The 52098-nt window shown below is 70.4% G+C and carries 68 protein-coding genes and 1 pseudogene (1 of these 69 only partly in view); 52 read left to right on the forward strand and 17 right to left on the reverse strand.

Annotated elements, in window-relative coordinates; all coding sequences use genetic code 11:
• Positions 1-336: 336 nt before the first annotated feature.
• Positions 337-597 (reverse strand): hypothetical protein, encoded by a 261-nt coding sequence (locus tag MKK82_RS06390; protein WP_243984984.1) that lies wholly within the window; start codon positions 595-597, stop codon positions 337-339.
• A gap of 144 nt (positions 598-741) precedes the next feature.
• Between MKK82_RS06390 and MKK82_RS06395 the strand changes: the two genes are divergently transcribed.
• Complete coding sequence (locus MKK82_RS06395) at positions 742-1077, forward strand: hypothetical protein (protein ID WP_243984986.1); 336 nt, start codon at positions 742-744, stop codon at positions 1075-1077.
• Between the two features lie 81 nt (positions 1078-1158).
• Here MKK82_RS06395 and MKK82_RS06400 read toward each other — a convergent pair whose 3' ends face one another.
• From MKK82_RS06400 to MKK82_RS06410, 3 genes are all read right to left on the reverse strand, one after another.
• Complete coding sequence (locus MKK82_RS06400; RefSeq protein WP_243984988.1) at positions 1159-1419, reverse strand: hypothetical protein; 261 nt, start codon at positions 1417-1419, stop codon at positions 1159-1161.
• Between the two features lie 418 nt (positions 1420-1837).
• Positions 1838-2413, reverse strand: a complete 576-nt coding sequence (locus tag MKK82_RS06405) for a PilZ domain-containing protein (protein WP_243984990.1) — start codon at positions 2411-2413, stop codon at positions 1838-1840.
• A 153-nt stretch (positions 2414-2566) separates the two neighbouring features.
• Positions 2567-2833 carry a hypothetical protein gene (locus MKK82_RS06410; protein ID WP_243984992.1) on the reverse strand — a complete coding sequence of 89 codons (267 nt, stop codon included), beginning with the start codon at positions 2831-2833 and terminating at the stop codon, positions 2567-2569.
• 185 nt (positions 2834-3018) lie between these two features.
• Between MKK82_RS06410 and MKK82_RS06415 the strand changes: the two genes are divergently transcribed.
• From MKK82_RS06415 to MKK82_RS06535, 25 genes are all read left to right on the forward strand, one after another.
• Positions 3019-3168: a hypothetical protein gene (locus tag MKK82_RS06415; RefSeq protein WP_243984994.1), complete on the forward strand. Its 150-nt coding sequence runs from the start codon at positions 3019-3021 to the stop codon at positions 3166-3168.
• A 1-nt stretch (position 3169) separates the two neighbouring features.
• Entirely contained in the window at positions 3170-3448 is a 279-nt protein-coding gene (locus MKK82_RS06420; RefSeq protein ID WP_243984996.1) for a hypothetical protein, read from the forward strand.
• The gene (locus MKK82_RS06425) at positions 3448-3708 is read left to right on the forward strand and encodes a hypothetical protein (protein ID WP_243984997.1); all 261 of its coding nucleotides are present in this window, start codon (positions 3448-3450) and stop codon (positions 3706-3708) included. The genes MKK82_RS06420 and MKK82_RS06425 overlap by 1 nt, the downstream gene beginning before the upstream one ends.
• Positions 3708-3929 carry a hypothetical protein gene (locus MKK82_RS06430; RefSeq protein ID WP_243984999.1) on the forward strand — a complete coding sequence of 74 codons (222 nt, stop codon included), beginning with the start codon at positions 3708-3710 and terminating at the stop codon, positions 3927-3929. The genes MKK82_RS06425 and MKK82_RS06430 overlap by 1 nt, the downstream gene beginning before the upstream one ends.
• Positions 3929-4342, forward strand: coding sequence for an HNH endonuclease (locus MKK82_RS06435; RefSeq protein ID WP_243985001.1), 414 nt, complete (start codon positions 3929-3931; stop codon positions 4340-4342). The genes MKK82_RS06430 and MKK82_RS06435 overlap by 1 nt, the downstream gene beginning before the upstream one ends.
• Positions 4342-4611, forward strand: a complete 270-nt coding sequence (locus MKK82_RS06440) for a hypothetical protein (protein ID WP_243985003.1) — start codon at positions 4342-4344, stop codon at positions 4609-4611. The genes MKK82_RS06435 and MKK82_RS06440 overlap by 1 nt, the downstream gene beginning before the upstream one ends.
• 1 nt (position 4612) lies before the next feature.
• Positions 4613-4894: a hypothetical protein gene (locus MKK82_RS06445; RefSeq protein ID WP_243985005.1), complete on the forward strand. Its 282-nt coding sequence runs from the start codon at positions 4613-4615 to the stop codon at positions 4892-4894.
• On the forward strand, positions 4891-5283 hold the full coding sequence (locus tag MKK82_RS06450) for a hypothetical protein (protein WP_243985006.1): 393 nt from the start codon (positions 4891-4893) through the stop codon (positions 5281-5283). The genes MKK82_RS06445 and MKK82_RS06450 overlap by 4 nt, the downstream gene beginning before the upstream one ends.
• Entirely contained in the window at positions 5283-5804 is a 522-nt protein-coding gene (locus MKK82_RS06455; RefSeq protein WP_243985008.1) for a helix-turn-helix domain-containing protein, read from the forward strand. Before MKK82_RS06450 ends, MKK82_RS06455 begins: the two co-directional genes overlap by 1 nt.
• Positions 5801-5977, forward strand: coding sequence for a hypothetical protein (locus MKK82_RS06460; RefSeq protein ID WP_243985010.1), 177 nt, complete (start codon positions 5801-5803; stop codon positions 5975-5977). Before MKK82_RS06455 ends, MKK82_RS06460 begins: the two co-directional genes overlap by 4 nt.
• Positions 5974-6816 carry a DUF6551 family protein gene (locus tag MKK82_RS06465; protein WP_243985012.1) on the forward strand — a complete coding sequence of 281 codons (843 nt, stop codon included), beginning with the start codon at positions 5974-5976 and terminating at the stop codon, positions 6814-6816. The genes MKK82_RS06460 and MKK82_RS06465 overlap by 4 nt, the downstream gene beginning before the upstream one ends.
• A complete protein-coding gene (locus MKK82_RS06470; RefSeq protein WP_243985014.1) occupies positions 6794-7174 on the forward strand; it encodes a helix-turn-helix domain-containing protein in 381 nt (126 codons plus the stop codon). The genes MKK82_RS06465 and MKK82_RS06470 overlap by 23 nt, the downstream gene beginning before the upstream one ends.
• Entirely contained in the window at positions 7174-7377 is a 204-nt protein-coding gene (locus MKK82_RS06475; RefSeq protein WP_243985015.1) for a hypothetical protein, read from the forward strand. Before MKK82_RS06470 ends, MKK82_RS06475 begins: the two co-directional genes overlap by 1 nt.
• Entirely contained in the window at positions 7374-8579 is a 1206-nt protein-coding gene (locus MKK82_RS06480) for a helix-turn-helix domain-containing protein (protein WP_243985017.1), read from the forward strand. Before MKK82_RS06475 ends, MKK82_RS06480 begins: the two co-directional genes overlap by 4 nt.
• Positions 8576-8965 carry a hypothetical protein gene (locus MKK82_RS06485; protein ID WP_243985019.1) on the forward strand — a complete coding sequence of 130 codons (390 nt, stop codon included), beginning with the start codon at positions 8576-8578 and terminating at the stop codon, positions 8963-8965. Before MKK82_RS06480 ends, MKK82_RS06485 begins: the two co-directional genes overlap by 4 nt.
• Positions 8962-9642, forward strand: coding sequence for a hypothetical protein (locus MKK82_RS06490; protein ID WP_243985021.1), 681 nt, complete (start codon positions 8962-8964; stop codon positions 9640-9642). The genes MKK82_RS06485 and MKK82_RS06490 overlap by 4 nt, the downstream gene beginning before the upstream one ends.
• 12 nt (positions 9643-9654) lie before the next feature.
• Positions 9655-10020, forward strand: coding sequence for a hypothetical protein (locus MKK82_RS06495; protein WP_243985023.1), 366 nt, complete (start codon positions 9655-9657; stop codon positions 10018-10020).
• Positions 10017-10346 carry a hypothetical protein gene (locus MKK82_RS06500; RefSeq protein WP_243985024.1) on the forward strand — a complete coding sequence of 110 codons (330 nt, stop codon included), beginning with the start codon at positions 10017-10019 and terminating at the stop codon, positions 10344-10346. Before MKK82_RS06495 ends, MKK82_RS06500 begins: the two co-directional genes overlap by 4 nt.
• A gap of 6 nt (positions 10347-10352) precedes the next feature.
• Positions 10353-10607, forward strand: coding sequence for a hypothetical protein (locus MKK82_RS06505; RefSeq protein ID WP_243985026.1), 255 nt, complete (start codon positions 10353-10355; stop codon positions 10605-10607).
• Positions 10604-10879 carry a DUF2312 domain-containing protein gene (locus tag MKK82_RS06510; protein ID WP_243985028.1) on the forward strand — a complete coding sequence of 92 codons (276 nt, stop codon included), beginning with the start codon at positions 10604-10606 and terminating at the stop codon, positions 10877-10879. The genes MKK82_RS06505 and MKK82_RS06510 overlap by 4 nt, the downstream gene beginning before the upstream one ends.
• Complete coding sequence (locus MKK82_RS06515; RefSeq protein WP_243985030.1) at positions 10879-11112, forward strand: hypothetical protein; 234 nt, start codon at positions 10879-10881, stop codon at positions 11110-11112. Before MKK82_RS06510 ends, MKK82_RS06515 begins: the two co-directional genes overlap by 1 nt.
• Positions 11105-11380 carry a hypothetical protein gene (locus MKK82_RS06520; RefSeq protein WP_243985032.1) on the forward strand — a complete coding sequence of 92 codons (276 nt, stop codon included), beginning with the start codon at positions 11105-11107 and terminating at the stop codon, positions 11378-11380. Before MKK82_RS06515 ends, MKK82_RS06520 begins: the two co-directional genes overlap by 8 nt.
• Positions 11381-11663: 283 nt before the next feature.
• Entirely contained in the window at positions 11664-12878 is a 1215-nt protein-coding gene (locus MKK82_RS06525; RefSeq protein WP_243985035.1) for an integrase, read from the forward strand.
• Positions 12879-13075: 197 nt separating this feature from the next.
• Complete coding sequence (locus tag MKK82_RS06530; protein WP_238287414.1) at positions 13076-14446, forward strand: hypothetical protein; 1371 nt, start codon at positions 13076-13078, stop codon at positions 14444-14446.
• 122 nt (positions 14447-14568) lie between these two features.
• Positions 14569-14790, forward strand: coding sequence for a hypothetical protein (locus MKK82_RS06535; protein WP_238287416.1), 222 nt, complete (start codon positions 14569-14571; stop codon positions 14788-14790).
• A 70-nt stretch (positions 14791-14860) separates the two neighbouring features.
• On the opposite strand, the gene MKK82_RS06540 is transcribed toward MKK82_RS06535, so the two are convergent.
• On the reverse strand, positions 14861-16165 hold the full coding sequence (locus MKK82_RS06540) for an MFS transporter (protein ID WP_238287418.1): 1305 nt from the start codon (positions 16163-16165) through the stop codon (positions 14861-14863).
• Positions 16166-16423: 258 nt separating this feature from the next.
• On the opposite strand from MKK82_RS06540, the gene dnaN reads away from it, so the two are divergent.
• Together dnaN and recF are read left to right on the forward strand one after the other, a co-directional pair.
• A complete protein-coding gene (gene dnaN / locus MKK82_RS06545) occupies positions 16424-17545 on the forward strand; it encodes a DNA polymerase III subunit beta (protein ID WP_238287424.1) in 1122 nt (373 codons plus the stop codon).
• Between the two features lie 208 nt (positions 17546-17753).
• Positions 17754-18908, forward strand: coding sequence for a DNA replication/repair protein RecF (recF, locus tag MKK82_RS06550; RefSeq protein WP_238287425.1), 1155 nt, complete (start codon positions 17754-17756; stop codon positions 18906-18908).
• Between the two features lie 7 nt (positions 18909-18915).
• Here recF and MKK82_RS06555 read toward each other — a convergent pair.
• A pseudogene (locus MKK82_RS06555) lies at positions 18916-20607 on the reverse strand (methyl-accepting chemotaxis protein).
• 402 nt (positions 20608-21009) lie between these two features.
• Here MKK82_RS06555 and MKK82_RS06560 point away from each other — a divergent pair.
• Complete coding sequence (locus MKK82_RS06560) at positions 21010-21405, forward strand: VOC family protein (RefSeq protein WP_238287432.1); 396 nt, start codon at positions 21010-21012, stop codon at positions 21403-21405.
• A 43-nt stretch (positions 21406-21448) separates the two neighbouring features.
• Positions 21449-22036 (forward strand): histidine phosphatase family protein, encoded by a 588-nt coding sequence (locus tag MKK82_RS06565; RefSeq protein WP_243985037.1) that lies wholly within the window; start codon positions 21449-21451, stop codon positions 22034-22036.
• Here MKK82_RS06565 and MKK82_RS06570 read toward each other — a convergent pair whose 3' ends face one another.
• The 5 genes from MKK82_RS06570 to MKK82_RS06590 all read right to left on the reverse strand — a co-directional run bounded on the left by MKK82_RS06570 (position 22037) and on the right by MKK82_RS06590 (position 26796).
• A complete protein-coding gene (locus tag MKK82_RS06570) occupies positions 22037-22777 on the reverse strand; it encodes a hypothetical protein (RefSeq protein WP_238287435.1) in 741 nt (246 codons plus the stop codon).
• Positions 22778-22835: 58 nt separating this feature from the next.
• Positions 22836-23828 (reverse strand): nickel/cobalt transporter, encoded by a 993-nt coding sequence (locus MKK82_RS06575; RefSeq protein ID WP_243985039.1) that lies wholly within the window; start codon positions 23826-23828, stop codon positions 22836-22838.
• Positions 23819-24490 (reverse strand): DUF1007 family protein, encoded by a 672-nt coding sequence (locus MKK82_RS06580; RefSeq protein WP_238287437.1) that lies wholly within the window; start codon positions 24488-24490, stop codon positions 23819-23821. Before MKK82_RS06580 ends, MKK82_RS06575 begins: the two co-directional genes overlap by 10 nt.
• Before the next feature lie 89 nt (positions 24491-24579).
• A complete protein-coding gene (locus MKK82_RS06585; protein ID WP_238287438.1) occupies positions 24580-25485 on the reverse strand; it encodes an amino acid ABC transporter substrate-binding protein in 906 nt (301 codons plus the stop codon).
• A 30-nt stretch (positions 25486-25515) separates the two neighbouring features.
• Complete coding sequence (locus MKK82_RS06590; protein WP_238287440.1) at positions 25516-26796, reverse strand: dicarboxylate/amino acid:cation symporter; 1281 nt, start codon at positions 26794-26796, stop codon at positions 25516-25518.
• Between the two features lie 241 nt (positions 26797-27037).
• Between MKK82_RS06590 and MKK82_RS06595 the strand changes: the two genes are divergently transcribed.
• The 10 genes from MKK82_RS06595 (at position 27038) to MKK82_RS06640 (ending at position 36539) form a co-directional block, all read left to right on the forward strand.
• Positions 27038-27955 carry a branched-chain amino acid ABC transporter permease gene (locus MKK82_RS06595; RefSeq protein WP_238287442.1) on the forward strand — a complete coding sequence of 306 codons (918 nt, stop codon included), beginning with the start codon at positions 27038-27040 and terminating at the stop codon, positions 27953-27955.
• Positions 27955-29349 (forward strand): high-affinity branched-chain amino acid ABC transporter permease LivM, encoded by a 1395-nt coding sequence (gene livM / locus MKK82_RS06600; RefSeq protein ID WP_238287444.1) that lies wholly within the window; start codon positions 27955-27957, stop codon positions 29347-29349. Before MKK82_RS06595 ends, livM begins: the two co-directional genes overlap by 1 nt.
• On the forward strand, positions 29349-30257 hold the full coding sequence (locus MKK82_RS06605) for an ABC transporter ATP-binding protein (RefSeq protein WP_238287446.1): 909 nt from the start codon (positions 29349-29351) through the stop codon (positions 30255-30257). Before livM ends, MKK82_RS06605 begins: the two co-directional genes overlap by 1 nt.
• Entirely contained in the window at positions 30254-31051 is a 798-nt protein-coding gene (locus MKK82_RS06610; protein WP_238287448.1) for an ABC transporter ATP-binding protein, read from the forward strand. Before MKK82_RS06605 ends, MKK82_RS06610 begins: the two co-directional genes overlap by 4 nt.
• 5 nt (positions 31052-31056) lie before the next feature.
• Positions 31057-31425 carry a DUF6867 family protein gene (locus MKK82_RS06615; protein ID WP_243985053.1) on the forward strand — a complete coding sequence of 123 codons (369 nt, stop codon included), beginning with the start codon at positions 31057-31059 and terminating at the stop codon, positions 31423-31425.
• A gap of 49 nt (positions 31426-31474) precedes the next feature.
• Positions 31475-32596, forward strand: coding sequence for a branched-chain amino acid ABC transporter substrate-binding protein (locus MKK82_RS06620; RefSeq protein WP_238287450.1), 1122 nt, complete (start codon positions 31475-31477; stop codon positions 32594-32596).
• A 394-nt stretch (positions 32597-32990) separates the two neighbouring features.
• Positions 32991-33914: an amino acid ABC transporter substrate-binding protein gene (locus MKK82_RS06625; protein ID WP_238287457.1), complete on the forward strand. Its 924-nt coding sequence runs from the start codon at positions 32991-32993 to the stop codon at positions 33912-33914.
• Positions 33915-34188: 274 nt separating this feature from the next.
• A complete protein-coding gene (locus MKK82_RS06630) occupies positions 34189-34911 on the forward strand; it encodes an amino acid ABC transporter permease (protein WP_238287458.1) in 723 nt (240 codons plus the stop codon).
• Positions 34912-34965: 54 nt separating this feature from the next.
• A complete protein-coding gene (locus MKK82_RS06635; protein WP_243985041.1) occupies positions 34966-35658 on the forward strand; it encodes an amino acid ABC transporter permease in 693 nt (230 codons plus the stop codon).
• 152 nt (positions 35659-35810) lie between these two features.
• On the forward strand, positions 35811-36539 hold the full coding sequence (locus MKK82_RS06640) for an amino acid ABC transporter ATP-binding protein (RefSeq protein WP_238287688.1): 729 nt from the start codon (positions 35811-35813) through the stop codon (positions 36537-36539).
• 264 nt (positions 36540-36803) lie between these two features.
• Here MKK82_RS06640 and MKK82_RS06645 read toward each other — a convergent pair whose 3' ends face one another.
• Positions 36804-37841 carry a gamma carbonic anhydrase family protein gene (locus tag MKK82_RS06645; protein ID WP_238287461.1) on the reverse strand — a complete coding sequence of 346 codons (1038 nt, stop codon included), beginning with the start codon at positions 37839-37841 and terminating at the stop codon, positions 36804-36806.
• A gap of 167 nt (positions 37842-38008) precedes the next feature.
• Between MKK82_RS06645 and MKK82_RS06650 the strand changes: the two genes are divergently transcribed.
• Entirely contained in the window at positions 38009-38476 is a 468-nt protein-coding gene (locus tag MKK82_RS06650) for a molybdenum cofactor biosynthesis protein MoaE (protein ID WP_238287463.1), read from the forward strand.
• A 5-nt stretch (positions 38477-38481) separates the two neighbouring features.
• Here MKK82_RS06650 and MKK82_RS06655 read toward each other — a convergent pair whose 3' ends face one another.
• Positions 38482-38628, reverse strand: coding sequence for a hypothetical protein (locus MKK82_RS06655; protein ID WP_238287465.1), 147 nt, complete (start codon positions 38626-38628; stop codon positions 38482-38484).
• A gap of 158 nt (positions 38629-38786) precedes the next feature.
• On the opposite strand from MKK82_RS06655, the gene MKK82_RS06660 reads away from it, so the two are divergent.
• Positions 38787-39932, forward strand: coding sequence for an AI-2E family transporter (locus MKK82_RS06660; RefSeq protein WP_238287468.1), 1146 nt, complete (start codon positions 38787-38789; stop codon positions 39930-39932).
• A 21-nt stretch (positions 39933-39953) separates the two neighbouring features.
• Here the strand turns inward: MKK82_RS06660 and MKK82_RS06665 are convergent, their stop codons facing one another.
• On the reverse strand, positions 39954-41186 hold the full coding sequence (locus MKK82_RS06665; protein WP_238287469.1) for an amidase: 1233 nt from the start codon (positions 41184-41186) through the stop codon (positions 39954-39956).
• 111 nt (positions 41187-41297) lie between these two features.
• Here MKK82_RS06665 and MKK82_RS06670 point away from each other — a divergent pair, with 111 nt between their 5' ends.
• The 6 genes from MKK82_RS06670 to MKK82_RS06695 all read left to right on the forward strand — a co-directional run bounded on the left by MKK82_RS06670 (position 41298) and on the right by MKK82_RS06695 (position 46629).
• Positions 41298-42287 (forward strand): extensin family protein, encoded by a 990-nt coding sequence (locus MKK82_RS06670; protein WP_238287471.1) that lies wholly within the window; start codon positions 41298-41300, stop codon positions 42285-42287.
• A gap of 177 nt (positions 42288-42464) precedes the next feature.
• A complete protein-coding gene (locus MKK82_RS06675) occupies positions 42465-42926 on the forward strand; it encodes a hypothetical protein (protein ID WP_238287689.1) in 462 nt (153 codons plus the stop codon).
• 2 nt (positions 42927-42928) lie between these two features.
• Positions 42929-43591: a ribonuclease T2 family protein gene (locus tag MKK82_RS06680; RefSeq protein ID WP_238287473.1), complete on the forward strand. Its 663-nt coding sequence runs from the start codon at positions 42929-42931 to the stop codon at positions 43589-43591.
• A 66-nt stretch (positions 43592-43657) separates the two neighbouring features.
• Positions 43658-44506 (forward strand): 23S rRNA (adenine(2030)-N(6))-methyltransferase RlmJ, encoded by an 849-nt coding sequence (locus MKK82_RS06685; protein ID WP_243985043.1) that lies wholly within the window; start codon positions 43658-43660, stop codon positions 44504-44506.
• Positions 44507-44728: 222 nt separating this feature from the next.
• On the forward strand, positions 44729-46015 hold the full coding sequence (locus MKK82_RS06690; protein ID WP_238287483.1) for an outer membrane beta-barrel protein: 1287 nt from the start codon (positions 44729-44731) through the stop codon (positions 46013-46015).
• A 287-nt stretch (positions 46016-46302) separates the two neighbouring features.
• Positions 46303-46629 carry a hypothetical protein gene (locus tag MKK82_RS06695; protein ID WP_243985045.1) on the forward strand — a complete coding sequence of 109 codons (327 nt, stop codon included), beginning with the start codon at positions 46303-46305 and terminating at the stop codon, positions 46627-46629.
• A 17-nt stretch (positions 46630-46646) separates the two neighbouring features.
• On the opposite strand, the gene MKK82_RS06700 is transcribed toward MKK82_RS06695, so the two are convergent.
• Positions 46647-47198 (reverse strand): GNAT family N-acetyltransferase, encoded by a 552-nt coding sequence (locus MKK82_RS06700; RefSeq protein ID WP_243985047.1) that lies wholly within the window; start codon positions 47196-47198, stop codon positions 46647-46649.
• A 191-nt stretch (positions 47199-47389) separates the two neighbouring features.
• On the opposite strand from MKK82_RS06700, the gene MKK82_RS06705 reads away from it, so the two are divergent.
• Positions 47390-48937 carry a peptidoglycan DD-metalloendopeptidase family protein gene (locus tag MKK82_RS06705; protein ID WP_243985049.1) on the forward strand — a complete coding sequence of 516 codons (1548 nt, stop codon included), beginning with the start codon at positions 47390-47392 and terminating at the stop codon, positions 48935-48937.
• Positions 48938-49026: 89 nt separating this feature from the next.
• Here the strand turns inward: MKK82_RS06705 and MKK82_RS06710 are convergent, their stop codons facing one another.
• Together MKK82_RS06710 and MKK82_RS06715 are read right to left on the reverse strand one after the other, a co-directional pair.
• A complete protein-coding gene (locus tag MKK82_RS06710) occupies positions 49027-49446 on the reverse strand; it encodes a YidB family protein (protein ID WP_373323337.1) in 420 nt (139 codons plus the stop codon).
• Positions 49443-49835 carry a YidB family protein gene (locus MKK82_RS06715; protein WP_238287491.1) on the reverse strand — a complete coding sequence of 131 codons (393 nt, stop codon included), beginning with the start codon at positions 49833-49835 and terminating at the stop codon, positions 49443-49445. The genes MKK82_RS06710 and MKK82_RS06715 overlap by 4 nt, the downstream gene beginning before the upstream one ends.
• Positions 49836-49972: 137 nt before the next feature.
• Here MKK82_RS06715 and MKK82_RS06720 point away from each other — a divergent pair, with 137 nt between their 5' ends.
• The 3 genes from MKK82_RS06720 to secD form a co-directional block, all read left to right on the forward strand.
• A complete protein-coding gene (locus MKK82_RS06720) occupies positions 49973-50854 on the forward strand; it encodes an alpha/beta fold hydrolase (protein ID WP_238287493.1) in 882 nt (293 codons plus the stop codon).
• Between the two features lie 132 nt (positions 50855-50986).
• Complete coding sequence (gene yajC, locus MKK82_RS06725; protein WP_238287496.1) at positions 50987-51319, forward strand: preprotein translocase subunit YajC; 333 nt, start codon at positions 50987-50989, stop codon at positions 51317-51319.
• Between the two features lie 57 nt (positions 51320-51376).
• On the forward strand, positions 51377-52098 hold the beginning of the coding sequence (gene secD / locus MKK82_RS06730; protein ID WP_238287497.1) for a protein translocase subunit SecD. Its footprint extends 883 nt past the window's final position; only the first 722 of its 1605 coding nucleotides appear in the window; the start codon lies at positions 51377-51379; its stop codon lies off the right edge, out of view.

The following is a 52098-nucleotide window of genomic DNA, read 5'->3' on the forward strand; positions in this document are numbered from 1 at the left end:
GCGCTTCAAGAACCGCGTCTGAGGCCAGCGCCTACGCCGCGAAAGCTGGACGTCGGATCAGCTCAGCCGCACCGCACCTAGCTTGCGAAGGGGTCCCAATTGCATGCCGATCCGGGGTCCCGTTCCAACGCCTTTTGACACTCCTCGACGGTCGCTGACCGCCAAGCCCCGTCGACCTTCACTTCACAGGTCTGATGAACGCGCTTCGGCATTTAGCGAGCGTGACACGGTCCGCCCGGCGCCGCCAGCATGGTGGCGTTATGATCAGAAGGGTAGCTGATCCCCTAGCCCCGCCGGCACCCTCCCCAAAGATCGCCAGCGTCACAGGCTCCGCGCCTAAATCAGCGGTTGCGGATGCTCGGACCGCCTGCCGGAGAACGTATCAGGGCTCAGCGGGCAACCGCGGTGCGGCTGCTGGTGGCGCATCACCCGGATGGTCCCCGAGGCGTCGGTGCGGCCGAGGATCACCACTTGCCCATGGCAGGTGGGGCACCGGTGGGCTGCCCTGCCATAGACGATGGCCGCCACGTCCAGGCTGACCGCGATCCAGACGCCGTGGCTCTTCACTTCGCATGTGTCGGCGGCGGCGGCGAGCATGGGCGCAGCGTGCCACGCGAGCTATGGCTTGGCCAAGTCAGAGCGACAGCTGATCCGGCATGTCCTACCGGCACCCTTCCGAAGGTCGCCAGCGTACCTATGCCGCGCTGTCGGGCATAGCCACCGTACGCGCCGACGCGCACGATGGATGCCTTGCCCGCAACCTCGCAGGACGTCATGCGCTCAATATCCAATGCAGTCGCGATCGCCCTCGCACTCAGCGCCGCGACTGGTGCGGATGCACAAGGCAGGGTCGATACCAGAGCCTTCACCTGCGCTGCGCTGAAGTCGCTCGTCGCGCAGTCGAGAAACGTAGAATTGGCTTCGAGCGATCTGGTCTACGAGTTGGTTCACGAGAACAGCGGCGCTTGTCGGCAGGACGAGACCGGCGCGCCGGCCTACGAGCCGTCGATCGACGTCCCCGCTTGCTTCGTCGGATGGCGCTGCAAGCAGAGGAACAACGATGGCGGCACGAGATGAGGGCTGACGGCTTGAACGATAGCTGATCCGCTAGCCCCGGCGGTACGTTCACGAAGAGCGCCAGCACGATCGGCTTCGAGGCTATGCCAGCGCCTGCGGATGGAGTGACGGCGTGCCGTTGAACCGGCCCGGCAAGAGTGGGCAGCCGTCGAAGCCCTTGCGATGCGCCAAGCTCAGCCCACCCCGCGCCGTGTAGTTGCGATGGATGGAGACACGCCCGTGGCATGCTGGGCATCGCGTGACGGCCATCGCGTGGTGCGCCGCTGCCTCTGGCAACGTCATGGCGCGCCAGACGCCGTCGATCTTCGCTTCGCAGGTCTTGGGGTTAGGTGTCGTCGTCATGGCGAAGCGGCAGTCCTAGTCTAGCATCGCTGAAGGGCTCGGAACACAACGCCGGCCTGCCCGCGTCGTTCTCAGCCGACGTCTCCTCGACGGTACGCGCCGCCTCTCGCAGGTCGCCGCACATCCATGGTTCACTTGAGGCCGGACGAGTGTGGCAGCTCTCGCGCCATGTCGAGTTCAATACCTGTATCGTCCTGGTGCGATCGAACAGGATGACCCGGAACCTAAAACCGCATCGTGGGCATTGGGCCCGGAGAAACTGCATCGCACACCAGCTGCGACCGCTTGAAAACCCGTGTATCGCGCAAAACGTGCCAAGCGGTGATCGTCGCGCCGGCTTTTCAGTCGCTGGCTGATTTGCGGACTTCGGAACCGCGGATGGTCCGCCAGCCTCGGCGGCATCCGTCCCGGTGGGCCGTCAGAGTACCGTATGCTCGCCGACCGTCGCTTCATCGAGGGGCGCGAGGAAGGCCGCCCCCACGCCGCCATCGATCCGACGCGCGACCTTGGCCCGCTGCCGCCCGACCACGATCACCTGGCCGACCTCCAACCGTGCGTCCAATTGCAACGCGACGCCCGAGGCTGACAAGTTCACGATCCGCGCGGGAACACCCGTGCCGTCCTCCAACGCGACCTGCACGACCCTGCGCTTGGGCACGACGCGGCGATGAACGCGTACCTCCTCCGACGCGGGCGCCTGCAGCTTTGCCAAGCTGACGAGGCTGCGCACCACGTCTCCAGGCGTAGCGCCCCGGCCCATGACGCGCACGGCGAAATCGACGGTCCCGGTCCGAACGACCCGGATCTCCATCGCTCCGACACCCCGGATCGAGCAGCCGAGCTGCGCGTCCATCGGCGGGATGGTCGCGGAGCGCATCCGGATGCCTTCGGCCGAGATGTCGATCGTGACGGCGTGGAACTCGGAACCGTCAGCGCGCCAGCACAAAGCGGGAAGGATAATGGCGTGACGGGGGATCGCTCGCCGCTCGGTCATGGTCTTGGTTGTCTCATCCTGCGAGCGTGTTGTCGTCAGCTTACGATTGCGTTGCTGCAGACAGCAGCACTTTATCAGGCGGCGACTTATTCCTGATCTCGGGTGCCAAGTAGACTACAGGCTCGATGTTCCGACCGGCCCGACGCACTTCGGTCAGAATGGTAACTGATCCGCCAGCCCCGGCGGTACCTTTCCGAAGATTGCTAGCGTCACTGGCTCTCCACCGTCATCGTAGTCTGGATCCACGACCGTTCGAGTGAAGGCGGCCGCGCCGATCGCGCGGCCCACACGGACCTTCTCCTCGGCGATGCGGCAGGCTTCAGCCGCGCTCCCGGCCTCTAGGCAGCGCCCTTGAGCCACTCTGCTTTTTTCGGCAACGAACAGCTGGACACCGTGGACGATAAAGGGCTTTAGGGCCATGGGCGCTCCTCAACTCTGCGTTAACGCTATCGAGCTCCCGCAAGTAGAACAAAGCAAGAACAGGCAATTTGCCGCGTGTGCACGAGTGTGGATATCAAGCGAGGTATTTTTACAGCGAAACCGGTTGACGCGGTAGATTTACAGCATACGATAGCTCCATCGTCACTCGCGACGGAGCCGCCCCGGTGCTCACCACCTACCTCGACGTCCTCCAGCACGCCTCGGCGGCCGTAAAGGTCGCAACCAGTCTGCTGATCGCCCTCGGCATCTTCGCCGTGTGCTTCGCTCCCGGCTTGATCGCCGATCACGTCCGTGCGTACCAGGCGAGCCGCTGACATGGCGCCCGCTCTTCCCCGCGGCACCCGCATCGGCCGTCCTTGTGCTGACGGCTCCCTCATCCCCGGCACCATCCTCGGTCCCGCCTTCGGTGAGGGCTTCTACTGCACCGAGCTGAGGGGCGAGGGCGGGCCTGAGATCGTCTGCGTCCACGTCGGCGAGATCCTGGTCGATCCGGTGTTCGCGGATCTGCGCACGGCGGCGGTGGCGCTGCGGGATCTCGACCAGCGCGCGGCACCCGTGGTCCGCGAGCTCCGCGCTGCTGGGGGTGCGTTCTAATGACCGCCCGCTCACAGGCCTCCGCCATCCTCTCGACGCTCGGTGTCGCCGAGCTGACGGCCCTCATTCGCTACGCCCGCGCCCACGGCCGCTTCTGGAAGCGCGAGCTGAACGAGGCCTGGGCCAGCGGCCGGGACGAGCGCGAGGTCGACGCCTCCGCCCTCCGGCGCGTCCGCAACACGATCGGCCCGTCCGGACTGACGAAGTTCGCCCTGAACGGCCTGATCGCCGTGTTGTCGGCCCGCGAAGGTGCGTTCTGATGGCCGCCACGACCCTCATCGCCCGCGTGGCCCGCTCCGAGGCCGAGCGTACCGTCTACAGCGGCCTCGACCTCATTGCTGGCGTCGCCCAAGCGATGGATGGCCGGAAGGCCGCCGACACGGCCGACAACGCCCGCGCGCTCGCCGACATGCTGGAGGCGGGCATCGCTCGCCTCACCAGTGCGCGCCGCCTGTTCCTTGATCGGACGGAGCGGCGGTGATGCGGGCGCTGCGCATGAACTTCCCCAACCGGGTCCGTGAGGCGGCGCTGGAGCGCGCCCAGGCCCGCTGCGAGCACGTCGACCCTGAGGGCAACCGCTGCCCGTGTGCCCTTCACCCGGGCCACTACGAGTTCGCCCACATCGTCGCCGACCGCATGGGCGGGCGTCCGACGCTCGACAACTGCGAAGTCTGGTGCACGCCCTGCCACCGGGCTGCCTACGCCGCCGACGCGGCCAAGATCGCCCAGCAGCGCCGCGTGGAGAAGCGCGAGCGCGGGACGAAGGCGCCCACCCGCCCGATGGTCGGCTCGACCTTCTTTCGGACCTCCCGCGGCATGGATGGGCTGGTGCGCGATCGCGCCACTGGCGCCGTCCTGTCCCGCCGCGGCGTGATCGATGTGCGGGACCTGTGATGGCGGCCCGCGCCCGCTGCCAGCCCGCGCCCGAGCCGGCGCCCGTCCTGATTCCGGGCCGGCCGGAGTTCGACGCCTACCGCCTGGACGATCTCGGCTTCTGCCGCTGCAAGTTCCCCACCGCCCTGGTGCGGGGTGAGCACCGCTTCTGCGGCCGGCCGACGACGATCGATGCCTCCAACCGGCACGGCTCCTGGTGCGACGAGCATCGGGCGGTCGTGTTCACGCCCCGGCCTGTGATGGCTGCCCGCAAAGCCGGGAGGAACTGACATGCCTCACGCCAAGGGGCATCCACTCGCCGGCCGCCGCGTCGTCCCCGATGCGATGACGGGCGCCAGCCTCTACATCATCGACTGGATTGACCGCCGGCCGGGCGGCCTCGCTCTGTTGCACCTGGATCATCCCGAAGCGCGCGCCTTCCGGCATCGTGTCGCGGTCCTCGACCTGCACGCTTCCGGCGCCGTCCTCGCCCGCTCCACCGCCGGCCTCACACTCGTCCACCACGCCGAGCTGCCGTCCTACGATCCTATGCCGGTGGGGGTGATCTCGTGAGCGACCGAGCCTTCCTGGGCGTGCTCGCCCATCTCGATCCCCGGGCGCCGGGTCAAACCATGCTGCTCACCATCGCCCTCCCGCGTGGCGAGTGCGACGCCGTTGTGAAGGCACTGGGCGCGCCCGATCCGGAGCACGGACCGCACGTCGCCTTGCTGCCCTGCCTCCGCCCGGACCATCCGCGCAGCGACGACGACGCGGTGCTGCTCGCCGCGCTGCGCACGGTGAACCGCCTGCTGGCGGCAGGACCACCGCGCCTCAGCCACGAGCTGCTGGACGCGCTCGGCGCACTTCAGGCGGCGACCGCCGGACGGGTCCGCCGGGGCCTCGACCGCACCACGCCGCCTTCTCACGTCGAGCAGCAGCGCCGCGCCGAGGGGAGGTCCTGATGCTGCGCCAGGGCACGCCCGCGCCGGAGTTCGAGAGCGCCGACGCGCTCCAGGCCCACTACCGCGCCCTGCAGGCCCGGATGTGGGCGCCGCGGGCCGTAGCGCCGCGACCTGAGACGCTCCGTACCCGCGCGCTCGCCGAGGCTCAACGTGAGCGCGAAGCGCGCGAGACCGAGGCGCGCCGGCAGGCAGAGCTGGAAGCCGTGGCCGCGATGGATGCGCTCGTGTTCCAGGTCCTCGATCCGGAGCAGATGGCCCGCGAGCCAAAGCGCATCATCGCCCAAGTCGCCGAAGCTTTCGGCTTCACCCACGCCGACATCGTGGGCGACGGCCGCACGAGCGACGTGGTCCGCGCCCGCTACGCGGCGATCGCCGCCGTCCGCGAGGTCCGCCCCGACTTGTCCCTGCCGCGGCTCGGCCGGCTCTTCGGTGGCCGCGACCACACCACGATGCTGCACGCGATCCGGAAGATGGAACGCGAGGGTGTGCCGCGGCCACCGTTGCGAGAGGCCGCGGAATGAACGGCCCCGCCACCGCTCGCGCCCCCGTCATGGGCGTCCTCGTACTCTTCCTAGTCCTGGGGATCCTGCTGATCCCGGTGCTGGAGGCGGAGCTCCGGCGGGCGACGGCACGGAAGATCGCGGCGCTCGCGAAGCTCGACCAGCGGGAGCAACGAAAGGATCGCGCCGCGTGACCAAACTCAGACCGATCGCCGCCCTGAACTTCCCGGACATCGAGCCCGATCAGGCGCTCGGCCCGGCGCCGCGCCTGACGCTCGTGTCGCCAACGGACCTCCTCGTCGACGAGACCTATCAGCGGGACCTGTCCCGACAGTCAGTCGAGCTCATCCGCCGGATCGTTGCAAGCTGGCGCTGGCGCGCGTTCAAGCCGCCGATCGTCGTGTCGACGGACGAGGGCCTGCACGTCATCGACGGCCAGCACACGGCGATCGCCGCGGCCACGCACCCGGAGATCCGCGAGATCCCGGTGCTGATCGTCGAAGCGGCCGACCGACAGAGCCGCGCCGAGTCCTTCGTCCGGCACAACCGCGACCGCCTGCAGATCACCGGCACGCAGATGCACCACGCCCTGGTGGCGGCTGGCGACGAGACCGCACTGACGATCGACCGCGTCTGCCAGCGCGCCGGTGCCCGCGTCGTCCGCTACGCCTCGCAGAGCGACCGCTGGCTCATCGGCGACACGATGGCGGTGGAGGCCCTTCGTAGCCTCGTCAACCGACGATACGCCCGGGGCGCCCGCGAGGTCCTGCAGGTCTGTGTCGAGGCGCGTATGGCGCCGGTCACCGCGGCGTTCCTGAAGGCGGTCGAGGCGATGCTGTTCGCCCCGGAATACGCCGGCGCGGTGCTGGCGGCCGACATCGCCACGACGATCCGCTCGATGGGCCCTCAGGCCGAGAAAGATGCCGTGGTGCTCGCGGTCGCCCAGCGCCTCCCGCGGTGGCGCGCGCTCGCCGCCATCCTCTTCCGCACTACCAGAAAGGTACGGAGCCATGGACGTCGAGCGGCGGCTTGAGGTGGTGGAGCAGGAGAACCTGCTCCTGCGCGAGCGCATCGCCTTCCTGGAGGCGATCCTCATCGATTGCGCGCGGCTGCCCGTGGAGTGGGGTCTGACGCAGCAGGAGACGCGCGTGTTCGGCGCCCTCGTGAACCGCGAACTGGCGACGAAGGACACGGTGATGGCGGCGCTCTACAGCGACCGCGCCGGCGCTGAGGGTGAGGTCGAGCCAAAGATCGTCGACGTCTTCGTCTGCAAGATCCGCAAGAAGCTGAAGCCGTTCGGCGTCGAGATCCGGACCGTCTGGGGGCAGGGTTACGCCTTCGATCCGCAGACGAGGGCCACCTACCGACACGCATCGAAGGCGGCCGCGTGATGGCCGACACCCTCGCCGCCGCGCTCCCCCGTGAGATGGTCCGCGTCGCCAGTCTGATCCCGTTCTACCGGCAGGTGGAGAACGGCGGCCTGGCCGCGGCGCTGATGCAGGCGTCGATCGACCGCGCCCAAGAGGCGATTGCCTCCGGTGATGCAGTCGCAATGCTCCTGGCACACGCCGACCTGCAGGGATACGAGCTATGACCGCCGCGCTGCGCGCCCGCATCGAGGAACTCGAGGAACAGATCCGCCAGCTTAAGGAGGCCTTCGCGCCGAAGGTCGCCTTCCCACTGTCATGGAAGCTCGATGAGCGCGAGAGCGGCGTGCTCTCGGCGCTGTTCCACACCAAGGGCAGCTACGTCACGCCCGAGGCGCTCCTGCGCTGCATCAGTGGGTTCGACGACGACGCCGGCGAGCGCACGGTGCAGACGTGGGTCGGGCGCGTCCGAGCCAAGCTGCAGCCGCTCGGCGTCGCCATCGTCACGCGGCCGATGCAGGGCTACGCACTGGAGGCGGCCGGACGCGCGATCATCGCCGAGGCGCTAGGCTTGGCGCCGGCAGTGATCATCGCGCCGTCGGCCCCAAAGCATCCGAGCGGCTGGTGCGACGAGCAGGACGCCGTGGTCCGGGCCGGGTACGCACGGCAGACGACGCTCGCCGTCATCCGGGCCGAGCTGATCGCCGCCGGTTTCAAATCGCGCTCGCTCGGCTCGATCTCGCAGCACGCTCAGACATTGGGCCTGACCAGTGAGCGCGCCGCGCCGTTGTGGACTGGAGCCGAGGACGAGATCCTGCGGAAGGCCTACGAGGCCGGTGAACGGATCAAGGCGATCCGGTTGAGGCTCGCTCAGGCCGGCTACCGTCGCAATCGCGGCGCGATCCAGATGCGGGCGATCGCGCTCGGCGTGTCCGGCTCTCGTATCCGCAACTGGACACAAGCCGAAAAGGCGATCGTGCGCGCCGGCCTCGACGCCGAACGCACCTTCGAGGCGATCCGTCTTGAGCTGAAGGCGAAGGGATACGAGCGAGGCAACAACTCGATCGTGCGCCTCGCGCACAAGATGGGCGTGAACCGCGCCACTCCCCCGTGGACCGACGAGGAGCTCGCGCTACTGCGTCGGCGCTATGCCGAGAAGCGTCCGGTCCGGGAGATCGCCGAAGAGCTCGGCCGCAACGTTCCCGGCGTGGCCAGCAAGGCGAGCAAGCTCGGGTTCAAGCAGCGCCTGCGCTGGACCGAGGAGGACCGGGCGACCCTGCTGCGCGCCTTCCAGGCCGGCGACACGCTCGACGTTGTCTGCGCCGCGATCGGCCGCCCACTCGCCAACGTGTCGAGCGAGGCGCGTCGGATGGGGCTGCAGTTCCCGCCGACGCCGCGGCGCCCGCAGGTCCGGGAGCTGGCGGCATGAGCCTCACCCCGAACCGCGACGCCGTGAAGTCCGCAGCTGCCGAAGCTCGCCAGCGTCACGCCGCCGAGATCGCCCGGGACAACGCATCCGGCATCGGCCTGCGCATGGCGATCGAGGCCGCCGAGGCCATCGTTGGCGGCACGGCCGACATGACCGATCGGGAGATCCCGGTCGAGGTCATCTGGCCACAGGTCAGCATGGCCGCGGCCCACGCGCTGACGGCGTTCCTGATGACGATCTCTCGCGGTGATGCCGCGCTCGCCGCAAGCTTCCTGCCCGGGGCGCTGGCCTCGATCCAGGAATGCGCGCTCGTCCGCCTGCGGGACGGGCCGGAGGCCTTCACACAGAGCTTCGCGGAGATCCAGCATCCAGCGGGGCGGGCATGACGCCCGGCGCAGTCCCGATCGGCGTCACCGAGGACGTCCGCGGCTTCCTGTTGAGCCTGCCGTGCCAGTTCTGGCTCGTCGTCGGCCTGCGCAGGACGTTCCCGCGCCTGCGGGCCGCGGACGAGGCTTGGACGTACCTCGTTCCGCCCGGCCGGGACGTAGCGGCTCGCATCGAGGGCTGGATCGCTGAGGTCGAGCTACAAGTGCGGGCTGAGGCGCGTCGCCGGTCCTGGACGGCCACCGACGCCGAGTGGAACGGGGCCGGCGAGCCCGAGGCCCCGCGCCCCGTCGCAGCTGAGCCGGCGATTGTCGTGCTGCCAAAGAAGCGCACCGCCAGATCCGTGCTGCAACTGCTAGCCGACCTTGCCGCCGGCGCCGTGATGGTCGCAACCGTCAGCCCCGACGGCGTGCGCGGCTACCGCCTGGCGCCGGCCGGCCGGCGCGTGCGCACCGCCGCGGCCGAGCGGGCGATCGACTTACGCTTGATCGTGCCCGGCAACGACGGCCTGTTCGGGCCGGAATGGTCGCAGACCTGGCGCGCGCCGACGGCCGAGGAGGTCGCCCTGGCCGCGCCGCGACCAAGAAAAACCAAGGGCAAAGCCAAGCCCCCGACCAAGCGTCGAGCCCCCTCCGCGCGGGCTCCGCATCACCCGTCGACCATCCCCTGTAGCGTCTGAGGAGATCCGCTCATGCCGTCGCCGTCTCTCATCCACGCCGCCCGCCGCGCGCCCGATGCCGGCCGTCACGTCTTCCGCATGGCCCGCGTCATGGCCGATCGGAAGAATGGTCCGGAGGGCGCCTGTACGGTCGTCCACCTGTTCCAAGCCGGCTTCACCGAGGCGCAGGTTGCCGCCTACCGGGATCCGGCCCGAGCGCTTCTGCAGGGGCTGCCGCTGGGCCTGACGACGGAGCCGCCCGGGCGGCGCGAGGCTGAAGCGGCCGTCGAGGCGGTCCGAGAGATCCGGTTCGCGCGCGCGGCCGAGCGCTACTTGGCGCGTAGCGCCTGGGCACCGCCCATCGTCCGAGAGGCGGGCGACCTCGGGGTGGCGCCGTGAAGACCCGCCTCCTCGTCCTGGAGCCCGCCGGCAATCCGCTCGTGTGCGTCGTCGACATGGCCGGCGACCCCGGCCTCGCCGAGCTGCGCGACGTGCTGGAGCCGATCCTCGGCGGCAGACCGGAGCACGTCGCCGTCCTCCACGAGGGGCGCCGGGCCGACATGTTCGTCCACGAGGATGGCCACGGCAAGCGCCTGCCCCGCAACGAGGCCGCCACCGCGATCTACCGCGCCTTCTGGCTGGATCGGCACCCCACCGATCACCCCGAAACCCTGCCCTGGATCGCCGGCCCCGCCGTCGTCTTCGGCCGCACCGTGTGGAGCTGACGCGCCATGGCCTGCGACTGCGTCAGTGAGATGAACGCCGCCCTGGCGGAGCGGAACACCGAGATCCAGCCGACAATCATCTTCGGGACGAAGGAGCGGCCGGGCTTCACCTGCGTGACGATCGTCACGGAGAAGTTCAAGCCGCGGGGTGCGAAGGCCTCGGTCCCGCTCCCGAGCTACTGCCCGTTCTGCGGGGCGGCGTACGCGTTCACAGCCGCCGACGCGGGCGCCGGCGGCTCGCACGGACAGGTGGCGGCATGACCGCGGCTCTCAACACATCCGGCGGCCCAACCTCCGCCGAGGGCGTGGCCGCCGACGAGCTGAAGCAGTTCATCGAGCGGCTGGAGCGGCTCGAGGAAGAGAAGGCCGGCATCATGGGCGACATCAAGGAGGTGTTCGCCGAGCTGAAGGGCCGCGGCTTCGACGCCATGGCGGTGCGCACCATCCTGCGGATCCGCAAGCAGGATCACAGCGAGCGCCAGGAGCAGGAGGCTATCCTGGAGTTGTACCTTCAAGCGATCGGGATGGCGTGATGGGCAAGCTCCGCCTCGTCCCACCCGACGGCGCCGATTGGACGATCGATGCCGTGAGCGCGCCCGACGGCGTTGATTTCGCGATCGCCTCCGCGATCGAGGGCGCTCCGATCACCGCCCGCTTCGTCATGGATCGTCCAGAGGTCCACAGGCTCTCGGACGGCCTCCTCACAGCCGCCGGCGACGGCATGAGGCGCACGTTCCCGAAGCCCGCAGAGGGCGGCCATGGCTGACACGAGCCCACTCACGCGGGTCTTCATCACCACGAGCGCGCTGGCCACCGGCCAGATCGAGGCCGCCTGGGCGGAGATCGAGGGCGACTGCTGCCGCATCCGCGATCCAGAGGCATACCGGTATCTCGCCGGCGAGGGCTCGAACTGGCATCGGACCCGGTGGGCGGCCGAGAACTACGCCCGCCAGCGTCAGGCCGAGCTGCTGGCGGTGCTGCGGTCTGAGGTGGAGCGGGTCGAGAGCTACTGCTTCGGGAGGCCCGGATCGTGACTAAATCTCGGGCACCGAAGCCCGGCCGCCCTGCCCTCACCTTCGACGAGCTGCCACTTTTTGCGGCGGACCGCGACATCGCCGAGGCGGTGGTCGGACCCGATGAGGCGGACAAGCGCGCTTGGTGCGCGACCGTCGCGTCGCTCGAGGCCTGCGGCTTTCCGATGCCGGCCAAGCTCTACGGCAAGCGCTACGTCCCGGCGGTTCGAGCCTTTTACGATCGGCAGTATGGTCCTGCCGGGCGGCCACCCGCCGACTCAGGCACGCGCGAGGAACCGGCGGGATGGACAGGCCGCAGATCAAGGCCCCGGGTCTGAAGTTCCGGCCACGCAGCGGTGGCTGGGCGGCGTACTGGCTCCCCTCCCCCGAGGCCCAGCGCCGAGGCTACCCCTCAGCCAGCGTACCGCTGTCGCACCTGATCACGGCGCCCGAGCTCCTGATCGACGCCTGCCAGCGCCTGCAGACTGATATGCTGGCCTGGCTCGACGGCCTGCGACGCACCCGCAACACGTATGACGGCACCCTCGGGAGCGCGCTGCGCGTCTATCAGCTCCACCCCGAGTCGCCCTTCCACGAACTGAAGCCCGGCACCCGTCACCCGTACGTGACCTACCTGCGCCTTCTCGACCGCGAGCTCGGCGACATCCGCGTCGAGGGCGTAACTGCCCTGCACGTCAAACGCTGGCATCACGGCTGGACCGGCGACGGCGCCCGTCCGGCGGCCGGGCACATGCGGCTCGCGATCCTGAAGGCGGCGCTGACCTTCTGCGTCGTGGCCGGGCACCGGGAGTGCCGGATCCTACGTGACGACATCCGCGAACTGCGGCTGCCGGGACCACGTGCCCGCACCCTGGTGGCAAACGCAGAGCAGGTGCGTCGCGCGATCACGGCCGCGCACGCGCTGAAGCGGCCCTCGCTGGCGCTTGCCTACGCCGTCCAGTTCGAGACGGCACTCCGCCAGTGGGACGTGACCGGCCAGTGGTACCCGCTCGGCGATGCGACGCTGTGCTCGCTGGTCGACGGCGACCGCAAATGGGCCGGCCTCGAATGGCGCCACATCGGGGAGGACGGGCTCCTACGCTACACGCCCTCGAAGACGCGCGGGTCGAGCGGCGCCGAGGTCCTGATCGACCTGAGCCTCTGCCCGATGGTGCTGCAAGAGATCGCGCGCGTGCCGATCGAGGCGCGCACCGGCCCGCTGATTGTCTGCGAGCGCACCCGCCTCCCCTGGCTCGACGTCGACTTCCGCCGGACCTGGCGGCGCGTGCGCGAGGTTGCCGGCTTGCCGCCGGAGCTGTGGAGCCGGGACCTGCGCGCTTCGGCGATCACCGAGGGCCGGCGTGGCGGCGCGATCAACGACGATGCCGCCAAGGTCGCAGGTCATACGAACAGCCGGATCACGGCCGAGGTCTACGATCGCGAGCGGTTGGAGGCGCATCGCCGCTTCGCCACCGCGCGGCTCGGCAGGCGGTCGCCGGACGCCGGCGGGACAGCCTGAGAACGTTCCTCGGAACGACCTCGGAACGCCTTCCACAACCCTTTCGGTTGACGTAGCTAATCGAAACGGGTTGTTAACGAACACTTAACGGCGTTTGCCCTGCATCCCCCCCGGCATGATATGCACGAGCCGATGCCGGGCGCGGACCCGCGGCGGCCGGAACGTGCGAGTGCGTAACCTTGCGATGGCTGCAATCCGTGTTCGGCTCTGACGGCTCCCCCATCGTGCAGTATGTCGTGATCTTCGCCGTCATCTTCGCGGCGCTGGCGGCCATCGTGTTCACCGTTCGGCGGCTCACCGGCCGCAGCCTCGCTCTGCCGGGGCGCACGGGCGGTCGCGGCCGTCAGCCCCGGCTCGGGATCGTCGATGTCTACGAGCTCGACCGTGCGCGGCAGCTCATCCTGTTGCGTCGCGACAATGTCGAGCACCTGCTCCTCGTGGGCGGCCCCAACGACGTGGTGGTCGAGCGCAGCATCCAGCGCACGCAGCGTCCCCTGTCCGAAGCGGCGCTGCGCGCCGAGCCGGCCCCGGACGCCCTGGACGAGCCGCTTCCGGATCCGATGGTGCAGGGGGGGCGTCTGCCGGAGCCGGCGCGGGCCCTGCCCGAGATGGCGGCGCGGCGCGCCGAGCCGCTGTTCGATCCGGGATTTGCGATGCCCGTCGTGGTGCCGTCGCCGGTTCCGCGCTCCGCGGCCGGCCCGCCCGTGACCCTGCCGCTCGACGCCGCCCTGCTCGGCGGCGACGAGCCGGGTCAGGACATTTCCGCGCCGCTGTCGCCGCGACCCCTTCCGCCCCTGCCCCTGTCGCCGCTGTCCCAGTCATCCCGGGCGGAGGTGCCCGCACAGCCGGCACCTCCGGTCCGTGAGCCCGTCAACCCGCGGCGGGTCCTCAGCCGGACCGCCCCGCCGCTGGTCGAGGCGCGGCCCGAGCCCGCTTCCGAGCGCCGGGTCGATGCCCCTACCGAGGGGCTGCCGCAGGCGCCGAGCCTGACGGTCCCGTCCGATCGCCGCTCCGTCGATCCGGCCGTGCTCTCGGATATGGCCCGGCAGCTCCAGGCCGCGCTGGCGCGTCCGTCCTCCGCGGTGACGCCGGCCCCTGCGCCGCAGGGGCCCGCCGCCGCGCCCGAGAGCATCGACCCGGTCGCTGCCGCGATGGCCTCGGCACCGCCGCCTTCCGCGCCGCTTGCCGGGCCTTCCTCCGTGCCGCTTGCCGCGCCTCCCGCCGCACCACCCCTCGCTCCCGCCGCCGCCCCGGTTCTCGACAGGCCGGCGCCGCCGGTCGGGCCCTCCGAGCCCCCGCCCGGCCTCAGCCCAGCACCCCCTCCGACTGCTCCGGCACCGGCACCCGCGCCCGTGCCCCCTCCGGCTCCGCCGGCGATGCCGAAGGCCGGTCCGATGTTTCAGGATGCGCCATCGGTGACGCCCGCGCCGGCCGCGCCGCCGGTGGCACCGGCTGCTCCGCCGACCCGGCAGCCCGAACAGAAGGCTTCGGGCAATCCCTTCTCGGTGGAGGAGATCGAGGCCGAGTTCGCCCGCCTGCTGGGCCGTCCCCTGGACAAGCGAAGCTGAGGCTTCGCAACCGCAGGACGGACTACGGCCCGGCGGCCCTCGGAGCCGGGTCGATGGCGCCGCCCGTGTCCTTAACGATCGGTTAACCAGCCTCGGGAACGATCGGGCGGGAGGAGGTCCCGATGCTTGCTTTGACCGCTGATACGGCTCGCCGGAGCCGCGCCTACCGGGCGTTCATGCTCGACCGTGCCGGACGCGTTTCCTCGGCTCAGATCGTGTCCGCCGAGGATGATGGCCAGGCGCGGCGTCAGGTCCGGGCGATGGTGGGGCGCAATGTGATCGAGCTGTGGGAGCGGACCCGGTTTCTGGGCCGCTTCGAGCCGGGCGCACCGGGGCGCGCCTGATCGCGTTGCGGCGCCGCGCGCGACGGCACCGGTCGGCCGCCCCGTTCGGCGAGCGGGTCGATCGGCCGTCTCAGATGTCCGCCGTCTCCCGCATCGCCAGGACGGCGAGGAAGCTGAGGATCGCGGCCCCGGCCAGATAGAGCCCCACGAAGCCGATTCCGCCGTAAGCCGCGAGTTCTTGCGCGATGTAGGGCGCCCCCGAGGCACCCAGGATCCCCGCGAGATTGTAGGTGACCGAGGCGCCCGTGTAGCGGACCCGGGTCGGGAACAGCTCGGGCAGCACGGCGCCCATCGGTCCGAACACCCAGCCCATCGTCAGGAGGCTGAGGCACAGGAACCCGAGGACCGGGGGCCACGTCCCGGTGCCGGCGGCATGGCCCAGCATCGGCCCCATCAGGAAGCCGAGCAGGAACGTCACGGCCATCCCGGAGAGCAGCACCGGCCGGCGGCCCAGGCGGTCGGCCGCGGCGCCCGACACCACGATGCCCAGCGCCATGAAGCAGACCGCGATGCACTCGAACAGCAGGAACGTCGACCGGCTGTAGCCGAGGGTTCCGGTGCCGTATCCCAGCGCGAAGACCGTCGAGAGGTAGAACACCGCGTAGACCGCCACCATCGCGCAGGTGCCGATCAGGAGCGCGCGCCCGTGCCGCGTCACCACGGTGGCGAAGGGCACCCGTTCCGGACGCGCCTGCGTGAGCGCCGCCCGGAAGGCGGGCGTCTCGGTGAGCTTCAGGCGGACATAGAGCCCGACCCCGACCAGCGCGGCCGAGCCCAGGAACGGCAGGCGCCAGCCCCACGACTGGAAGCTCTCGGCCGACAGGCCGAAGCTGAGTGCAAGGAAGCCGAGATTGGCCAGGATGAAGCCCACCGGCGCCCCGAGCTGCGGGAAGATGCCGTACCACGCCCGCCGCCCCGGCGGGGCGTTCTCGACGGCCAGCAGGGCGGCGCCGCCCCACTCGCCGCCGAAGCCGATCCCCTGGCCGCAGCGCAGGATGCAGAGGGCCGCCGGCGCCCACCAGCCCACGGCGGCGTAGGTCGGCAGACAGCCGATCAGGACCGTGGAGAGGCCCATGATCAGCAGCGAGGCGACCAGGGTGGCCTTGCGGCCGACCCGGTCGCCGAAATGCCCGAACAGGGCCGCGCCCACGGGCCGGGCGATGAACGCGATGGCGAAGGTCGCGAAGGCACTGAGTTGCTGCACGCCGGGCGCGCCGGAGGGGAAGAAGACCGGACCGATCACCAGGGCAGTCGCGGTGGCGTAGATGTAGAAATCGAAGAACTCGATCGCCGTGCCGACGAAGCTCGCGGCCAGGATGCGCCCTGCGCTCGGCGCGGGATGCGTTGCGCCCGGGGTCTCGACAGTCTGCAGCATGGTCTCGGAGACGGGGGTTCCAGATCGGTTGCGGCGCTTTCGCACGGGACTGCCCGGGTCGGTACCCCGGTTTCGGCATGGGTCCAGCGCATGGCCGCCGCATGGGGCCGCCGCATGGGGCCACGGCGTGGGATCCCACGACGCTGTGCGGTGCACCCGTGTCGGCCTTGCGTTCCCCGGTCCCCTTCGCCAAGCTGAACGGCCATATACCGCGACGGATGCCGGCCGCGGCGCCGTCCACACCACTCGAGTATCGCGATGAGAGTCACTGTCGAGCGCGCGGCCCTGCTCAGATCGCTCGGCCACGTGCACCGGGTCGTCGAGCGCCGCAACACGATCCCGATCCTGTCGAACGTGCTCCTGCGGGCGGAGGGGTCGGGGCTGCAGCTCCGCGCGACCGATCTCGACATCGAGGTGACCGAGAGCGTGCCGGCCGACGTGTCCGATGCCGGCGCCACCACGGTGCCAGCGCACGTGATCTACGACATCGTCCGCAAGCTGCCCGACGGGGCCCAGGTCTCGCTGGAGACCGGCGGCGAGTCCGGCCAGATGACGATCCGCTCCGGGCGCTCGCGCTTCGCCCTGGGCGCCCTGCCAGAGGGCGACTTCCCGGACCTCGCCGCCGGCGAGATGCCCCACGGTTTCGAGATCGCCGGCGCCGACCTCAAGCGCCTGATTGACAAGACCCAGTTCGCGATCTCCACCGAGGAGACGCGCTACTACCTCAACGGCATCTACCTGCACACGCTGGAGACCGAGGGCGGCCCGGTGATGCGGGCGGTGGCCACGGACGGACACCGGCTCGCCCGGGTGGAGATCCCGGCCCCCCAGGGCAGCGTCGGCATGCCCGGCGTGATCGTGCCCCGCAAGGCGGTCGCCGAGATCCAGAAGCTGCTCGACGACGGCGGCGAGACCGTTGCGGTCGACCTGTCGCCGGCCAAGATCCGCCTGCGCTTCGCCGACGGGCTGACCCTCATCTCGAAGCTGATCGACGGTACCTTCCCGGACTACCAGCGGGTGATCCCGGCCAACAACGACAAGCGCCTGACCGTGGAGCGCGACGCCTTCGCCAAGGCCGTGGACCGCGTCTCGACCATCTCGTCGGAGCGCGGCCGCGCCGTGAAGCTCGGGCTCGGCGAGGGACGCCTCGCGCTCTCGGTGAACAACCCGGATTCGGGCAGCGCCACCGAGGAGCTCGACGTCGATTACGAGGCCGCGAACCTCGATATCGGCTTCAACGCCCGCTATCTGCTGGACATCACGGCGCAACTCGAGGGCGACACCGCCCTGTTCAAGCTCGCCGACCCGGGCTCCCCGACCCTGATCCAGGACCGCGAGGGCGCGCCGGCACTCTACGTGCTGATGCCGATGCGGGTCTGAGCCGGCCGCGGCATCGCCCGTTCTCGCCCTCATGCTGAGGCGCCGGAGCGTCGCGGAGGCCTCGAAGGAGGCCTCCAGATGGTGGTAGGGGTTCCGGAGTTCTCCTTCGAGGTCCGCTGACGCGGTCACCTCAGGATGAGGTGGTTGGATGGATGTCAGGTAGGACGAGACGTTCGAACACGGTGCGTCTCGACGTCCGGGGTCACCGATGAGCGATGTCCTCGCTGCGCGGATCGAGCCCAACGAGTCGGATCTGCGCGTCACCCGCCTGATCGCCCGCGATTTCCGCAACCACGCCGAACTCGAACTCGCCCCCGAGGCCCGGTTCGTCGCGCTCGTCGGCGAGAACGGTGCCGGCAAGACCAACCTGCTGGAGGCGATCTCCCTGTTCGTGCCGGGCCGCGGCCTGCGCCGGGCAGAGTTCGCCACCATGGCGCGCACCGGCGGCCCGGGCGGCTTCGCGGTGTCGCTGACCCTCGGCCGGGACGGTGCCGAGCACCGGCTCGGGACCGGGCTGGAGCCGCCGGGACCGGACGGCCGCACGAGCCGGCTCTGCCGCATCGACGGAGCGCCGGCCTCCTCCCCGGTGGCGTTCAGCGAGTTTCTCCGGGTGGTCTGGCTGACGCCGGACCTCGACGGCTTGTTCCGCGGCGCGGCCGGCGACCGGCGCCGGTTCCTCGATCGCCTCGTGCTGGCGGTGGATGCCGGCCACGGGGCGCGCGTCTCCGCGATGGAGCGGGCCCTGCGCTCGCGCAACCGGCTGCTGGAGGACCGTCCCGACGACGGCCGCTGGCTCGACGCGGTGGAGCGGGAGGTGGCGGAACTGGGCGTCGCCGTGGCGCTGGCCCGCCGGGAGACCGCCGAGCGCCTCGACCGGCTGATCGCCGAGACCCGGGACGACGCTCAGCCCTTCCCATGGGCCTCCATTCGCCTGGAGGGCGATCTCGACGACCTCGTGGCGGTCTGGCCGGCCATCGAGGCGGAGGATCGCTTCCGCCTCGCCCTGCGCAACGGCCGAAACCGGGACCGCGCGGCGGGCCGCACCCTGATCGGGCCGCAGAGCAGCGATCTTGTGGTCCGCCACGGACCCAAGGACGTATCCGCCGGCACGGCGTCCACCGGCGAGCAGAAGGCGCTGCTGATCGGCCTCGTCCTCGCCCATGCCCGTCTGGTGCGGGTCATGAGCGGCATCGCGCCGGTGATCCTGCTCGACGAGGTCGCGGCGCATCTCGATCCCCGCCGGCGGGCCGGCCTGTTCGAGGCCCTGGAAGCGCTGCCCGGGCAGGTCTGGATGACCGGTGCCGACCCGGATGCCTTCGCCCAGGCGGGCGCCCGGACGGAGGTGCTCCGGATCGGGGCCTGAACGGGGTTCAGGCCGCCCGGACCGTTCCGAGGAAGCGGGACACCTCGGCGCCGAGATGCTCGGATTGCCGCGACAGCTCGCCGGCCGCCCCGAGCACCTGGGCCGCCGCCGCGCCGGTCTCCTCGGAGGCCCTGGCCACGCCGGTGATGTTGGTCGTCACCTGCTCCGTCCCGGTGGCCGCCTGCGCGACGTTGCGGACGATCTCCTGCGTGGCCGCGCCCTGCTGCTCCACCGCTGCGGCGATCGTGGTCGCCACCCCGTTGATCTCGCGGATCCGGGCGGTGATCATGTCGATGGCCGAGACCGCCTGCCCGGTCACGCCCTAAATCTGCCCGATCTGCTGGCTGATCTCCTCGGTGGCCTTGGCGGTCTGCCCGGCCAGTTCCTTGACCTCGGCGGCGACCACCGCGAAGCCGCGCCCCGCCTCGCCGGCACGGGCCGCCTCGATCGTGGCGTTCAAGGCCAGCAGGTTGGTCTGCCCGGCGATGTTGGAGATCAGCCCGACCATGTCGCCGATCCGCGTCGCTGCCTGGCTCAGCACCCGGACGAGATGCTGGGTCTCGTCCGCCTCGCCGACGGCGGTCTGGGCGAGGTTGGCCGAGCCCAGAACCTGCCGGCCGATCTCCTGCACCGAGGTGCCCAGCTCCTCGGCCGCGGCGGCCACCGTCTGGACGTTGGCCGAGGCCTCTTCGGCCGCCGTCGCCACCGTGGTCGATTGGCTCGCCGTCTGAGATGCCGAGACCGTCATGGTCTGGGCGGTGGCCTGCAGCTCGGTCGCCGAGGAGGAAATCATCCCGACGATACTGCCGACCGCCTGCTCGAACCCGTCGGCAAGCTCCAGCATGGTGCGCTTGCGCTCCACCGCTGCGGCCTCGTCGGCCCGTCGCTTCACCTCCGCCTCCTCGGCGGCTTTCCGGGTGACCATGGCGTTGATGCCTTCGACAGCCTTGCCGACCGCCCCGACCTCGTCCCGACGGGCCGCTTCCTTGATCTCGGCGTTGATCTCGCCCTGTGCCATGCGTTGCAGGACCGAGACGAGGCGGTCGAGCGGGCGGGTGATGCCGACGGTCGCGACGAAGATCGCCGCGATCAGGCCGGCCAGCATGCCAAGGGCGCTGACGGTGATCAGGGCGCGGCGGGTGGCGTCGGTCTGATCGGTCAGATCGCCGGACCCCCGCTCCATGTAGGCCATGATGTCGTCCGCGAGCGTGTTTCCGTCGGTGAGCAGACCGGAGAAGACCGGGTCGATCGCCGTATGGACCAGGGCGAGGGCTTGGTCGTTCTGGTTGCCGGTGCCGAGCCGGCGCACGTCGCTCACGTCACGAAGGTAGCGCTCGATGCGCGCGGCCTGACCATCGATGCGGTCGGCGAAGCTCGGCGCATGCGCCCGGAAGGTGGTGAGCAGCTCCCGCACCTTGGGCACGGCCGCTTCGAAACCCGTGTTGGCCCCCTGCATTTGCCCCTGCTCGGTCTCGGCGATGATCCGATAGACCCAATAGTTCAGTTCGACGACCAGGCGGTTGAGCTGCCGCGATTCGGCGACGGCCGCCGCCTCGTTGACGATGAAGCGACTGTACCCATCGTCGATCGTCGTCATCCGTGACTGCGCGTACCAGACGCACGTGCCGACGATCGCGCTGATCAGAGCGATGACGGCGACCAGCTTGGGCAGAACCTTGATGTTGGACAGGCGTAGCACGGTCTTGTGACCTCGACTCAGGATCGGCGACTGGTGAAGGCGAGAAATCTACCTCGACCATCGTCTTGTGAGGTAAAAATGATCCCAATCATATGTCAATGTCAAGGCATAGTCGGTTGAGTGTTCATGAAATCATGTCTCTTGCAGCGATATCTGCAATAAAATTTGTAAAAAGTGGGACGAGCTGAAACCAATACATTCTTTAGAACGCTTAATATGTCGTTTCTATCATCAAACTATGCATACGAGTGTTCGTAGATTTACGGATATATTGCCGCCTCTTCATGTTCGCTGTGGCGTGGTGTCGTCGCTGGGCGCCCCAGGTCCGACCTTTTCAGCAGGCGCGGGGGCGCCACATAGGGGGCCGGCACGCCGCTGAAGTGCGCACGGAACCGCCAGCCCATGTCCAAGCCCGTCCACGCCATGATCCGCGTCCTCGAGGAGGCGCGCGCGCGCGACTACTACGACCGCGCCTTCGGGCTCGCAGTCTCAGACCGTTTCGATTTTCCCGACTTCACCCTCGTCTACCTGCGGGATCCGAACTCGCCGTTCGAACTGGAGCTCACGGTGAACAAGGGGCGGGACAAGCCGTACGATCTCGGCGACGGCTACGGTCACATCGCCTTCGTGGTCGACGACGTCGAGGCCGAGCACGCCCGGCACCGGCGCGAGGGCTTCACCGCCACAGACCTGAAGACGCTCAAGCACGGGGAGGCGGTGCTGGCGCGGTTCTTCTTCGCCACGGACCCGGACGGCTACAAGATCGAGGTCATCCAGCGCGGCGGTCGCTTCGCCTGACCGGTCCGACGCCGCCATCCCTTCCACAACCGTATCGAGATCCATGCAGGACAACATCCGGATCGTTTGCATCCGCCACGGACAATCCACGTTCAACGCCGCCCACCGGCACGGGGGCGGCGATCCCGGCCTCCCCGACGCCCGCCTGACCGACCTCGGTCAGGCCCAGGCCCGGGCCGCGCGGGACCGGCTCCGGCCGATCCCGTTCGAGCTGGTGGTGGTCTCGCCCCTGACCCGCGCCATCGAGACCGCCGCGATCCTGTTCGGCGACCATCCGCACCGGCCGCGCGTGCTGATCGAGGTGCTGCACCGCGAGTGCCAGGAGAGCAGCTGCGACGTCGGCCGGGCGGCTTCCGAGATCGCGGCCGAGTTCCCGCACCTCGACGTCGGGCATCTGCCGGAGATCTGGTGGCACGCGGAGGCGGGCAGCGAGGTCGGTGGCTATCCGGTGGAGCCGCGTCCCATGTTCGACGCGCGGGTCGCGGCGTTCCGGGAGTGGCTGCGCGCGCGGCCCGAGAAGACCATCGCGGTGGTCGGCCACGGCACGTTCTTCTACCACCTCACCGGCACGTTCCTGGAGAATTGCGGCCTCATCGAGCTCGACCTCGACGCCGCGCCCGCCGCGGCCTGATCAGGCGGTGACCTTGGGGCGCAGCCTGGCGGGTACCACGGCGCGCGCCGCGTCCAGGCGCTGACGGGCCCCGGCTAGGGCGATCTCCGGGGCTTGGCGACCGAGGGCGAGGGCCGCCTCCAGGATCGCGCAGGCCTGCTCCCAGGTGCCGGGAACGAAGGGGGCGGCCCCCTCGGCCACCTCTGCGGCGCAGCGGGCATCCTCTCCGGCCAGCCGGGCGGCCGTCGCCGTGCGGGAGACGGCGGCGGTGACCGCGCCTTCGCGCCAGCGCCGCACCTGGGCTGCCGCCTGCGAGCGCGCACCGCCGGTCCAGGCCGCAGCCTGCGCCGCCGCCATCGCGGCGGACAGGTCCCCGGCCGTGGCGCAGGCTGCAGCATCCTCGGCCATGCCGGCCATCGCGCACAGGGGCGCGAGGATCCGGCGGACGCTCTGGACCGCCAGGCACCGGGTGCGGGCGGCCTCGCTCTCCGGCGTGTCGGCGCTGCCCGAGAGCCGCAGCACGAAGGCCATCAACCGCGGCCGCACGTCGTCCGGCATGGCGTCGTTGAGCCCCAGGGCGTAGGCGGCGACCGGCCGCGAGAAGCAGGGCGGGCAATCCGCGCTGGAGCGGATCGTCCGGTAGGGCAGGCCCGCGGCCACGACCGCCGCCTCGTTGATGCAGGTGCCGCCGTCGGGGCCGGGGAACGGGTGCGAACCCGCGAGCAGCCGCCAGTTCAGGATCGTCTGGAAGTCGGCGGGCATCGGCGCTCTCCCGTGTCGGCGCGCAGCGTGGCACGCCGGGGCTCCGATGGCGAGCCCTTCAGCCGGCAAGGCCGGGCGCGAGGCCGGAGAGCATCGCGATCCCCAGCACCAGCACGAAGGCGGCGGCCACGAGTTCCAGCCCGCCCAGCACCAAGAGCCCGGCCCGGCCCCGGCCGCCCGCGAGGCGGAGCGCCGCGCGCTTGGCGAAGACCGCGAGGCAGGCGAGCGCCGACGTGGTGAGCGCTGTTCCGAGAGCCATGGCGAGCACCGCGACAACCCCGGCCCCCGGCACGCCCTGCGACACCGCGAAGATCAGGACCAGCACCGCCCCGGCACAGGGGCGCGAGCCCGCCGCCAGCACGACCCCGGCCCGCGCGCGCCACGAATCCAGGCTCTCGAACGCCTCCGGCCCGGGCAGGTGGACGCAGCCGGGACCGCAGGCGGCGCCGAGCCGGGCGAGGCGACCGGCCTTGCGCCACGTCAGCGCCAGGCCGACCGCGGCCACGAGGGCGAAGCTCGCTGTCTCGATCAGCGTGCCGGCTTGGGTCAGGCTGGCCGCGGTGGCGTTGAGGATGAGGCTGCCGACGCCGACGATCGCCCCGGCCACGCAGGCCTGGAGCAGCGCGGCGCCGACGCTCAGGGCGCAGCCGCGCCGCAATGCCCGCTCGCCCGCCACGATGTAGCCGGCGATCACCGCCTTGCCGTGGCCCGGCCCGGCCGCGTGGAACACGCCGTACGCGAAGGCGAGCCCGATCAGCGGGCTCCAGCTGCCTCCGCCCCGGAGCGCGCCCACCGCGGCGTTGAGGCTGCGCGAAAAGCTCGCCTGCAGCGCGAGGAGGATCCCGCCGAGTCCTGTCGCCGCCGGAGCGGCCTCGCGGAAGCCGATGCCGAAGGGCGAGCGCGGCGGCGCCGCGGCGAGGCCGGGCGCCACGAGCCACGCGATCCCCGCGGCCAGGAGCGCGGCCAGCCCGACGGCCAGCGCCATCAGCCCGAGCCGCAGGCCCAGCCGCCCCGCCCCGGGGGGGGCGGCGATTCCGATCCCTACGGACACGCGACGAGGATCCGGCTGGCGAACTGGACGCCGTAGGCGGAGGCGGCCGTGAGCGCCTCGAAGAACGCCTCGGTCATGCCGGAGGACCCAGCCTCCGCGGTCTTGGGCTGTTCGGTCTTCGGGCGGGTGACCGTGGCGGCACAGCCCTGCGGCGCGCCCGCGAGGGTCGCCGCGTCGGACCCTTCGGCGAACGAGAAGGCGACGAAGTAGGTCGGATCGTAGACCTCCAGGGCGGCGACGCCCCGACCCTGCTGAACCGGCGTCTTCAGCGGCAGCAGGAAGGTCAGGACCAGGGCCCGGTCCTCCACGCGTGCCGCCGGTTCCTTCGGATCCGCGAAGGCCTGTTCCTTGCCGCCGACCTTCAGCTTCGTGAAGTAGCCGAACTCGGCGAGGTTGGCGGTGTTCTCGGCCGCGAGGCCCGCGAGTTCGTCGGGGCTCAGCGTGCCGTCCTTGTTGGCGTCGAGGCCCTGGGTGATGAAGGACGTGTATTCCGGATCGAAGCGCCACGTGTCGCGCACGCCCACGAGCCTGCCGTCCGCGTAGACGAGTTGCGCCCTGGCGGTGACCCAGACGTGCGGGTGGGCCGTGGCCGCCGTGGCGGCGCAGGCGAGACCGGCGGCGAGGATTGCGAGCCGTTTGAGGCGGTGCGTGGCAGTCAACATCGGGCGAAGCACGCTCGCGGCGGGACGGGGGCGGGGCGGTCCCTTTCCTCACGCGCCGGTGGGGCGAAAGCGAGGCGTCCCGGCCCGGCTCACTGCTCCGTGTCGAGGCCCATCACCTGGAAGCTCACCCGCAGGTCGTTCGACATCGGGATGTCGAGGCGCTCGCCGTTCGGCAGGCGCTTGAGGAACCAGCGCTCGTAGGTCCAGCGCAGGGCCCGCGACTCGGCGAGCCGCGTGAAGGTCCGGCTGACGATCTCGGCGAGTTCCGGATCGTCCTTGCGGAACATGATCCCGTAGGGTTCGTACGAGAGCTTGTCGGGCAGCACCGTGTAGTTCGCCCCGTCCTGCGCATCGGTGGCGATCAGCCCGTACAGCAGCACGTCGTCGGTGGCGAAGGCCGCGGCCTGGCCGGCCTTGACCATGGCGTAGGAGGCGGCGTGGTCCGGCGCCGTCACCACCTGCGCGTCGATCCTGAGCCGGGCGAGCTGATCGCGCACGGCCTTCTCGTTGGTGGTGCCGGCCGTCACCACGACGGTCTTGCCGCCGAGGTCCCGGTAGGAGGCGATGCCGGAGCCCCGCTTCACCAGGAGCTGCGTCGCGCTGATGTAGTCCACCGGCGAGAAGGCGACCTGCTTGCGCCGCTCGGCGTTGGCGGTGGTCGAGCCGCATTCGAGGTCGATCTTGCCCGAGGTCACGGCCGGGATGCGGGTCTCCGCGGTGACCGGCGCGTAGCGGATCTTCACCGGTCGGCCGATCGCCGCCTGGATGTCGTCGGCGATCTCGCCGCAGAGGTCGATGGCGTAGCCGATCGCCCGGGGGCTGCCGTCCGGGCGCTTGCCCTCCACGAAGGAGAACGGCACCGAGCTCTCCCGGTAGCCGAGCACGATCTCGCCGCGCTCGGCGACGCTCCGCAATGTGCCGGTGAGAACCTCCACGGCGGAGGCGGGCGCCGCCGCCAGCGCCAGCGCCAGAACCGCGACGAGCCGCACGACCATGACCTGCCCTCCGAGCCGCACCGGATCCGGTTACTCCGCCGGCGAGACCACGGTGCCGACGTGGTCGAGGCGCTGATCGGTCGTAGTGAGCTGGCCCTCCCACTTGGCGACCGCCACGGTGGCGACGCTGTTGCCCAGCACGTTCGTCGCCGAGCGGCCCATGTCGAGGAACTGGTCGATGCCGATGATCAGCAGCAGACCCGCTTCCGGGATGTTGAACTGCGTCAGGGTCGCCGAGATCACCACCAGGGAGGCGCGCGGCACGCCGGCCATGCCCTTCGAGGTCACCATCAGCAGGAACAGCATCGTCAGCTGCTGGCCCCAGGTCAGCGGGATGTTGTAGGCCTGGGCGATGAACATCACCGCGAAGGTGCAGTACATCATCGAACCATCGAGGTTGAACGAGTAGCCCATCGGCAGCACGAACGACGTGATGCGGTTGGGCACGCCGAACTTCTCGAGGTTCGTCAGCATCTTCGGGTAGGCCGCCTCGCTCGACGCGGTCGAGAAGGCGAGCACGAACGGCTCCTTGATCAGGTTGATCAGGCGCATGATGCCCCCGCCCCCGAGCATCAGGAAGCCCACGCCCATCAGGAGCGCCCAGAGCACGCCGAGGCCGATGTAGAACTCGACCAGGAACTTGCCGTAGGTGACCAGCACGCCGATCCCCTGCGTGGTGATCGTCGCCGCGATGGCGGCGAACACCGCGACGGGCGCGAACATCATCACGTAGCCCGTGACCTTGAGCATGACGTCGGCCAGGCCCTCGATCCCCCGCGCGAGGAAGTGCCCCTTCTCGCCGAGCGCGGCCAAGCCCACGCCGAAGAAGATCGAGAACACGACGATCTGCAGGATCTCGTTGTTGGCCATCGCCTCGACGGCGCTCTTGGGCACGAGGTGGGTGACGAATTCCTTGAGGGAGAGCGAGGCGGTCTTCAGGCCGGTCCCGGCCCCGACGTCGGGCAGCGGCAGGTTCAGGTTGACGCCGGGCTGCATGATGTTGACCAGGATCAGGCCCAGCATCAGCGAGCAGAACGAGGCGCCCACGAACCAGAGCAGCGCCTTGCCGCCGACGCGCCCGACCGCGGCGGTGTCGCCGAGATGCGCGATGCCCACCACCAGCGTCGAGAACACCAGCGGCGCGATGATCATCTTGATCAGCCGCAGGAAGACGTCGGACACCAGGGCGATGTAGCCGGCGATCTCCTTGGCGGTCTGCGGGTCCGGCCACGTGATGCTGCAGGCGTAGCCCACGGCGATCCCGAGCAGCATGCCGATGAAGATCATGGTCGTGAGTCGCGAACCTGACATCGGTACAGCTCCTCGCCAGCGCTCGGGATGAGCGAGTATTTCTGTTCGTTAACGTGAAGCACGAACTACGCCACACGCAAGCCCATCCGAGGTCCGTTACTGGCTCGGTCGACTGTTTTCATGCAACGCTCAGGCGGCGATGAAACCTGTGGCCGCCGTGCGACCGCTGCGGTACGAGACTTGCCCCGCCGCGCTGCCTGCGGTCTCCAGAGGCGGCACGGCACAGCGCGCGCGAGAGTTCATGGACGTCTTCGTACAGCAGTTGATCAACGGGCTGACGCTCGGCTCGATCTACGGCCTGATCGCCATCGGCTACACCATGGTGTTCGGCATCATCGGCATGGTGAATTTCGCCCACGGCGACGTCTTCATGGTCTCCTGCTTCATCGCGCTGATCACCTTCCTGCTGCTGACGGCCTGGCTCGGGGTCAGCTCCATCGCGCTGGCGTTCCTGGTGGTGCTGGTGATCACCATGGCGCTCACCGCCCTGTGGGGCTGGGCGATCGAGCGCGTGGCCTATCGGCCGCTGCGCGGGTCGTTCCGCCTCGCGCCGCTGATCTCGGCGATCGGCGTGTCCATCTTCCTGTCGAACTTCGTGCAGGTGGTGCAGGGCGCCCGCAACAAGCCGACGCCGCCGATGCTGTCGGGCGGGATCACGTTGTTCGAGCGCGACGGCTACGCGGTGTTCCTCGCCTGGAAGCAGGTGCTGATCATGGGGGTGACCGCCGTGCTGCTCACGGGCTTCTGGTACCTCGTGCAGCGGACGCCCTTCGGCCGGGCGCAGCGCGCCTGCGAGCAGGACCGCAAGATGGCGGCGCTGCTCGGCATCGACGTCGACCGCACGATCTCGCTGACCTTCGTGCTGGGTGCCGGCCTCGCGGCGGTCGCCGGGGTGCTGTACCTGATGTACTACGGCGTCGTGTCCTTCTCGGACGGGTTCGTGCCCGGCGTGAAGGCCTTCACGGCCGCGGTCCTGGGGGGAATCGGCTCCCTGCCCGGCGCCGTGCTCGGCGGCCTGATCATCGGTCTGATCGAGACGTTCTGGTCCGCCTACTTCTCCATCGAGTACAAGGACGTCGCCGCCTTCTCGATCTTGGCGATCGTGCTGATCTTCATGCCGTCGGGCATCCTGGGCCGGCCCGAGGTCGAGAAAGTCTGATGGCGCGTTCCCAGGCTGCGCTTCCCGAATCCGTGATGGCCGGCATCCTGCGCGACGCCGCCCTCTACGCCCTCGTCGCCTTCGGCCTCTGCGTGCCGATCATCGCCTACCGGACCGAGCCGGGACCCGGCAGCGAGCTGGTGCTCGTGCCGCGCTGGGGTCTGGTGGCGGCGCTCTGCGCGGTGATCTTCGTCGCCCGCATCGTCCAGCGCCTCGTGCTCCTGCGCCGGGACGCGCGGCGGGCGCTGACGCCCTCCCCGGCGCAGGCCACGGAGGCCGTGCACGGCGAGCCCGACGCCGGTCAGAAGACCTCGAAGCTCGGCCTCTGGCTGTTCATCGGCGTCGCCCTGACCCTGCCGATCCTCTCGGCCCTGGCCACAGGCGGCCTGTCCTCGGCCCGCTACTGGATCGACCTCGGCATCCTGATCCTCACCTACGTGATGCTCGGCTGGGGCCTGAACATCGTGGTCGGCCTCGCGGGCCTGCTCGACCTCGGCTACGTCGCCTTCTACGCGGTCGGGGCCTATTCCTACGCGCTGCTGTCGACCACCTTCGGCCTGTCCTTCTGGGTCTGCCTGCCGCTCGCCGGCGTGTTCGCGGGCGTATGGGGCATGATCCTGGGCTTTCCCGTCCTGCGCCTGCGCGGCGACTACCTCGCCATCGTGACCCTGGCCTTCGGCGAGATCATCCGCCTCGTCCTCATCAACTGGACCGACGTCACCGGGGGCGGCGCCGGCATCTCGTCGATCCCCCGCGCGACCTTCTTCGGGATCCCGTTCACGGCGGGAGAGGACGGGTTCGCGGCCACCTTCGGCATCCCGTTCGACTCGATGCACCGGCTCGTGTTCCTGTACTACCTGATCCTCGCGCTCGCCCTGATCACCAACTTCGTCACCCTGCGCCTGCGCCGCCTGCCGATCGGGCGGGCCTGGGAGGCCCTGCGCGAGGACGAGATCGCCTGCCGGTCGCTCGGCATCGACACCACCGCCACGAAGCTCACGGCCTTCGCCCTGGGGGCGGCCTTCGGGGGCATCGCCGGATCGTTCTTTGCGGTCCGCCAGGGCTTCATCAGCCCGGAGAGCTTCAACTTCCTGGAGAGCGCCATCATCCTGGCGATCGTGGTGCTGGGCGGCATGGGCAGCCAGGTCGGCGTCGCCATCGCCGCCGTGGCCATGGTCGGCGGCCCGGAGATGCTGCGCAACCTCGGCTTCCTGAAGGCCGTGTTCGGCGAGGGGTTCGATCCCAACGAGTACCGCCTGCTGCTGTTCGGGCTCGCCATGGTGGCCATGATGGTCTGGCGGCCGCGGGGGCTGATCTCGGAGCGCCTGCCCTCGGTGTCGCTGGGCCAGCGGCGTGCGGTCTCGGGCGCCCACGTGAGCGAGGGGCACGGCTGATGGCGGCGGATGCGGACGTCCCGGTGGCGCCTGTCGCCCCGCCGGTGCTCGCCGTCGAGCACCTGACCATGCGGTTCGGCGGCCTCACCGCCGTCTCCGACCTGTCCTTCGCGGCACGGCGCGGCGACATCACCGCGCTGATCGGCCCGAACGGGGCCGGCAAGACCACGGTCTTCAACTGCATCACCGGCTTCTACAAGCCCACCGAGGGCATGCTGACGCTGGCGCATTCCGACGGCACGACGCACCTTCTGGAGCGGCTGCCCAACCACAAGGTCAACCGCACCGCCCGGGTGGCCCGCACCTTCCAGAACATCCGCCTGTTCCAGGGCATGACCGTGCTGGAGAACCTGCTGGTCGCCCAACACGCGCCGCTGATGCGCGCCTCGGGCTACACGATCCTGGGGCTGCTCGGCCTCAAGACCTACCAGGACGCTCAAGCGGCCGCGATCGAGCGGGCCAAGGCGTGGCTCGACCGCATCGACCTGTTGAAGCGGGCCGACGATCCGGCGGGCGCCCTGCCCTACGGGGCGCAGCGGCGCCTCGAGATCGCCCGGGCGATGTGCACCGATCCGGTCCTGCTTTGCCTCGACGAGCCGGCGGCCGGCCTCAATCCGCGTGAATCGGCGGAACTCAACGGGCTCCTGCGCCACATCCGCGACGCGCACGATACCTCGGTGCTGCTGATCGAGCACGACATGTCGGTGGTGATGCAGATCTCCGACCACGTCGTCGTGCTGGATTACGGCGTGAAGATCGCCGACGGTTCCCCCGCCGAGGTGCGGGCCGACCCGAAGGTGATCGCCGCCTATCTCGGCGTCGAGGACGAGGAGGTGGAGGCCGTGGAGGCCGAGGTCGGGATCACCGTGCCGCACGCGGACGACGTCCAGACGGGGCAATCGGCATGAGCGTCGCCGGCATCAACGTCCTGGTCGAGGAGACGCGGGCGATCCAGGCGGGGGCCAAGCCGCCGCTCCTCGCGGTGCGCGACGTATCCACTTACTACGGCAGCGTCGCGGCCCTCCGGGGCGTCGATCTCGACGTCGCCGACGGCGAGATCGTCACGCTGATCGGCGCCAACGGCGCCGGCAAGTCGACCCTGATGATGACGATCTTCGGCAGTCCGCAGGCGCGCTCCGGCACGATCACCTATGACGGGCGCGACATCACCCGGATGCCGACCCACGCCATCGCCCGGCTCGGCATCGCCCAATCGCCGGAGGGTCGCCGGGTCTTCCCGCGGATGAGCGTCTACGAGAATCTCCAGATGGGCGCGGCGCTCCACGACGGGCGCTTCTTCGCGGAGGATCTGGAGAAGGTCTGCACCCTGTTCCCGCGGGTGAAGGAGCGCCTGAATCAGCGCGCCGGCACCATGTCGGGGGGCGAGCAGCAGATGCTGGCCATCGCCCGGGCGCTGATGAGCCGTCCGCGGCTGCTGCTCCTCGACGAGCCGTCGCTCGGCCTCGCGCCGCTGGTGGTGAAGGGCATCTTCGACGCCATCCGGGAGCTGAACCGGACCGAGGGCATGACCATCTTCCTCGTGGAGCAGAACGCCTATCACGCCCTCAAGCTGGCCCATCGCGGCTACGTGCTGGTCAACGGCCGGGTCACCATGAGCGGCACCGGCCGGGCGCTGCTGGACGATCCGAACGTCAAGGCCGCCTATCTGGAAGGGGGCCATGCCGGCCCGGTCGGGGCATGAGCATGCTGCAGGGGATCCTGTACGAGGAGCCATCGGCCTGGCTGTTCCTGCTCGTCACCGTGGTGATGGGCGGCTGGGCCGGCTGGATGGCGGCACGCGGCATCGCCCGGGGCTGGCGGCCGTTCTGGCACTGCGCGCTGGCCCTGTTGCTGGTGGCGGCCGCCGTGCGCTTCATCCACTACGCCCTCTTTTCGGGCACGCTGCTGTCGCTGCACTACTATGGGGTCGACGCGGTCGTCGTCATGATCATCGGCGCGGCGGGCTTCCGCTACACGCGGACGCGCCAGATGACGAGCCAGTACCGCTGGCTCTACGAGAAGACCTCACCGCTGACTTGGCGCGAGCGGGCGCCGGCGGCGGGCGAGGTCCGATGAGTGCGGCCGGATCCGCACGTGCGGTCCTGACACTGAGGGGAAGTACGCGATGAGATCGATTCTGCTGGCCGGGCTCGCCCTCGGCGCGATGGTGGCGGCCGCGCAGGCCGCCGAGGTCAAGCTCGGGGTCGCCGCGCCGATCACCGGCAACAGCGCCGCCATCGGCGCGCAGCTCAAGAACGGCGCGAGCCAGGCGGTCGAGGACCTGAACAAGGCCGGCACGCTGAAGGGCACGACGCTGACCGTCACGGTCGGCGACGACGCCTCCGACCCGAAGCAGGGCGTCTCGGTGGCCAACAAGTTCGCCAGCGACGGCGTGAAGATGGTGGTCGGCGACTACAACTCGGGCGTGTCGATCCCGGCCTCCGACGTCTACCTCGACGCCGGCATCATCCAGGTCACCCCCGCCTCCACGAACGTGAAGTTCACCGAGCGCGGCATGTGGAACACGTTCCGCACCTGCGGCCGCGACGACCAGCAGGGCGCGGTGGCCGGCACCTACCTGGCCGATCGCTTCAAGGGCAAGAAGATCGCCTTCGTCCACGACAAGACCCCCTACGGCAAGGGCCTCGCCGACGAGACCCTGAAGGCGCTGAAGGCCAAGGGCGGCAAGGATGCGATCTACGAGGGCATCAACCCGGGCGAGAAGGACTACTCCGCGCTCGTGTCGAAGTTGAAGTCGGCCAACGTCGACGTCGTCTATTTCGGCGGCTACTACACGGAGGCCGGCCTGATCCTGCGCCAGATGCGCGACCAGGGCCTGAAGGCGCCGATGATGGGCGGCGACGGCATGGTCGACCGCGAACTCGTGGCGATTGCGGGTCCCGCCGCCGAGGGCACGCTGACCACCTTCCCGCCGGACGCCCGCAAGAACCCGAACGCCAAGGACGCGCTCGCCGCCTTCAAGGCGAAGAACATCGATCCCGAGGGCTACACGCTCTACTCCTACGCGGCCGTGCAGGTCCTGGCGAAGGCGATGGCCGAGACCGGCTCCAGCGACGGCAAGAAGCTCGCGGAGTGGCTGCACCAGGGCAAGCCGGTGGACACGGTGGTCGGCCCGATCGCCTACGACAAGAAGGGCGACATCACCCGGCCCGATTACGTCATGTACGAGTGGAAGAAGGGCGCCGACGGCAAGATCGACTACAGTGGTAATGAATTGACGAAGTAAGCCGCACCAGCCGTCGACACGGCTCTTCAGCGCAGCGCCGCCCCGCCAGACAGTGCGGGACGGCGCTGTCGTTTTCTATGCCGGGGATTCGTCAGCCAAGATGACGGTTCCGTCCTCCACACCGCGTGCGTGCGCTTAAGAAGTGTGCATGATGCTGGCGGCGCGAGCGTGAGGCCGGCTCGGCGCCTGGGAGGAGGCCATGGGGGCGGCAGGGATCGCATCTGCGTGCGTCCGCACGCGCATGACCGCGCCCTGTCCGCATTCGGCCGCAGGTCCGCGCGGCACCTCGACCCGTCTCCCGGCACCATCATTGCAAAGCGTCGCCCGAGCGGGCGGGCCCGCAGGCCCCGCCCCCAGCCGACACCGTTCGGCCCGATCCAGGAGTTCCGTACCGATGCAGTCTGATATCGCTCGCCGCGGCTTGGCCGCGGCGCTGGGCCTGACCCTCGCCCTCGCGCCCCTGAGCCTGCGGGCTGAGGAACTGACCGGCACCCTCAAGAAGGTGAAGGACACCGGCGCCATCGTCATCGGCTACCGCGACGCCTCCGTACCCTTCTCGTATCTCGGCGCCGACCAGAAGCCGATCGGCTACGCGATGGATATCTGCTTCAAGATCGCCGACGCTGTGAAGGCCAATCTCGGCCTTCCGAACCTCGAGGTGAAGCTCAACCCGGTCACCTCGGCCACCCGCATCCCGCTGATGGCCAACGGCACGATCGACCTCGAATGCGGCTCCACCACCAACAACGCCGAGCGCGAGAAGCAGGTGTGGTTCACCAACTCGCACTTCCTCACCGCGACCCGCTACGTCTCGAAGAAGTCGGCCAATCTGCATACGATCGAAGACCTGAAGGGCAAGACCGTCGTGTCGACCTCGGGCACCACGAACATCAAGCAGATCAACGAGGCCAACACGGAGCGGAAGCTCGGCCTGACGATCCTCCCCGCCAAGGACCACGCCGAGGCGTTCCTGATGGTCGAGACCGGCCGCGCCGTGGCCTTCGTGATGGACGACGTGCTGCTCGCCTCGCTGGCCGCCTCGTCGAAGGACCCGTCCGCCTACGAGATCTCCACCGAGGCCCTGTCGAAGCCTGAGCCCTACGGCATCATGCTGCGCAAGGACGACACCGCCTTCAAGAAGGTCGCGGATGCCGCCACCGCCAAGCTGTACACCAGCCCCGACGGCAAGGCCCTCTACGACAAGTGGTTCACGCAGGCGATCCCGCCGCGCAACATCAACCTCAACCTGCCGATGAGCGCGGAGATGAAGAAGCAGTTCACCACGCCGATCTCCAGCCCCGATCCGGCGGCCTACTGAGGCCGGTCCACGATGCGGCGCATCGCGGGCAAGGGCCCGCGGTGCGCCACGACAGGCGGAGGATCCGTCCGACTGTCCGAGCCTGAAGTCTCGAGGCTCTCCCATCCTCACCCGCTTCCTGAGGTGCCGAGGCGCAGCGGAGGCCTCGCAGGAGGCCTCGGGGAGCGCGGCGCCTTCCGGAGCCCTCCTCGGAGGCCCGCCGACGCGGGCGCCTCAGGATGCGGGCGGGGATGGGACGGGCCGGGCACGCAGTACCTCTCTCAGAAGCGGCGCGATGAACTACAACTGGAACTGGCGGATCTTCTTCGACGCCTCCCCGGAGGGCAACGGCACGTATCTCGACATGCTGCTCTCGGGGCTCATGTGGACGATCGCGACGGCGCTCTGCTCCTGGGTGATCGCCTTCTTCCTCGGGTCGCTGATCGGCGTGCTGCGCACCCTGCCGTCGAAGACCGCGAACGCGATCGGGACGGCCTACGTCGAGATGTTCCGTAACGTGCCGCTGCTGGTGCAGATGTTCCTCTGGTACTTCGTGCTGCCCGAGGTGGTGCCCACCCGGATCGGCGACGCGATCAAGCAACTGCCGGATGCGCCGTTCTACACCGCGGTGGTGTGCCTCGGCTTCTTCACCGCCTCCCGCGTCGCCGAGCAGGTCCGCGCCGGCATCCAGGCGCTGCCGCGGGGCCAGCGCATGGCCGGTACCGCCATGGGCTTCACGACCTACCAGACCTACCGCTACGTGCTGCTGCCGAACGCCTACCGGATCATCCTGCCGCCGATGACCTCGGAATTCCTCAACAACCTGAAGAACACGTCCGTGGCACTGACCATCGGCCTGCTGGAACTGACCGCCCGGGCCCGCTCGATGCAGGAATTCTCCTTCCAGGTGTTCGAGGCGTTCACGGCCGCGACCGTGCTGTACGTGATCATCAACCTCGTGGTCGTCACGGCGGCGACCTTCCTGGAGAAGGCGGTCGCCATCCCCGGCCAGCGCTGAGGGCCGCCCGCTTCCGATCCTCCGCCGTCCGACGGCCACCGCGAACAGGCCCCGATGCTCTCGAATTTCGACTTCTCCGTCATCGCCTCGTCCCTGCCCTACCTGTTCGGCCAGGGCATGGTCTTCACCGTGACCCTGACCGCCCTGGCGGCGGTCGGCGGCGTGATCATCGGCACGCTGCTGGCGATGGCGCGGCTCTCGGGCATCCCCGGCCTGTGGCACCTCGCCAAGGGCTACGTCGAGCTGTGCCGCTCGCTGCCGCTGGTGCTGGTGATCTTCTGGTTCTACTTCCTGGTGCCGTATATCGGCGCCTACGTGACCGGGTCGACGACGCCGATCCAGGTGGGCGCCTTCCCGTCGGCGCTCATCACGTTCATGGCCTTCGAGGCCGCCTACTTCTCGGAGATCATGCGGGCCGGCATCCAGTCGATCCCGAAGGGCCAGACCGCCGCCGCCCAGGCCCTCGGGATGAACTACTGGCAGACCATGGGCAACGTCGTCCTGCCCCAGGCCTTCCGCAACATGCTGCCGCTGCTGCTGACCCAGACCATCGTCCTGTTCCAGGACACCTCGCTGGTCTACGTGCTGTCGCTCACAGACTTCATGGGCGCCGCCTCGAAGATCGCCCAGCGCGACGGCCGTCTCGTCGAGATGTATATCTTCGCCGCGGTGGTCTATTTTGCGATCTGCTTCTCGGCCTCGTTCCTGGTGCGCCGCCTGCAGCGCCGCGTGGCCATCATCCGCTGACCGACACTGGAGACCGCGTCATGACCTCGTCCCCGATGCCGGCCCCCACCGCCGGCGAGCCCGCTGTCGACGCGGCACACGCGCCGAAGGATGCCGGCCTGCAACCCGGCGGCCTGGTCTCCGGCGCGCCCGTCGTCGCACCCGGCGAGACGATGATCGCCATCGACAACATCAGCAAGTGGTACGGCGACTTCCAGGTGCTGACGAACTGCACCACCAAGGTCGCCAAGGGCGAGGTCGTGGTCGTCTGCGGTCCTTCGGGCTCCGGCAAGTCGACCCTGATCAAGTGCGTCAACGCCCTGGAGCCCTTCCAGAAGGGCCAGATCACGGTGGCCGGCACGAAGGTCATGGACAAGTCGACCAACCTGCCCAAGCTCCGCTCGCGGGTCGGCATGGTGTTCCAGCATTTCGAGCTGTTCCCGCACCTGTCCATCACCGACAACCTCACCATCGCGCAGCGCAAGGTGCTGGGCCGCAGCGCGGAGGACGCGAGGAAGCGCGGCCTCGACCTCCTCGCCCGGGTCGGCCTCAGCGCCCATGCCACGAAGTTCCCGGGCCAGCTCTCGGGCGGCCAGCAGCAGCGCGTGGCGATCGCCCGGGCCCTGGCGATGAACCCGGTGGTGATGCTGTTCGACGAGCCGACCTCGGCGCTCGACCCCGAGATGGTCGGCGAGGTGCTCGACGTGATGGTGGAACTCGCCAAGGAGGGCATGACCATGATGGTCGTGACCCACGAGATGGGCTTCGCCCGGAAGGTCGCCGACCGGGTGATCTTCATGGACCGCGGCGAGATCGTCGAGGACGCCCGGAAGGAAGACTTCTTCGGCAGCCCGCGGTCCGAACGGGCGCAGACCTTCCTGTCGAAGATCCTGCAGCACTGACGGGCCGCGAGGAACCCGCCGGGGACCGCGGGAGCGCGCCGCGCCCGGCCTCTGCATCCGGCCGCCTCCGCGTCGCCGATCGGGCCGGCCTCACGCGCGGTCGGAGAGGTTCCCTCCCCGGCGGCGAGCCGGGCGCTGGCTGACGCCCGATACGGTCCCTGGGGCCGACGGCGCGGACACGGGAGCGCGCAGGTGGTCATCGCGCCGGCCGAGGGCGATGGACCGCGCGGCCGCCCGAACCCGGCGCGGACGGAGCGCTTCCCGTCACGCTCCGCCGGCTTCCTGACCCAGCGCCTCCTGCGCGGCCCGGTACTCCCGCCCGTGCTGGCAGTAGCCCTCGACGATGCGAATCATCATCGCGCGCTTCTCGGCGTCGAGGGGCGCGAGGATCCGGGCCGGGCGGCCCCCCCAGAGATAGCCGGCCTCCAGGATCTGGCCCGGATCGGTCGTGGCTCCGGCGGCCAGCATGACGTCGTCGGCGATCAGCGTGCCGGCCGCGATGGTCGCGCCGATGCCGATCAGGGAGCGGGCGCCGATCCGGCAATCGGCGATGCGGACGTTGTGGGCGATGGTGACGTCCCGCCCGATCACGATCCCGTCCGCCCGGGATCGGATGACGGTATTGTCCTGGATGTTGGTGTCGGCGCCGACCACGATCGGGCCGACCTCGGCGTTGAGATCGCAGCAGAACAGCACGCTGGAGCCGGCACCGAGGCTCACCCGCCCGCGCAACCGGGCGGTGCGCGCCACGAACACGCTCGCCTCGACCTCCGCCGGTTCCCCGGCCGGGAAGGCTGACCCGTCGCCCATGCGCTCGCGCAGACGCTCGGCGCGCTCGGCGGCCTCCTCCGGCGCGATCGGGCGGCTCGGACGCGCCGGGCTGCCCGCATAGGCGTGGCCGCCGGGCAGGTGCGTCCGGGGGAACACGGTCGAACCCGCCTCGATCACCGCGCCGGCGCCGATCTCCGCGCCGTCGAGGATCACGACATCGTCCTCGATCACCACGTCGGAGCCGACCGTGCAGGCATGCACGACGCTGTTGCGCCCGACCGTGACGCGGTCGCCGACCTGGGTGCCGTGCGTCAGGGTGGCGATGTGGACCGTCGAGCGGTGGCCGAGCCAAAAGCGGTCGCCGAGGGTGATGCTCTGCCCGTCGGCGCGAATCACCGCCTCGTCGCCGATCCAGGCCTGCGCGCCGATGCGGGCGGCGCCGATCACCGTGCTGCCGCGGCCGCACCAGACGGGGCGGCTCGCGAAATCCGGCAGGACGCCGTCATAGGCCAGGATCAGGTCGGGGGTCACGCGAATATCCTTCTCCACCGCCGGCCGGAGCCCGCGGGCTGATCCGGAGGATCGTGGATCGCGCGCCGGGCCGGCAGGGCGCGACGGAGGGTGTCATATAGAGCCGGGATCGGATGTGACAGGCACGGCACTGGCCCCGACCGCCGCGTCCTCCTATGGATCGCGGTATGAGCGCCCCCGTTCCGAGCGTCGGCATCCAGGCCGAGCCCTTCGACACCGCGTCCGAGATCGCCCGGGTGAGCGCCGAGCTCGGCGGCCGGGCGGGGGCCGTCGTCACCTTCACGGGGCTGTGCCGCGACGAGGACGGGCGGCTGGCGGCCCTGGAACTGGAGCATTATCCCGGCATGGCCGAGATCGAGATCCTCCGGGTCGCCGAGGACGCGCTGGCGCGCTGGCCGCTCCAGGCCCTGCGGGTGATCCACCGGCACGGTCTGGTGCGCCCGGGCGACGGCATCGTGCTGGTGGTCACCGCCGCGAGCCACCGGGTCGCGGCCTTCGAGGCCGCGGATTTCCTGATGGACTACCTCAAGACCCGGGCGCCGTTCTGGAAGCGCGAGCACCTCGCGGACGGCACGACCGGCGGTTGGGTGGAGGCGACGGCCCGGGACGATGCCGCGGCCGGGCGCTGGGCCTGAGCGCGCTACACGATCAGGGCGTTGAGCAGCACCGCGGCGGCGGCTCCCACGAGCGAGATGCCGAGCAGGATCACGCTGCTGAGCTGGTCGCCGTTGTCGACGGACCGGCCGGGGCCGAGGGAGCGAACGTGCGTGTCATTGTAGCTGCTCATGCGGAAACTCCTGCTGGGGCCGGCGCCTGGGTTCCGGCGGCGTGCGCGGACAACGCGCGGGACGCCGTCCGGTCCCCAAGGCCGCGACGGAACCGGCGCCATCGCACTTGACCCGGCGGGGCCCGCGGCGTTCGTGAGCCCGCCACGCAGGAGCGAAGATGTCGGACAGCAGGATTCAGGACGCGGACGGCCCGGCCCGGTCCCGGCGCGGGACGGCGCCGCTCGCGGCCTCCGGGATCATCGTGGTGTGCTTCGTGGCGGCGCTGGCGCTGGCCTGGATGTCGGCCGGCACGCTCCTGCTGATCTTCGCCGGCGTGCTCCTCGGCGTCTTCCTCGACGGCCTGACGCGCGGGTTGGGCCGGATCCTGCCGCTGCCGCGGGGCCTCCGCCTGTCCATCGCCAGCCTCGCGGTTGCGGCCGCGGTGATCGGCTTCGGGAGCTACGGCGGCGCCACCATCGTGCAGCAGGGCCGCGACCTGGGCACGACGATCAAGGATCAGGCCGGCACCGTGTCGGGCTGGCTCTCCGAGCGCGGCATCGACGTGCCGAGCCTCGCGCCGCAGGGCGGCGGCAAGGACGGCTCGACCGAATCCAACCAGAAGGAGGGCGGCCTCGCCGGCCTCGCCTCAGGCCTGATGAAGGGCGGCGGTTCCTTCGTCTCGGATGCCGGCAGCGTCCTCGGCCCGGCCGCGGCCGTGATCCTCGGCCTGTTCGACGCGCTCGGCAACGTCCTGGTCATCGCCTTCCTGGGCCTCGCCTTCGCGGCGGATCCGAAGGCCTACCGGGACGGCGTCGTCCGGTTCGTACCGCCGGCGAAGCGCTGGCGCGCGTCGCAGGTCGTGGACGGGGCCGGCGAGACCCTCCGGCACTGGCTGTTCGGACAATTGATCATCATGGCGGTGATCTTCGTCTGCACCTGGGTGGGCCTCGCCTTCCTCGGCATCGGCGGCGCGCTGATCCTGGGGCTGCAGGCGGGTCTGCTGGCCTTCGTGCCCACGGTCGGGCCGCTGGTGGCGGGCCTCGTCATCGTCCTGGCCGCCCTGGCCTCCGGCACCAAGGCGGTGATCGGGGCAATCGGCGTCTACCTCGCCGTCCAGTGCCTGGAGAGCTACGGCCTGACGCCGTTCATTCAAAAGCGGGCGCTGAACATCCCGCCGGCCACGATCTTCGCCGGGCAGCTGATCCTCGGCGTCATCTTCGGGCTCTGGGGCATCGCCCTCGCCCTGCCGCTCATGGCGGTGATCAAGGTCCTGCTGGAGCAGCTCTACGTCGAGGATACCCTCCACGAGCAGCCGAGCAGCTGAGCGCCCGGCCGCGCCGGTCCCTCAGCCGCGCAGGGCGCCCTCGATCATCCGGGCGACGGCCAGGGCCCGGCCGTCGTCGCCGAACCGGCCGATCACCTGCACGCCCACCGGCAGCCGGTGCCCGGGCACCGGCACGTTCACGCAGGGCACGCCCATCAGCGTCCAGAGCTGGTTGAAGCGCGGGTCGCCCGTGGCCGCCAGGGTCGCGGGCGCCGCGCCGGGCGCCGAGAAGGTGAGGATCGCGTCGAAATCGGCGAAGACGCCCTTCAGCACCCGCCGGGCGTGGTGGCCGTGGCGGCGGGCGTCGTCGTACTGGTCCGGGCTGATCGCCGCCCCGGCGTCGAGATGGGCCCGCACCAGGGGCGGCAGCGCGTCGCGCTGCGTGTCGTATTCCCAGGCCAGGGCCAGCCGGCCCTCGTAGTTCTGGATGATCCTCTGGCGGTCCCAGGCCTGCGTCAGCTCCTGCGGCAGGGCGAGGTCGGTGATCCGCGCGCCGGCCCGCTCCGCGGCTTGCCGAGCCCGGGCCAGCGCGGCCTCGGCCTCCGGCTCCGGCGCCTCGGCGAAGTCCTGCCGCACCAGGGCGATCCGGGGGGCCGAACCCGCCTCCGCCCGGTCGATCTCGGGGCGGCCGGTGACCAGCGCCAGGGCGTGGGCGACGTCCGCCACTCCGGCGGCGAACAGCCCGACCGTGTCAAGCGCCCAGGAATAGGTCTTCACTCCGACCGTCGGAATCAGCCGGAACGACGGCTTCACCGCCGCGCAGCCGCAATAGCTGGCGGGGCGGATCACCGAGCCCGCCGTCTGGGTGCCGAGCGCCAGGGGCAGCAGGCCGGCGCCGACGGCGGCGGCCGAGCCCGCCGAGGAGCCGCCCGGCGTGTGGCCGGCATCGTGCGGGTTCACCGTCGCGGTCGGGTCGCTGCTCGCGAAGGCCGTGGTGGTGGTCTTGGCCAGGGCGACGGCGCCGAGCTGCTTCAGCCGGCTCACCACGGCGGCGTCGCCCCGGGGCATCCAGCCCGCGTAGATCGCCGAGCCCATCTGGCTCGGCAGGCCGGCGCTATCGATGATGTCCTTCACCCCGACCGCGATGCCGGCGAGCGGCCCGGTCTCGGGGATCGCCGGTGCCGCATCGCGCGTGACCAGCGCGTGCAGCTCCGGCTCCCGCGCGGCGATCGCGGCCCGGCAGAGATCGATCGCGCCCGCGGGCGTCAGGGTGCCGGCTGAGATGCGGGCGCGGAGGTCGAGGAGTGACAGCATAATGCATTCAGTCCGCGCCCCGCGGCCCTGTCAACCGAGACGCCACAGGCCGGGCCATTCCCGAAACGCCGTTGACGAACGCTTTACGCGACCGTGCGCATCGTCCGGGTCATGTGGCGTGGCGTATCCCTGTTCTCGGCCCTGGCGCTGTTCGGCGCCGGCCTCACCGCGTGCTCGGTCAACCATTTCGAGCGGCGCGACCCGTGGCGTGATCAGGCGGAGCAGGTCTGCCTGGCCAAGAAGCTCGTCGAGCCCTCGGAGTTCATCACGCCGATCGCCGCGATGGACGGGCCGGGCCCCTGCGGCATGCAGCAGCCCTTCCGGGTGACGCGGCTCGCCGGCGGCACGGTCCTGATGAAGCAGCGGATGACCCTCGGCTGCCCGGCGCTGGCCGAGGCCGAGGCGTGGCTCGCCGACACGATCCAGCCCGCCGCCAACCTGTATTTCGGCGTGCCGGTGGCCGAGATCAACGCGGGCTCCTATTCCTGCCGCGGCCGCAACAACCAGCCCGGCGCCAAGCTCTCCGAGCACGGCTACGGCAACGCGATCGACGTGATGTCGATCAAGCTCGCCGACGGCCACGTGATCACCGTGAAGGGCGGCTGGCGCGGCACGGAGGCCGAGCAGGGCTTCCTGCGCGAGATCTTCCTCGGCGCCTGCCAGCGCTTCACCACGGTCCTGGCCCCCGGCTCGAACGTGTTCCACTACGACCACATCCACGTCGACCTCGCCCGGCACGACCCGCGCGGGCTCAAGCGGATCTGCCAGCCGCTGATCAAGTTCACGCCGCAGCTCGGCACCGGCGTCGAGCGGCCCCTGTCCCGCCCGGTCCCGCCGCCGCGCCAGCCCGCCGCCCCGCAGGCGCCCGTGGATATCGAGGAGGACGATCCCTACGGCGTGTCGCCGATGTCCCGGGCCGGGAGCCCGACCCAGGTCGCCCGCGCCCCGGCGCGTCCGCCCGCGGCCACGGCCTACACCGCCGCGCCGCCGCCCCGCCCCGCCCCGCGGATCGCGGCCGCCGCACCCGAGGAGCCCGCGCAGGACTACGACGAGCCGCTGCAGCTCGGTGCGCCGCCGCCGAGCACGGGGCCGATCTACTGAGCGGTCGGCGACCCCGGCGCATCGCACCGTGACCCGCCGCACCGTGCCCTCCGCACTGTAGCGGCGGCGCCGCACCCCCCGTCAAAGCGTCGCCGCGGCGGAGCCAGATCTTGACTGGCGGCCCGCCCGGGCCATCGTTCCCCGATGAAGGACCGCACATCCGCCGAGGCCCGCGCCATGCGCCCGATCCGTCACAGCCTCGCCCTCGGGCTGGCCCTCCTCTCCCTGGTGCAGCCGGCGCTCGCCCGCTCGGCCCGGGAGGATATCGAGCCCTCCGAGGAGCGGATCTTCCCGTTCGACGCGCAGATCCCCGGCTGCCAGGATCCCTCGGTGCTGGAGCGGGTCTCGACCAACTTCGCCGAGAAGGAGGCGAAGTTCTGGAACTCGTCGATGACGATCCTGTCCTTCGACACGATCGCGCGCACCGCCTGGCGCCCCTGGGGGCTCGACACCTATCCGCGCCGGTTCTGCACCGCGACCGTGACCACCTCGGACGGCGTCCGCCGCAAGGTGGATTACTCGGTGCGCGAGAGCCTCGGCATCATCGGAGCGACCTGGGGGGTCGAGTTCTGCGTCCACGGCCTGGACCGTGATCTCGCCTACGCGTACGCCACCGCCTGCCGGATGGCGCGCCCCTGAGGATGCGCCGCCTCGCCGCCTGCCTCGCCGGCCTGCTGCTCGCCGGTCCGGCCGCCGCCCAGGATTACGGCGGCTTCGCGCGGCGAAGCGCGCCCGGTGATTTCGACTTCTACGTGCTGGCCCTGTCGTGGTCGCCGACCTACTGCGCGGGCCCGGGCGAGCGCCGGGACGATACCCAGTGCGCCCCCGGCCGCGGCCTCGGCTTCGTCGTCCACGGGCTGTGGCCGCAATATGCCCGGGGCTACCCGGAAAACTGCTCGGCCGTGACGCGCTCGCCCACCCGGCAGGCCATGGAGGTGGCCGGCCAGGTCTATCCGAGCGAGGGGCTCGCCCGCTACGAGTGGCGCAAGCACGGCACCTGCTCGGGGCTCGACCCCGCCGCCTATTTCGCGGCGGCGCGGGAGGCCCGGCTGTCTGTGACCATCCCCGACGGCTTCAAGGGCAGGTCGCCCCCGCAGACGCTCGCGCCCATCGAGATCGCCCGGCAATTCGTGGCCGCCAACCGCGGCCTGCGGCCCGACATGATGGCGGTCACCTGCACGCGGGGCCGGCTGCAGGAGGTCCGCATCTGCTTCGGCAAGGACCTGCGCGGCTTCACGCCCTGCCCCGACGTCGCGCGCGGCAATTGCCGCGCGCCGGACGTCACCCTCGACGCGGCGCGCTGAGATTTTTCGGCGGTTTGGGCCCCCGCGGCTGGACCTGGGGCGCGGGATCCGCTTCACGGCCCTCCCATGAACTATCGGCACGCCTTCCACGCCGGCAACCACGCCGACGTGCTCAAGCACCTCGTGCTGGCGCGGGTGCTCGACCACCTGCGCCTGAAGGACAAGCCGTTCCGGGCGCTCGACGCCTTCGCGGGCCTCGGCGTCTACGACCTGGAGGCCGACGAGGCCGCCCGCACCGGCGAGTGGCGCGAGGGCTGGGGCCGGATGGACGCGCCCTTCGCGGAGCCCGTCGAGGCGCTGCTCGCGCCCTACCGCGCGGCCGTGGCGGCGGTGCGCGCGCGCTACGGCACGAGCGCCTATCCGGGGTCCCCGGCGGTGATTCGCGAGGCCCTGCGCCCCGGCGACAAGGGCGTGTTCGTGGAACTGCACCCGGCCGACGCCGAGACGCTGCGGGACCGCTACGCGCGCGACCCGCGCACCAAGGTGCTGAGCCTCGACGGCTGGGCGGCGGTCAACGCCCAGATCCCGCCGCCCGAGCGGCGCGGCCTCGTGCTGATCGATCCCCCCTACGAGGTGCCTGGCGAGATCGAGCGGCTCGGCGCTCATCTCGCCCGCGCCGTGGCGAAGTGGCCGACCGGCATCTTCCTGGCTTGGTATCCGGTCAAGGATGCCGCCGCCCTCGACCGCATGGTCCGCAGCCTCGACGGCGCCCTGGTCCGCCCGGCGCTGCGCCTCGACCTGCTCATCGACCGGCCCGACGATCCGACGCGGCTGAGCGGCAGCGGCCTGATCGTGGTGAATCCGCCCTGGCGGCTCGCCGAGGAGGCGATGCTGTTCCTGCCAGCCCTCGCGGAGCGCCTGGCGCGGGCTGCCTTCGGAGGGTTTCGCTGCGATCCGATCGGCCGGGCGGCCTGACCGGACAGCATTGATCCCGCCTTCGGAAGCTGTTTCGCCGCCGGCTTAAGTCGATGCGGCCTCCCCGCAATCAATTGTGGCGTAAAAACCACATGGATGGCGCGAGCAGCGGCAGGGATACAGAAGTGCTCAAAAATTATGCAAATGCCAGTTCTTTGATTTTGTGTCATTCGCCCCGCGATGTCAGCTTAGCGGTAGACGAACCCGAACGAGCTGCGAACCATGCTGACGCGATCCACCCTCACCGGCCTCGCCGCCGTGATGCTGTCCTCGACCAGCATTCTCGCGGCCGATCTGGCAGCCCCCGCCCCGGTGCCGGTGCCGCCCCCGGCCGAGCCCTGCAAGGCCACGCTCCTCGGCCCGACGTTCGGCGGCCTCATCAAGGCCAACCCGAACCCGACCTGCTTCGCCGCCGGCCCGCTCGGCGACCTCTACGTGGGCGGCGCCGTGACCGGCTACGGCTACACGCAGACCAACCCGTTCGCGTCGTTCTCGACGCCGGCCGCTCCGAACGACCGGGACCGTGCCGCGCGGTTCGACTTCTCGAACATCCAGGGCGTCATCCAGAAGCCCGAGGGCGCCTTCCAGTTCTACGTGCAGGCGGGCGGTTACTCGATCCCGCAGCTCGGCTTCCCGACCCTCGGGACGTTCACCCAGACGGACCTGCTGTTCGGCCCGGTTCCCGTCGCCTTCGGCAAGATCCAGATCAACGATGAGTGGTCGGTCCAGGGCGGACGGATGTTCACCCTCATCGGCACCGAGCTGCTGTTCACCTATCAGAACTTGAACATCAACCGCGGCCTCCTGTTCGTGCAGGAAAACTTCATCAACCAGGGCGTGCAGATCAACTACAGCAGCGGCCCGCTCTCGGTGTCGCTGGCCGGAACGGACGGCTTCTTCTCCAACGAGATCACGTGGTTCACCGGCAACGTCGCCTACAAGCTCGACGACTTCAACACGATCGGCGTCAACGGCGGCCTGAACCTCGGCCGGACCAACGCCTTCGCCCGCAGCCCGCGCTACCAGTTCGCCACCCCGGGCTTCCAGCAGAACAGCGGCATCTTCGACATCAACTACACCTACGCGAACGGTCCCTGGATCGTCTCGCCCTACTTCCAGTTCACCAACGTCGAGCGCGATCCCCGCGTGGGCATCAACGCCTCCGCGTCGACCTACGGCGGCGCCCTCCTGGCCGCCTACTCGTTCACCGACAACTTCTCCATCGCGGGCCGCATCGAGTACACGGAGCAGACCGGCGTGCGCGGCGGTACCACGCCCAACCTGCTGGGCTTCGGCCCCGGCAGCAACGCCTTCTCGTTCACGGTCACGCCGACCTTCACGTTCGACCGCTTCTTCTTCCGGGTCGAGTACGCCCACGTCGAACTCGGCGGCATCACCCGCGCCGCCATCACCGACGAGGGGCTGCTGATCCCCGGCACGGGCTTCGGCCGGGCGGGCAACCGCACCTCCCAGGACCGCTACATGGTCGAGACCGGCATCACGTTCTGACGGTCACGCAGGTTCCGGCCGCCGGGCCGGATCGTGGAAGCCCTCGGCCTTGCGCCGGGGGCTTTCTCGTTCGTGCCGCCGGGATCCGAGTCCGGTGGCGAATATTGTAAGCCTGACGGTACGTATATTGGAATACTGACCGATCATTATGTTGCGGATAAACTTGGAACGTCGCGGGTCTACCGCCGACCGTTCCGGCGCGAATCTTTCCGGGTTCTTGCATCGACCGCGCGACATCATGTAATCTTGGCGGTGTACCGGCGCCGCCCGGGTCGGGGTTGACGCGCATGGTGTCGGTTGAGGTTCTTTCGGTCGCGCTTCGCCGCCTCGCCGTGCCGGGGATGACCCCGAAGGCGTTGCGCGCCGCCCTGCGGGAGAAACACCCGGAGGCCTCCAAGAAGGCGATCGTGCGTGCGGCCTTCCTGGCCCTGATCGAGGCGCAGTCCCAGGACGGTCAATCCGGCGGCTGTTCCGTGGAGGCGCTGCACGGCTTCGCCCTCGCCGAGCGCGCATCCGGCGACGATGGGCCGATGATGCTCAGCCCGCGGCGCAGGCGGCAGCAGCGCCACGTGGCCGCGGAGGCCGCCGCCGCCGCGGCGATCGTGGCGGCCTGAGGGAGGCCGGCCGCGGCTCAATCCCGCCGGAGCAGGCGCCGACCCGGGCGGTGGCCGTCTTCGCCGGTGTCGCGGAAGCCGAGCTTGAGGAGCAGGCCCCAGGAGGCGACGTTGGCCGGGCGGCACTCCGCCACGAGGGTGCGCGCCGGGAAGCGCTGTCGCAGCGCCTCGATGATCGCCGAGAGCGCCTCGAAGGCGTAGCCGCGCCCCCGGGCGGCGCCGCCGATCCAGTAGCCGATCTCGATCACGCCCGCGCCCCGCAGGTGCGTGCCCACCACGCCCACCAGTTCGCGCCCGGACGAGCCCTGCGCGTCGTCCTCCGCGGTGGCCCGCCGCCAGGCACCGAGGAAGCGGTCCTGGCCGCGCGCGCCGCTGCGAATCAGATCCTCGGCATCCTGCAGCGTGAACGGCGTCGGCAGGAAATCCACGGCGGCGGTGATCGCGGGGTCGTCCGTGAGCCGACGCAGGGCCTGCGCATCCTCGGGCCGCAGCGCGGCGATCGACAGGCGGCCCGTCTCGATCCCGGGCATGTCGGAGAGGCTGTCGCGGGCGGCGCGGATGGTAAACATCCTCCCGATGTGGGGTGCCGGCCCGGACGGGGAAGGCACGAACCCGACCACCCCGGTCATCCCCGACGACACGCGAAAACACCCGCCGTTCCTTCGCGTCAGGGTCGCAGACCTGCGGGACGGGAACGGTTGCTTAACCTGAATCCGTCTTCATTGGGGCATCAAGTTGCGTCAGGCAAACGGGTGCGTCGATGCGGGTGCGCGGTACGGGTCAGATGTTGCGGACGCTCTCGCGCTTCGCCCTCATCGGCATCATCGGCGGGGGGGCCGCCGCCTGTTCCTCGGACGCCTCGCGGCTGAGCAACCCCTTCTCGAATCCCTTCGCTTCGGAGCCGTCCGCCACCGGCAGCCTGCCGGACGGCAGCCTCAAGCCCGTCCCGACGGTCCGCACCGGCCGCATCCAGTCGGAGGCGCTGAGCCCGCCCTCGACCCCGCGCGCCGCCGCGGCGGGACCGGCCGCGGCCCAGAGCCAGGCCCAGACCCATGCCGCCGGCCCGGTCACCCGCGTCGCCTCGACCGGCACGGTCGGCTGGAACGCGCAGGGCGGCACGCAGATCACCGTCTCGCAGAACGACAGCCTGAACCAGATGTCGACCCGCTTCGGCGTGCCGGCGTCCGCGATCCTGTCCGCCAACGGACTGACCAGCGCGAGCCAGATCACCCCCGGTCGGCAGATCGTGATCCCGGTCTACAACGCCTCCGGCATGAATCCGGCCGCGGCCCCCATGACTGCTCGCCCCGCCCGGGCGGCGGAGGAGAAGCGCGAGGACGCCAAGCAGGTCGAGGCCAAGATCGCCGCCAAGCGCGAGGACGCCAAGGAGGCGGCCAAGCGCGAGGACGCCAAGGAAGCCGCCAAGGAGGCGGCCAAGGAAGCGGCGAAGCGCGACGAGGCCGCCAAGCGTGTCGCCGCCGCCAAGGAGACCGATCGCAAGGAGGCCCTCGCCCGCGACGCCGCCGCCCGGAAGGTCGCCGACGCGAAGTCCAAGGAGGCTTCGGTGAAGGAGGGCGACAAGCCCCGGCACGTGCGTCCCGGACAGGTCGCCAAGGCTGACGACAAGAAGGCCGACGAGAAGAAGGCGGAAGCCAGGGTCGAGGCGAAGGCCGAGGCGCGGGCCAAGGCCGAGGCGAAGGCCAAGGCCGTTGCGAAGGCTCAGGAGGCCAAGGCCGAGGCGAAGGCGGCCGCGAAGGCCGAGGCCGCCCAGAAGCTCGCCGAGGCGAAGGCCGCCAAGGAGGCCGCGCAGAAGGCGGCTGCCGCCGAGAAGACCGAGAAGGTCGCCGCCAAGGAGTCGCCGAAGGCCGCCCCCGTGGCGTCCGCCGCGCCGGCGAAGTCCGAGCCCGCCGCCACGGGTTCGGTGGCCGAGGCCGCGGCGTCGGAGAGCTTCCGCTGGCCCGCCAAGGGCCGGGTGATCTCGGGCTACGGCAGCTCCGGCAACGAGGGCATCAACATCGCGGTGCCGGAGGGCACGCCCGTCAAGGCGGCCGAGGAAGGCACGGTGGCGTATGCCGGCTCCGACGTGAAGGGCTACGGCAAGCTCGTGCTCGTGCGCCACGCCAACGGCTTCGTCTCGGCCTATGCCCACAACGGCGAACTGGACGTGAAGCCCGGCGACAAGGTCAAGCGCGGCCAGACCATCGCGAAGTCCGGCGCCTCGGGCAACGTGACCACGCCGCAGCTGCACTTCGAGATCCGCAAGGGCGGCTCGCCCGTGGACCCGATGTCCCAGCTCGCCAGCAACTGAGCGGCGCGGGCGACCCGGAACGCGAGGCGGCCCCGAGAGGGGCCGCCTTTTTTCGTGGGCCGCCGGTGAGGCGCCGGTGATCTGCCGCCCTACACCTTGGGCGCCTGCAGCGTCCCGTCCGGGCTGTGATGGTCCACCACCGTCGGCAATGCCTCGGCCAGCGTCGGGAAGAGCTGGTCCATCGGAATGCCGAGCTTCTGCGCCATCTGGCGCACCTGCTCGTTGTCGAGGACCTTGCGCAGGTCGTCGGCGGTGATCGGCGCGTTCGGCCCGCGGCCGAGCCAGGAATTGACCTGGCTCTCGTAGCCCGAGCGGCGAAGCTGATCGAGCAGCGCGTTCAGGCCGCCGGGCAGCACCTGCTGGATGAGACCGGGCAGCGCCTTCAGCGCCATCTGCCCCAGCGATCCGCCGAGGGAATCGAGCAGGCTCATCCGCGTACCCCGTGGTTGTGTCCGCCGTGATCTAGGGCGCGCAGCCCCGGCGAGGAGTGGATCGGCCGGCGCCCTCAGTGGACCTGCGTGCTGAAGTTCGGCTGCGGCTTCAGCTGCCCGTTCTCGCTCTGGGCCGCGACCGCCGCCGGGAGGAACTCCGCCAGCACCGTCGCGACGCGCCCGTGCGGCACGCTGAGGTCGTAGGCGAGGCGTTCGGTCACCGCCTCGGGCAGGCACGCCGCGATGGCCGAGGCCGGGATGGCCTGACGCTCCCCCGCCGACAGCCAGGATCCGACGGCGGCTCCGTGCCCGGCGTCGCGCAGCCTGTCGAGGAACGCCGCGAGCCCGCCGGGGTAGAACTTGGCCATGGCCATGGCGAGCTTGCCGCTCCCGACCCCCTCCAGGGCCCGGTCGGTCGCCGCGACCACGTCGCCGATCAGGGACTTCGCGCTGTCGAGCAGGCCCATGTCTCTCCACCGTCACGCTTCTTCACCGCTCGGGAGATCGGGCGCGCGGGGGCGCCGGCAAGGGCACCGGGGCGGCCATGCGGCAATTGCGCGGCGTTGCGCGTAAGATCCGCGCCGGACCGATGCGGGAGCCCTCCATGAAGCGCGTGCAGGCCGGCGTACTGGACGTCGCCTACCTGGAGCTCGGGCCGCCGGACGGGCCGCCCGCGGTGCTGCTCCACGGCTTCCCGTACGACGTCCACGCCTGCACGGCGGCGGCCCGGCTGCTGGCGGAGGCCGGGGTGCGCTGCCTCGTCCCGTACCTGCGCGGCTACGGACCGACGCGGTTCCGCGACGGGGCGACCCCGCGTTCCGGCGAGCAGGCGGCGCTGGGCGCCGACCTCCTGGCGTTCCTGGACGCCCTCGCGATCGAGCGCGCGGTACTCGCCGGCTACGATTGGGGCGGGCGGGCCGCCTGCGTGGTCTCGGCGCTCTGGCCGGACCGCTCCGCGGGGCTCGTGAGCTGCGGCGTCGGCTACAACATCCAGAACCTACCGGCCGCCGGGCGGCCCGCCGCGCCGGAGGCCGAACAGCGCCTCTGGTATCAGTACTATCTCCATAGCGAGCGCGGCCGCGCCGGCCTCGCCGAGAATCGGGACGCGTTCTGCCATCTGCTCTGGCACCTCTGGTCGCCGAGTTGGGGCTTCGGCGCCGCGACCTTCGCGGAGACCGCGCGATCCTTCGACAACCCCGACTTCGTCGACGTGGTGGTGCATTCCTATCGCCACCGCTTCGGCCTCGTGCCGAGCGATCCGGCGCTGGTCGACATCGAAGCCCGCTTGGCGGGGCAGCCGGTGATCCCCGTGCCGGCGATCGTGCTGCTGGGTGCCGATGACGGTGTCACCCCGCCGCCCGCCACCGACACGGATGCGCGCCGCTTCGGCGGGCCGTACCGGCGTGAGATCGTCGCGGGGGTGGGCCACAACGTCCCGCAGGAGGCACCTGCGGCCTTTGCGGGGGCGGTTCGCGCCCTTCTCTGACGCCGCCACGCAAGAGCGTCGCTTCGACGTTGCTTTCGGGAAGCCCCTGGCTATAGTCCGCGCGCTTTTCGACAGGTCTGCCCACGCCGAAAACCGGTGGCAGATCCGTGCGCCATTCGCAGGAGACGCTCGTTGATCACCCCCGCCTTCGCGCAAGCGGCCGGTACGGCCGCTGGCGGAGCGGAGATCGCCTTTCAGGTGGTCCCGTTCGTCCTGATCTTCGTGATCATGTACTTCCTGATCCTGCGGCCGCAGCAGAAGCGGGTCAAGGATCACCAGACGCTGCTGAAGTCCGTGCGCCGGGACGACACGGTCGTCACCAATGGCGGCCTCGTCGGTCGTGTGACCAAGGCGGCGGACGACCAGGCCGAGATCGAGGTGGAGATCGCCCCCAACGTCCGCGTGCGGGTGGTCCGGTCGATGATCTCCGAGGTCCGGGCCAAGGGCTCGGTGAAGGCCGCCTGAACCCGCGTTTGAACCGGCCGGCGTAACGCGCCGGCCCACAAGAGAAAAAGACGGCCCATGCTGCGCTTCTCCCGTGCGAAGATCATCGCGACGCTGGGCCTGATCCTGATCGGCCTGATGCTCGCCGTGCCGAGCTTCTTCTCGCCGGAGCAGCGCAAGGGGTTCGTCGCCAGCCTGCCCTCCTGGTTCCCCAGCTGGGTCGTGCCGACCCGCGCCATCGTCCTCGGCCTCGACCTGCAGGGCGGCTCGCAGCTCCTGCTCGAAGTCGACCAGAACGAGCTGATCGCCTCTCAGGCCAAGGCCCTGCGCGACGACGTGCGCCGGGTGCTCCAGCAGGAGAACGTCCGCGCCGACGGCGGCATCGGCCTGCTCCAGCGCGGCGTCCAGGTGAAGGTCGCGGACGACGCGGCCCGTGCCAAGGTGCTACCGAAGCTCCAGGAGCTGTCGCAGCCGATCACCACGTCCCTCGGCCAGACCGCCGCCCGCACCCTCGACATCGCCGAGCAGCCCGGCGGCGTGCTCCGCCTGACGCTCACCGATGCCGGCATCACCGACCGCACCCGCCGGGCCGTGAGCCAGGGCATCGAGGTCATCCGGCGCCGCCTCGATTCCACCGGCACGACCGAACCGTCGATCCAGCAGCAGGGCGCCGACCGGATCCTGATCCAGGTCCCGGGCGAGCAGAACCCCGAGCGGCTCGAGCGGCTCCTCGGCTCCACCGCCAAGCTCGAGTTCCGCATGCTCGCCGACAGCCCCTCGGGCGACGTCGACATGCTGCC

The sequence above is a fragment of the Methylobacterium sp. E-046 genome (assembly GCF_022829625.1).
In the GTDB taxonomy this organism is placed as follows: Bacteria; Pseudomonadota; Alphaproteobacteria; order Rhizobiales; family Beijerinckiaceae; genus Methylobacterium; species Methylobacterium longum.

Bases quoted from the DNA above. Each gene is read 5' to 3' on its own strand.
- MKK82_RS06400 (WP_243984988.1), bottom strand. From the start codon at position 1,419: ATGACGACGACACCTAACCCCAAGACCTGCGAAGCGAAGATCGACGGC.
- MKK82_RS06705 (WP_243985049.1), top strand. From the start codon at position 47,390: ATGCGGGTGCGCGGTACGGGTCAGATGTTGCGGACGCTCTCGCGCTTC.
- MKK82_RS06580 (WP_238287437.1), bottom strand. From the start codon at position 24,490: ATGTTGACTGCCACGCACCGCCTCAAACGGCTCGCAATCCTCGCCGCC.
- MKK82_RS06665 (WP_238287469.1), bottom strand. From the start codon at position 41,186: ATGCTGTCACTCCTCGACCTCCGCGCCCGCATCTCAGCCGGCACCCTG.
- MKK82_RS06690 (WP_238287483.1), top strand. From the start codon at position 44,729: ATGCTGACGCGATCCACCCTCACCGGCCTCGCCGCCGTGATGCTGTCC.
- MKK82_RS06525 (WP_243985035.1), top strand. From the start codon at position 11,664: ATGGACAGGCCGCAGATCAAGGCCCCGGGTCTGAAGTTCCGGCCACGC.
- MKK82_RS06560 (WP_238287432.1), top strand. From the start codon at position 21,010: ATGTCCAAGCCCGTCCACGCCATGATCCGCGTCCTCGAGGAGGCGCGC.
- MKK82_RS06455 (WP_243985008.1), top strand. From the start codon at position 5,283: ATGCTGCGCCAGGGCACGCCCGCGCCGGAGTTCGAGAGCGCCGACGCG.
- MKK82_RS06585 (WP_238287438.1), bottom strand. From the start codon at position 25,485: ATGGTCGTGCGGCTCGTCGCGGTTCTGGCGCTGGCGCTGGCGGCGGCG.
- MKK82_RS06430 (WP_243984999.1), top strand. From the start codon at position 3,708: ATGGCCGCCACGACCCTCATCGCCCGCGTGGCCCGCTCCGAGGCCGAG.
- MKK82_RS06520 (WP_243985032.1), top strand. From the start codon at position 11,105: ATGGCTGACACGAGCCCACTCACGCGGGTCTTCATCACCACGAGCGCG.
- MKK82_RS06620 (WP_238287450.1), top strand. From the start codon at position 31,475: ATGAGATCGATTCTGCTGGCCGGGCTCGCCCTCGGCGCGATGGTGGCG.
- MKK82_RS06505 (WP_243985026.1), top strand. From the start codon at position 10,353: ATGGCCTGCGACTGCGTCAGTGAGATGAACGCCGCCCTGGCGGAGCGG.
- MKK82_RS06715 (WP_238287491.1), bottom strand. From the start codon at position 49,835: ATGGGCCTGCTCGACAGCGCGAAGTCCCTGATCGGCGACGTGGTCGCG.
- MKK82_RS06485 (WP_243985019.1), top strand. From the start codon at position 8,576: ATGAGCCTCACCCCGAACCGCGACGCCGTGAAGTCCGCAGCTGCCGAA.
- MKK82_RS06595 (WP_238287442.1), top strand. From the start codon at position 27,038: ATGGACGTCTTCGTACAGCAGTTGATCAACGGGCTGACGCTCGGCTCG.
- MKK82_RS06440 (WP_243985003.1), top strand. From the start codon at position 4,342: ATGGCGGCCCGCGCCCGCTGCCAGCCCGCGCCCGAGCCGGCGCCCGTC.
- MKK82_RS06480 (WP_243985017.1), top strand. From the start codon at position 7,374: ATGACCGCCGCGCTGCGCGCCCGCATCGAGGAACTCGAGGAACAGATC.
- MKK82_RS06675 (WP_238287689.1), top strand. From the start codon at position 42,465: ATGCGCCCGATCCGTCACAGCCTCGCCCTCGGGCTGGCCCTCCTCTCC.
- MKK82_RS06405 (WP_243984990.1), bottom strand. From the start codon at position 2,413: ATGACCGAGCGGCGAGCGATCCCCCGTCACGCCATTATCCTTCCCGCT.
- MKK82_RS06475 (WP_243985015.1), top strand. From the start codon at position 7,174: ATGGCCGACACCCTCGCCGCCGCGCTCCCCCGTGAGATGGTCCGCGTC.
- MKK82_RS06535 (WP_238287416.1), top strand. From the start codon at position 14,569: ATGCTTGCTTTGACCGCTGATACGGCTCGCCGGAGCCGCGCCTACCGG.
- MKK82_RS06390 (WP_243984984.1), bottom strand. From the start codon at position 597: ATGCTCGCCGCCGCCGCCGACACATGCGAAGTGAAGAGCCACGGCGTC.
- MKK82_RS06395 (WP_243984986.1), top strand. From the start codon at position 742: ATGGATGCCTTGCCCGCAACCTCGCAGGACGTCATGCGCTCAATATCC.
- MKK82_RS06420 (WP_243984996.1), top strand. From the start codon at position 3,170: ATGGCGCCCGCTCTTCCCCGCGGCACCCGCATCGGCCGTCCTTGTGCT.
- MKK82_RS06445 (WP_243985005.1), top strand. From the start codon at position 4,613: ATGCCTCACGCCAAGGGGCATCCACTCGCCGGCCGCCGCGTCGTCCCC.
- MKK82_RS06565 (WP_243985037.1), top strand. From the start codon at position 21,449: ATGCAGGACAACATCCGGATCGTTTGCATCCGCCACGGACAATCCACG.
- MKK82_RS06515 (WP_243985030.1), top strand. From the start codon at position 10,879: ATGGGCAAGCTCCGCCTCGTCCCACCCGACGGCGCCGATTGGACGATC.
- MKK82_RS06470 (WP_243985014.1), top strand. From the start codon at position 6,794: ATGGACGTCGAGCGGCGGCTTGAGGTGGTGGAGCAGGAGAACCTGCTC.
- MKK82_RS06650 (WP_238287463.1), top strand. From the start codon at position 38,009: ATGAGCGCCCCCGTTCCGAGCGTCGGCATCCAGGCCGAGCCCTTCGAC.
- MKK82_RS06495 (WP_243985023.1), top strand. From the start codon at position 9,655: ATGCCGTCGCCGTCTCTCATCCACGCCGCCCGCCGCGCGCCCGATGCC.
- MKK82_RS06510 (WP_243985028.1), top strand. From the start codon at position 10,604: ATGACCGCGGCTCTCAACACATCCGGCGGCCCAACCTCCGCCGAGGGC.
- MKK82_RS06635 (WP_243985041.1), top strand. From the start codon at position 34,966: ATGCTCTCGAATTTCGACTTCTCCGTCATCGCCTCGTCCCTGCCCTAC.
- livM (WP_238287444.1), top strand. From the start codon at position 27,955: ATGGCGCGTTCCCAGGCTGCGCTTCCCGAATCCGTGATGGCCGGCATC.
- MKK82_RS06630 (WP_238287458.1), top strand. From the start codon at position 34,189: ATGAACTACAACTGGAACTGGCGGATCTTCTTCGACGCCTCCCCGGAG.
- MKK82_RS06695 (WP_243985045.1), top strand. From the start codon at position 46,303: ATGGTGTCGGTTGAGGTTCTTTCGGTCGCGCTTCGCCGCCTCGCCGTG.
- MKK82_RS06720 (WP_238287493.1), top strand. From the start codon at position 49,973: ATGAAGCGCGTGCAGGCCGGCGTACTGGACGTCGCCTACCTGGAGCTC.
- MKK82_RS06610 (WP_238287448.1), top strand. From the start codon at position 30,254: ATGAGCGTCGCCGGCATCAACGTCCTGGTCGAGGAGACGCGGGCGATC.
- MKK82_RS06680 (WP_238287473.1), top strand. From the start codon at position 42,929: ATGCGCCGCCTCGCCGCCTGCCTCGCCGGCCTGCTGCTCGCCGGTCCG.
- MKK82_RS06460 (WP_243985010.1), top strand. From the start codon at position 5,801: ATGAACGGCCCCGCCACCGCTCGCGCCCCCGTCATGGGCGTCCTCGTA.
- MKK82_RS06425 (WP_243984997.1), top strand. From the start codon at position 3,448: ATGACCGCCCGCTCACAGGCCTCCGCCATCCTCTCGACGCTCGGTGTC.
- MKK82_RS06435 (WP_243985001.1), top strand. From the start codon at position 3,929: ATGCGGGCGCTGCGCATGAACTTCCCCAACCGGGTCCGTGAGGCGGCG.
- MKK82_RS06640 (WP_238287688.1), top strand. From the start codon at position 35,811: ATGATCGCCATCGACAACATCAGCAAGTGGTACGGCGACTTCCAGGTG.
- MKK82_RS06700 (WP_243985047.1), bottom strand. From the start codon at position 47,198: ATGTTTACCATCCGCGCCGCCCGCGACAGCCTCTCCGACATGCCCGGG.
- MKK82_RS06625 (WP_238287457.1), top strand. From the start codon at position 32,991: ATGCAGTCTGATATCGCTCGCCGCGGCTTGGCCGCGGCGCTGGGCCTG.
- MKK82_RS06685 (WP_243985043.1), top strand. From the start codon at position 43,658: ATGAACTATCGGCACGCCTTCCACGCCGGCAACCACGCCGACGTGCTC.
- recF (WP_238287425.1), top strand. From the start codon at position 17,754: ATGAGCGATGTCCTCGCTGCGCGGATCGAGCCCAACGAGTCGGATCTG.
- MKK82_RS06605 (WP_238287446.1), top strand. From the start codon at position 29,349: ATGGCGGCGGATGCGGACGTCCCGGTGGCGCCTGTCGCCCCGCCGGTG.
- MKK82_RS06490 (WP_243985021.1), top strand. From the start codon at position 8,962: ATGACGCCCGGCGCAGTCCCGATCGGCGTCACCGAGGACGTCCGCGGC.
- dnaN (WP_238287424.1), top strand. From the start codon at position 16,424: ATGAGAGTCACTGTCGAGCGCGCGGCCCTGCTCAGATCGCTCGGCCAC.
- MKK82_RS06655 (WP_238287465.1), bottom strand. From the start codon at position 38,628: ATGAGCAGCTACAATGACACGCACGTTCGCTCCCTCGGCCCCGGCCGG.
- MKK82_RS06670 (WP_238287471.1), top strand. From the start codon at position 41,298: ATGTGGCGTGGCGTATCCCTGTTCTCGGCCCTGGCGCTGTTCGGCGCC.
- MKK82_RS06570 (WP_238287435.1), bottom strand. From the start codon at position 22,777: ATGCCCGCCGACTTCCAGACGATCCTGAACTGGCGGCTGCTCGCGGGT.
- MKK82_RS06410 (WP_243984992.1), bottom strand. From the start codon at position 2,833: ATGGCCCTAAAGCCCTTTATCGTCCACGGTGTCCAGCTGTTCGTTGCC.
- MKK82_RS06660 (WP_238287468.1), top strand. From the start codon at position 38,787: ATGTCGGACAGCAGGATTCAGGACGCGGACGGCCCGGCCCGGTCCCGG.
- MKK82_RS06590 (WP_238287440.1), bottom strand. From the start codon at position 26,796: ATGTCAGGTTCGCGACTCACGACCATGATCTTCATCGGCATGCTGCTC.
- MKK82_RS06540 (WP_238287418.1), bottom strand. From the start codon at position 16,165: ATGCTGCAGACTGTCGAGACCCCGGGCGCAACGCATCCCGCGCCGAGC.